At 45.5% G+C, this 57,671-nt stretch carries 52 protein-coding genes and 1 tRNA gene (2 of these 53 cut by a window edge); 9 read left to right on the plus strand and 44 right to left on the minus strand.

The window, feature by feature from the left end; all coding sequences use genetic code 11:
- From ACOZB4_RS09965 to ACOZB4_RS09990, 6 genes are all read right to left on the minus strand, one after another.
- Positions 1-1,397, minus strand: partial view of an S-layer homology domain-containing protein gene (locus ACOZB4_RS09965; RefSeq protein ID WP_379404450.1) — the 5' portion only. The gene continues 208 nt to the left of window position 1, outside the view; 1,397 of the gene's 1,605 nt are visible here — the first part of the coding sequence; the start codon lies at positions 1,395-1,397; the stop codon falls past the left edge of the window.
- A 106-nt stretch (positions 1,398-1,503) separates the two neighbouring features.
- Complete coding sequence (gene pulA, locus ACOZB4_RS09970) at positions 1,504-3,456, minus strand: type I pullulanase (RefSeq protein WP_379404452.1); 1,953 nt, start codon at positions 3,454-3,456, stop codon at positions 1,504-1,506.
- Between the two features lie 12 nt (positions 3,457-3,468).
- Positions 3,469-4,773 carry a DUF4129 domain-containing protein gene (locus tag ACOZB4_RS09975; protein ID WP_379404454.1) on the minus strand — a complete coding sequence of 435 codons (1,305 nt, stop codon included), beginning with the start codon at positions 4,771-4,773 and terminating at the stop codon, positions 3,469-3,471.
- The gene (locus ACOZB4_RS09980) at positions 4,770-5,876 is read right to left on the minus strand and encodes a DUF58 domain-containing protein (protein WP_379404456.1); all 1,107 of its coding nucleotides are present in this window, start codon (positions 5,874-5,876) and stop codon (positions 4,770-4,772) included. The genes ACOZB4_RS09975 and ACOZB4_RS09980 overlap by 4 nt, the downstream gene beginning before the upstream one ends.
- 13 nt (positions 5,877-5,889) lie before the next feature.
- On the minus strand, positions 5,890-6,870 hold the full coding sequence (locus ACOZB4_RS09985) for an AAA family ATPase (RefSeq protein WP_379404458.1): 981 nt from the start codon (positions 6,868-6,870) through the stop codon (positions 5,890-5,892).
- A 222-nt stretch (positions 6,871-7,092) separates the two neighbouring features.
- A complete protein-coding gene (locus tag ACOZB4_RS09990; protein ID WP_379404460.1) occupies positions 7,093-7,479 on the minus strand; it encodes an antibiotic biosynthesis monooxygenase family protein in 387 nt (128 codons plus the stop codon).
- 149 nt (positions 7,480-7,628) lie between these two features.
- Here ACOZB4_RS09990 and ACOZB4_RS09995 point away from each other — a divergent pair, with 149 nt between their 5' ends.
- Positions 7,629-7,928 carry a hypothetical protein gene (locus ACOZB4_RS09995; RefSeq protein WP_076322071.1) on the plus strand — a complete coding sequence of 100 codons (300 nt, stop codon included), beginning with the start codon at positions 7,629-7,631 and terminating at the stop codon, positions 7,926-7,928.
- Between the two features lie 169 nt (positions 7,929-8,097).
- Here ACOZB4_RS09995 and ACOZB4_RS10000 read toward each other — a convergent pair whose 3' ends face one another.
- The 6 genes from ACOZB4_RS10000 to ACOZB4_RS10025 all read right to left on the minus strand — a co-directional run bounded on the left by ACOZB4_RS10000 (position 8,098) and on the right by ACOZB4_RS10025 (position 14,459).
- Positions 8,098-9,030 (minus strand): NAD(P)/FAD-dependent oxidoreductase, encoded by a 933-nt coding sequence (locus tag ACOZB4_RS10000; protein WP_379404462.1) that lies wholly within the window; start codon positions 9,028-9,030, stop codon positions 8,098-8,100.
- A 167-nt stretch (positions 9,031-9,197) separates the two neighbouring features.
- Complete coding sequence (locus ACOZB4_RS10005) at positions 9,198-10,427, minus strand: chromate transporter (protein ID WP_379404464.1); 1,230 nt, start codon at positions 10,425-10,427, stop codon at positions 9,198-9,200.
- Between the two features lie 256 nt (positions 10,428-10,683).
- Positions 10,684-11,391, minus strand: coding sequence for an FAD-dependent oxidoreductase (locus ACOZB4_RS10010; protein WP_379404466.1), 708 nt, complete (start codon positions 11,389-11,391; stop codon positions 10,684-10,686).
- A gap of 13 nt (positions 11,392-11,404) precedes the next feature.
- Positions 11,405-13,660 (minus strand): ATP-binding cassette domain-containing protein, encoded by a 2,256-nt coding sequence (locus ACOZB4_RS10015; protein WP_379404468.1) that lies wholly within the window; start codon positions 13,658-13,660, stop codon positions 11,405-11,407.
- A gap of 74 nt (positions 13,661-13,734) precedes the next feature.
- Entirely contained in the window at positions 13,735-14,133 is a 399-nt protein-coding gene (locus tag ACOZB4_RS10020; RefSeq protein WP_379404470.1) for an SRPBCC family protein, read from the minus strand.
- Positions 14,130-14,459 (minus strand): ArsR/SmtB family transcription factor, encoded by a 330-nt coding sequence (locus tag ACOZB4_RS10025; protein ID WP_379404472.1) that lies wholly within the window; start codon positions 14,457-14,459, stop codon positions 14,130-14,132. Before ACOZB4_RS10025 ends, ACOZB4_RS10020 begins: the two co-directional genes overlap by 4 nt.
- Positions 14,460-14,779: 320 nt before the next feature.
- On the opposite strand from ACOZB4_RS10025, the gene ACOZB4_RS10030 reads away from it, so the two are divergent.
- Positions 14,780-15,511: a YheC/YheD family protein gene (locus ACOZB4_RS10030; protein WP_379404474.1), complete on the plus strand. Its 732-nt coding sequence runs from the start codon at positions 14,780-14,782 to the stop codon at positions 15,509-15,511.
- A gap of 158 nt (positions 15,512-15,669) precedes the next feature.
- Here the strand turns inward: ACOZB4_RS10030 and ACOZB4_RS10035 are convergent, their stop codons facing one another.
- The 14 genes from ACOZB4_RS10035 to ACOZB4_RS10100 all read right to left on the minus strand — a co-directional run bounded on the left by ACOZB4_RS10035 (position 15,670) and on the right by ACOZB4_RS10100 (position 33,457).
- Positions 15,670-16,905, minus strand: coding sequence for a CynX/NimT family MFS transporter (locus ACOZB4_RS10035; protein ID WP_379404476.1), 1,236 nt, complete (start codon positions 16,903-16,905; stop codon positions 15,670-15,672).
- Between the two features lie 167 nt (positions 16,906-17,072).
- Positions 17,073-18,440 (minus strand): transcriptional regulator, encoded by a 1,368-nt coding sequence (locus tag ACOZB4_RS10040; protein ID WP_379404478.1) that lies wholly within the window; start codon positions 18,438-18,440, stop codon positions 17,073-17,075.
- A 41-nt stretch (positions 18,441-18,481) separates the two neighbouring features.
- Positions 18,482-19,861 carry a helix-turn-helix domain-containing protein gene (locus ACOZB4_RS10045; protein WP_379404480.1) on the minus strand — a complete coding sequence of 460 codons (1,380 nt, stop codon included), beginning with the start codon at positions 19,859-19,861 and terminating at the stop codon, positions 18,482-18,484.
- A gap of 321 nt (positions 19,862-20,182) precedes the next feature.
- Complete coding sequence (locus ACOZB4_RS10050) at positions 20,183-21,568, minus strand: transcriptional regulator (RefSeq protein ID WP_379404482.1); 1,386 nt, start codon at positions 21,566-21,568, stop codon at positions 20,183-20,185.
- A 298-nt stretch (positions 21,569-21,866) separates the two neighbouring features.
- The gene (locus ACOZB4_RS10055) at positions 21,867-23,300 is read right to left on the minus strand and encodes a VanZ family protein (protein WP_379404484.1); all 1,434 of its coding nucleotides are present in this window, start codon (positions 23,298-23,300) and stop codon (positions 21,867-21,869) included.
- A gap of 82 nt (positions 23,301-23,382) precedes the next feature.
- Positions 23,383-25,974 carry an ABC transporter permease gene (locus ACOZB4_RS10060; protein ID WP_379404486.1) on the minus strand — a complete coding sequence of 864 codons (2,592 nt, stop codon included), beginning with the start codon at positions 25,972-25,974 and terminating at the stop codon, positions 23,383-23,385.
- Positions 25,971-26,654: an ABC transporter ATP-binding protein gene (locus ACOZB4_RS10065; RefSeq protein ID WP_379404488.1), complete on the minus strand. Its 684-nt coding sequence runs from the start codon at positions 26,652-26,654 to the stop codon at positions 25,971-25,973. The genes ACOZB4_RS10060 and ACOZB4_RS10065 overlap by 4 nt, the downstream gene beginning before the upstream one ends.
- Before the next feature lie 24 nt (positions 26,655-26,678).
- Positions 26,679-27,617 carry a VanZ family protein gene (locus ACOZB4_RS10070; RefSeq protein ID WP_379404490.1) on the minus strand — a complete coding sequence of 313 codons (939 nt, stop codon included), beginning with the start codon at positions 27,615-27,617 and terminating at the stop codon, positions 26,679-26,681.
- 101 nt (positions 27,618-27,718) lie between these two features.
- Positions 27,719-28,720: a sensor histidine kinase gene (locus tag ACOZB4_RS10075; protein ID WP_379404492.1), complete on the minus strand. Its 1,002-nt coding sequence runs from the start codon at positions 28,718-28,720 to the stop codon at positions 27,719-27,721.
- Positions 28,721-29,404, minus strand: a complete 684-nt coding sequence (locus tag ACOZB4_RS10080) for a response regulator transcription factor (RefSeq protein WP_339293539.1) — start codon at positions 29,402-29,404, stop codon at positions 28,721-28,723.
- 322 nt (positions 29,405-29,726) lie between these two features.
- Positions 29,727-30,521, minus strand: coding sequence for an ABC transporter ATP-binding protein (locus tag ACOZB4_RS10085; protein WP_076322082.1), 795 nt, complete (start codon positions 30,519-30,521; stop codon positions 29,727-29,729).
- Entirely contained in the window at positions 30,521-31,441 is a 921-nt protein-coding gene (locus ACOZB4_RS10090; RefSeq protein ID WP_379404495.1) for an ABC transporter permease, read from the minus strand. The genes ACOZB4_RS10085 and ACOZB4_RS10090 overlap by 1 nt, the downstream gene beginning before the upstream one ends.
- 58 nt (positions 31,442-31,499) lie before the next feature.
- Positions 31,500-32,537 (minus strand): ABC transporter substrate-binding protein, encoded by a 1,038-nt coding sequence (locus tag ACOZB4_RS10095; RefSeq protein ID WP_379404847.1) that lies wholly within the window; start codon positions 32,535-32,537, stop codon positions 31,500-31,502.
- A 281-nt stretch (positions 32,538-32,818) separates the two neighbouring features.
- Complete coding sequence (locus ACOZB4_RS10100; RefSeq protein ID WP_379404849.1) at positions 32,819-33,457, minus strand: SGNH/GDSL hydrolase family protein; 639 nt, start codon at positions 33,455-33,457, stop codon at positions 32,819-32,821.
- 201 nt (positions 33,458-33,658) lie between these two features.
- On the opposite strand from ACOZB4_RS10100, the gene ACOZB4_RS10105 reads away from it, so the two are divergent.
- On the plus strand, positions 33,659-34,564 hold the full coding sequence (locus ACOZB4_RS10105; RefSeq protein ID WP_379404497.1) for a rhodanese-related sulfurtransferase: 906 nt from the start codon (positions 33,659-33,661) through the stop codon (positions 34,562-34,564).
- A 157-nt stretch (positions 34,565-34,721) separates the two neighbouring features.
- Here ACOZB4_RS10105 and ACOZB4_RS10110 read toward each other — a convergent pair whose 3' ends face one another.
- From ACOZB4_RS10110 to tatC, 7 genes are all read right to left on the minus strand, one after another.
- Positions 34,722-35,207 carry a DUF4871 domain-containing protein gene (locus ACOZB4_RS10110; protein WP_379404499.1) on the minus strand — a complete coding sequence of 162 codons (486 nt, stop codon included), beginning with the start codon at positions 35,205-35,207 and terminating at the stop codon, positions 34,722-34,724.
- 62 nt (positions 35,208-35,269) lie between these two features.
- Complete coding sequence (locus ACOZB4_RS10115; RefSeq protein WP_379404501.1) at positions 35,270-35,866, minus strand: hypothetical protein; 597 nt, start codon at positions 35,864-35,866, stop codon at positions 35,270-35,272.
- 148 nt (positions 35,867-36,014) lie between these two features.
- Complete coding sequence (locus ACOZB4_RS10120; RefSeq protein WP_098746774.1) at positions 36,015-36,218, minus strand: hypothetical protein; 204 nt, start codon at positions 36,216-36,218, stop codon at positions 36,015-36,017.
- Positions 36,219-36,402: 184 nt separating this feature from the next.
- A complete protein-coding gene (locus ACOZB4_RS10125) occupies positions 36,403-36,996 on the minus strand; it encodes a TlpA family protein disulfide reductase (protein WP_379404503.1) in 594 nt (197 codons plus the stop codon).
- A 13-nt stretch (positions 36,997-37,009) separates the two neighbouring features.
- Positions 37,010-37,558, minus strand: a complete 549-nt coding sequence (locus tag ACOZB4_RS10130) for a MauE/DoxX family redox-associated membrane protein (RefSeq protein WP_379404505.1) — start codon at positions 37,556-37,558, stop codon at positions 37,010-37,012.
- Positions 37,559-37,560: 2 nt separating this feature from the next.
- Positions 37,561-37,725: a Sec-independent protein translocase subunit TatA/TatB gene (locus ACOZB4_RS10135; protein ID WP_379404507.1), complete on the minus strand. Its 165-nt coding sequence runs from the start codon at positions 37,723-37,725 to the stop codon at positions 37,561-37,563.
- A gap of 7 nt (positions 37,726-37,732) precedes the next feature.
- A complete protein-coding gene (tatC, locus tag ACOZB4_RS10140; RefSeq protein ID WP_379404509.1) occupies positions 37,733-38,512 on the minus strand; it encodes a twin-arginine translocase subunit TatC in 780 nt (259 codons plus the stop codon).
- 534 nt (positions 38,513-39,046) lie between these two features.
- Here tatC and ACOZB4_RS10145 point away from each other — a divergent pair.
- Positions 39,047-39,143 (plus strand) — tRNA-Sec (locus tag ACOZB4_RS10145).
- A 17-nt stretch (positions 39,144-39,160) separates the two neighbouring features.
- Here the strand turns inward: ACOZB4_RS10145 and selB are convergent.
- The 5 genes from selB to ACOZB4_RS10170 all read right to left on the minus strand — a co-directional run bounded on the left by selB (position 39,161) and on the right by ACOZB4_RS10170 (position 45,107).
- The gene (gene selB, locus ACOZB4_RS10150) at positions 39,161-41,053 is read right to left on the minus strand and encodes a selenocysteine-specific translation elongation factor (protein ID WP_379404511.1); all 1,893 of its coding nucleotides are present in this window, start codon (positions 41,051-41,053) and stop codon (positions 39,161-39,163) included.
- A gap of 28 nt (positions 41,054-41,081) precedes the next feature.
- The gene (gene selA / locus ACOZB4_RS10155) at positions 41,082-42,461 is read right to left on the minus strand and encodes an L-seryl-tRNA(Sec) selenium transferase (RefSeq protein WP_379404513.1); all 1,380 of its coding nucleotides are present in this window, start codon (positions 42,459-42,461) and stop codon (positions 41,082-41,084) included.
- Between the two features lie 359 nt (positions 42,462-42,820).
- A complete protein-coding gene (locus tag ACOZB4_RS10160) occupies positions 42,821-43,069 on the minus strand; it encodes a DUF1450 domain-containing protein (protein ID WP_098747407.1) in 249 nt (82 codons plus the stop codon).
- A 91-nt stretch (positions 43,070-43,160) separates the two neighbouring features.
- The gene (locus ACOZB4_RS10165) at positions 43,161-43,952 is read right to left on the minus strand and encodes an SDR family oxidoreductase (RefSeq protein ID WP_326094713.1); all 792 of its coding nucleotides are present in this window, start codon (positions 43,950-43,952) and stop codon (positions 43,161-43,163) included.
- Positions 43,953-44,024: 72 nt separating this feature from the next.
- Complete coding sequence (locus ACOZB4_RS10170) at positions 44,025-45,107, minus strand: lactonase family protein (protein WP_379404516.1); 1,083 nt, start codon at positions 45,105-45,107, stop codon at positions 44,025-44,027.
- A 173-nt stretch (positions 45,108-45,280) separates the two neighbouring features.
- On the opposite strand from ACOZB4_RS10170, the gene ACOZB4_RS10175 reads away from it, so the two are divergent.
- Complete coding sequence (locus ACOZB4_RS10175; protein WP_379404518.1) at positions 45,281-45,448, plus strand: hypothetical protein; 168 nt, start codon at positions 45,281-45,283, stop codon at positions 45,446-45,448.
- 75 nt (positions 45,449-45,523) lie between these two features.
- On the opposite strand, the gene odhB is transcribed toward ACOZB4_RS10175, so the two are convergent.
- From odhB to ACOZB4_RS10195, 4 genes are all read right to left on the minus strand, one after another.
- Complete coding sequence (odhB, locus tag ACOZB4_RS10180; RefSeq protein WP_379404520.1) at positions 45,524-46,795, minus strand: 2-oxoglutarate dehydrogenase complex dihydrolipoyllysine-residue succinyltransferase; 1,272 nt, start codon at positions 46,793-46,795, stop codon at positions 45,524-45,526.
- 5 nt (positions 46,796-46,800) lie between these two features.
- Positions 46,801-49,677, minus strand: coding sequence for a 2-oxoglutarate dehydrogenase E1 component (locus tag ACOZB4_RS10185; RefSeq protein WP_379404522.1), 2,877 nt, complete (start codon positions 49,675-49,677; stop codon positions 46,801-46,803).
- 243 nt (positions 49,678-49,920) lie between these two features.
- Complete coding sequence (locus ACOZB4_RS10190; RefSeq protein WP_256720485.1) at positions 49,921-50,823, minus strand: DUF72 domain-containing protein; 903 nt, start codon at positions 50,821-50,823, stop codon at positions 49,921-49,923.
- 86 nt (positions 50,824-50,909) lie between these two features.
- Positions 50,910-51,449, minus strand: coding sequence for a metallophosphoesterase family protein (locus ACOZB4_RS10195; RefSeq protein ID WP_379404524.1), 540 nt, complete (start codon positions 51,447-51,449; stop codon positions 50,910-50,912).
- Positions 51,450-51,692: 243 nt separating this feature from the next.
- Between ACOZB4_RS10195 and ACOZB4_RS10200 the strand changes: the two genes are divergently transcribed.
- Positions 51,693-52,328 carry a LysE family transporter gene (locus tag ACOZB4_RS10200; protein ID WP_379404525.1) on the plus strand — a complete coding sequence of 212 codons (636 nt, stop codon included), beginning with the start codon at positions 51,693-51,695 and terminating at the stop codon, positions 52,326-52,328.
- Here ACOZB4_RS10200 and ACOZB4_RS10205 read toward each other — a convergent pair.
- Positions 52,325-53,701, minus strand: a complete 1,377-nt coding sequence (locus ACOZB4_RS10205) for an amino acid permease (protein ID WP_379404526.1) — start codon at positions 53,699-53,701, stop codon at positions 52,325-52,327. The genes ACOZB4_RS10200 and ACOZB4_RS10205 overlap by 4 nt on opposite strands.
- A 224-nt stretch (positions 53,702-53,925) precedes the next feature.
- Here ACOZB4_RS10205 and ACOZB4_RS10210 point away from each other — a divergent pair, with 224 nt between their 5' ends.
- The 3 genes from ACOZB4_RS10210 to ACOZB4_RS10220 are packed head-to-tail and all read left to right on the plus strand — an operon-like array spanning position 53,926 to position 57,577.
- Positions 53,926-55,032 (plus strand): endospore germination permease, encoded by a 1,107-nt coding sequence (locus tag ACOZB4_RS10210; protein WP_339266086.1) that lies wholly within the window; start codon positions 53,926-53,928, stop codon positions 55,030-55,032.
- Entirely contained in the window at positions 55,029-56,441 is a 1,413-nt protein-coding gene (locus ACOZB4_RS10215) for a spore germination protein (RefSeq protein ID WP_379404528.1), read from the plus strand. The genes ACOZB4_RS10210 and ACOZB4_RS10215 overlap by 4 nt, the downstream gene beginning before the upstream one ends.
- A complete protein-coding gene (locus ACOZB4_RS10220) occupies positions 56,438-57,577 on the plus strand; it encodes a Ger(x)C family spore germination protein (protein ID WP_379404530.1) in 1,140 nt (379 codons plus the stop codon). Before ACOZB4_RS10215 ends, ACOZB4_RS10220 begins: the two co-directional genes overlap by 4 nt.
- A 93-nt stretch (positions 57,578-57,670) precedes the next feature.
- Here ACOZB4_RS10220 and nagE read toward each other — a convergent pair whose 3' ends face one another.
- On the minus strand, position 57,671 holds a 1-nt sliver of the coding sequence (gene nagE, locus ACOZB4_RS10225) for an N-acetylglucosamine-specific PTS transporter subunit IIBC (RefSeq protein WP_379404532.1). It continues 1,463 nt past the right edge of the window; just 1 of its 1,464 coding nucleotides falls inside the window; the start codon falls outside the window, past its right edge; the stop codon is cut by the window's right edge — 1 of its three bases falls inside, at position 57,671.

The raw sequence follows: 57,671 nt of genomic DNA on the forward strand, positions 1-57,671 counted from the left end.
ACACTGGCATTCCATGTTAAAGAAGCCTTTTTCAGACGAATACGATGTCCCTGTTCAATCAAACTGATGTCCGACGAGGACACCGATGAAGCGGTTTTCCAATCCCTCGTGTACAGCGGATACGCGATGATGCTCTTCTTAGCCGGAACTTGAGTCAGCAGCTTGCGCAGCGCGGATTCACTCCAAGGGACCGAGGAAACCGAGCCTGCTATTGGCGAACCACCCCAGTGCTGGTCATAACTCATGAGCACCATATAGTCCACCTGAGTGCCAAGCGCTGCGTAGTCGAATGCAGCCGTCCAATCCGTATTCAGATCAGGTGAAACATCGATGGATAATTTAGCTCCTAGCTGCCTCATCTCTATGGATAATTGCGTAATAAAGGCCGTCAGATTCTGACGATCCTGTGGCATGACGTTCTCAAAATCAATATTGATCCCATCCAATCGATACCGGGAGACATTCGCTGTAATACTGTCAACGACAGACTTCCGGGACTGTGCGCTGCTTAAAACTTGATGAGTTCCTTCCGCATTCCCGCGGTTCCCCACCATAGCCCACACCTGCCGGCTGTTGTTATGAGCCCAATTCAACAGCTCCTTGTCGGTATGGTCCGTCACCTTGCCGTTAGCCTCCATATAATACCAGCGTGGTACCAGAACATTCAATCCGGCCCGTTTGGCATAGGAGATGTATTGATTCGTAGTACCGTTATACAACCAGCCCATATGAACATTTGCAGGAGTCTGGAGGTTCATCTGGGACAGCACATTTCCCGACTGCAGGACCCGATCCAGCAGCATAGCCGTTTCCTCACGGGTGATTGCGTCCTGCGGCCTGAACTGTCCCTTACTCCCTTGCAGCCAGCCTGTATCGGTCGCTTTGCCAACCGCATGCCAAGCCCATTCCGCGATGGAAGCAGAATCCGTGTATTGGCCAGCTGTATTTCCGTTCATATATCCATTTTCTTTCATGGCACGAATCACCATCACAGCAGCCTCTTGCCTTGTTATGGAAGCATTCGGGTAGAACCGGTGACCGTTCCCCTCAACAATGGACAAATTAAGTCCCGCGTGAACCCAGCCATAATACCATGCTGATTGGGAAACATCCCGAAACGCGGACAAATCATTCTGAACGGGCTCCATCTTGAGCATTCTGGCAACCATGGCCATGAATTCGGCCCGGGTAACCGGATTTCGCGGCAAAAAAGCTCCTGTGCCATCCCCGCTTACGATACCTCTCTTGGCCAGACGCTGGATCGCGTCTTTGGCAAAGCTTGCCGAGATATCGTGAAAATCGGTCGGGCTAGGAGCTTGAGCCGCTGATGCCTGAAGAAGGTCAAAAAACGATGTAAAGGACAGCAGCAAACAAAGTGACAGGAAATACTTCTTCAAAGGGACGCCTCGATTCTATTCTATCAATCTGATACCATCAGCATATCAGATGATCATAGAATCAGGCATTATTCATTTCTTGGTAATATTCGCTTCCGGTATCGTATTAACAGGATAAAATGACCGCACCGATCCCTTCTACGACAAGAGAATCCCGGGTTAGACGCCTAATATGCTCTTCGCCTAGCAGAATCTTCCACTCGCCCAGCTCAGGTAAAGCCAGAGAGGACTCTTTCCGTGCTGCATAATAGAGCACATAAATATGTTTCTCTGGATCACCGCCCGCATGATCACGAAGCGTGAAAGCAACGGCATGCCCAGGGCACGGTTCAAACCGAAGATGCTTACGAATCGACGCGGCATCCCTCATTCTGAATGCCGGGTGATTCTTGCGAAGCTTAACGAGCAGCTGTATGTATTTCACTCCATCCTGGTGCTCCGATGCCATTCCCCAGTCAAGCCGGTTCACTATGTCACTCGAGTTATAGCTGTTCTCCACACCGTTCTTGGAACGGTAATACTCTTGGCCGGCATGCAGGAAAGGGATGCCTTGACTGGTCAGAATCATGGCGGATGACAGTCGGTGTATGTCCCGACGTATCTTATCATCCTCTCCTTCCGTGGACAGTATAATTTTGTCCCATAAGGTATGGTTATCATGACACTCTACATAATTTACGCACTGATCCGGCTCGGAAGCGAATGACTTGATATCTTTGGAATACGGAATACCACCGACGATGCCTTGCTTCACCTTGTCTTCATATCCATCTCCGCCGCTCACAAAGCCTCTATAATCAAACTGGAAGATGTCCCCTTTGACCGCATCGCGGAATCCGTCGTTAAAATGAGCGATGCGCGGCATCACGGGTGCCTGCTGCTGATTCGCTCGCTTCTTCTCATCCAGCTCGGTATTCATAACCCAACCTTCACCGATCGTGATGATACTCGGATCAATTTCGTCCAGGCGCGCCCGGATTTCATTCATCGTCTCCACATCCAGCAAACCCATGAGATCAAAGCGAAAACCGTCGATCCGGTACTCCTTCACCCAATGCAGGACGGATTCCACAATGAATTTCCGCATCATCGGACGCTCGGATGCCGTGTCGTTTCCACACCCGGATCCGTTGGAGAATTTGCCGTCCTTCGTATAACGCAGATAATATCCGGGGACCAGCTTCGTGAAATTGATCAGATACCCGTCATATACATGGTTATACACCACATCCATGATGACCCGAAGGCCATGATCGTGGAATGTCTGAATCAACTGCTTCAATTCACGAATCCGAACCTCAGGCACATACGGATCCGTAGCATACGAGCCTTCGGGAGCATTGTAGTTCTTCGGGTCGTATCCCCAATTGTACTGCGGCTCATGAAGCCTGGTTTCGTCCACGCTTTCCGTTGCAAAATCATAGATCGGGAGCAGCTCCACATGCGTGGCCCCAAGCTCGACAATATGATCAAGCCCTGTTCGAATCCCTCCCGGACCTCGGGTGCCTGTCTCCGCCAGGCCTGCAAACTTGCCTTTATGCTTCACTCCGCTGCCTTGATGAATGGTGTAATCACGAACATGCAGTTCATAGATTACGGCATCCAGAGGACTATGAAATGGCGGTTTGTCTTCTGTCCAGTGCTCTGGATCGGTCGAGGCCATGTCCAAGATGTAAGCACGATCGCCATTGACGCCTACGGCAGCAGCGTAAGGGTCGACAGCTTCGTTCCATTGATCCCCGATAAGGACCTGGTAGGTGTAGAACATCCCTTGAAGATTTTCTCCTACTTTCAGCAGCCAAGCTCCCTTCACATCACGCGTCATCGCGATTCGCCGGGCTTCTACTGCATGCCAATCCGGATAGAGCATAACGTATGCCTCACTAGCCGTCGGTGCCCACAGGCGAAAGGTGGACTCTTGAGCTTGGTAGGTTAGCCCCAGGTCCGTTCCATCATAATAAAAAAGCTTGTCAAATTCCTTATCAAAGACGGAGACTCCCCCGGTGACCGCGGGATCTCCGTAGTGAATAACAGCATTGCTTTCTTTTTGTACCGACAAGATGTTCACTCCTCATGTATGCTTCCTATCCAATTGCAGCCGTTCAACTTCTTCTTCCGTAATGGTACGAGTACCATATCGGGCTTCCTCGTAAAGCTCGATCAAGGATTGTGGAATACGATCCTTCCTTCCGTCCCATTCCTTAAGATCGCTTTCGGTTTCCCGCGGTGTTAGCGATGCTTTCCAATGATAACCTTCCCTGATACTTCGGGAAAGTATCATCCGATACATTTGGCGAATTTTCTCATTCAGGTGCTCTGATCCTTCTCCCGCCCGAAACTTTCCGCCGATACGCATACCGGACAACAGCCGTTTTAGTCGTTTGGATGCCGGGTCATGTTCAATATTCTCCACTTCATCCTCATAACCTAGTGAGGGCTGAACGTTCTGTCCGTTCATCATCCTATTCATCCATGCAGAGAATCTTCGGTACAGCTTAGGCAGTACTTTGCCAAACCTGAACAGAACATACAAAATCCCGATCCCAATAAAGGTGAACACGCCATAGATCAGCACTTGCTCCAGTACTTTCATCCATGGGCTCGGCGGCTTGGTTTCTTCATCGAGGAATGGGATTTCAGGCGGTGGCTCCGACATCGAAGGCGGCTCCGGGGCCTGCTCCGCTCCGGAGCCGAACCATCCGGAGATCCATGCAGCGATCCCCCGCGCCATATCAGAGACCCATTGCTGCAGCTGCGGAAGAAAAGCGACTACCGCGACCAGAAGCAGCAATACGATGATAAACCAGCGATTGTAGCGCAGAACACGCCGTTCCAATACGGGCTGATCATTGCCTGAGAGTGTCTCATCCAACACCAACTGCCTATTGACGATCAGCAGGGTCAATCCTAACGCCGCTGCCCCCATCCAAGTCAGAGATGATATGCCACCCTGGAATGAATCCATGAAACTTAACATAAAACTGCTGACCCCGTACAAAATCAAACCTATTAAGAAATATGTCCCCGGAAACATCAAATTCCAGCTTACCTGCTCCATTCGGCTTCCGCGATAACTGGCAATAAATATCAGAGGGATGAAATAAGCAAGGGTCAAATCAACGCCTATGAATGCGATGGATACCGTAATAGAAACCAGGCTAGCCCATAAGGTTGCCTTAAACTGACGATCCAGCTTGAACAATCGCGCACCTGTATAGCCAAGTAAGTACCCGCCAAATACTAGAATAGGCCATACCCAGCGATACGATTCAGGCAGCAGATAGAACGCCGGAATAAAGAGAACCGGAAAATAGAGCACACATTCCACGAATCCCTGCAAGAAAGCCTTTATAAACCCAGTGCCTCGAGAGGTCATGCAGACACCTCCTTTGCAGGAGACGGCACATCATCGAGAGGAAATACCTGAATCGTGTGCCCATGGTCCCGAAATCGCTGAAACATCTCTTCCAGCCTGGGGCTGACGTAAGTGCTCAGAATGAGGATATCTCTCGCCTCTTCATGCCGGGACAGTTCATGGACCAAATAATCATGAAAAGAAGCCTTTCGCGTCAGCTCCAGTCTCGCCAGCATTTCGAAGATCAGCTGCTGCTGCGTCATGCCGCCTGCAACGGGGACGAATGCTTCATCGGTTGAATCCTCGCCAAGCGTTCCGTTCGTCCCCATTCCGATCTCCATGCCCTGCGACAATAAGTGAGCTGTAATGCCAGCCGCCAGGCGGATGCCATACTCGATCGGCTCTGGCCGCGTCGCTTTGCTCCACATCTGCTCATGATCCTCTATATTCAGATAGATCAAGAGTCGGCTGTCAGCTGTGGTATCCCGTCTGTGGACCTGTAGGGTGCCCGTCCGAGCGGTCGCTTTCCATTGAATATCCTTCAGCGGATCGCCGTCGCGATATTCGCGCACGCCCGATATCAGGAAAGGATCCTCCAAGATCCATCTTCGGACCAGCATTTCGCCCATCCAAGTCTGGACCGGGAGGGCCATGTCCGACACATCCATCGGCATCGGATACACGATAATGCCACCGGACAACGTCTTACTCTCCACAATCGACTCCATTCCGACCAGATCCCCCGTCGTCATTGATACTGTGCCCAGCTTATACAGGCCTCTGCGCTTAGCGGTAATCCGATGTCTGCGAAGGATCTTGGTCCAAGGCAGAAGACTGAAGAAGCTCTTGTGATTCTGATTGAATTGCCCCTCACTGATATCCAGGTTCAATTGATTATCAAATGCCAGACCCGAGCGGAATTGGGATTCCACCCTTAACCAGGGTATAGGCAACGCTTTGCGGTTCTCAATGATTTCGATCAATTCCACGGAATCTCCCTCATAGCAAGTCGACACCTTGAAGGAGCGGCTGTAGTTCAACCTTTTCAAGGCCATCCGTTTGAAAAGCTTGCCCTGCACGACGACGACCACAGCAGCGATGAACAATATCCAGTAGGCTCCCATAGCTATTCGCCCCCTACGACGATATGCCTTCTTCAGTCGGTACGGAAACCTGCTGCAGCAACCGTTCGATCACTTCTTCCGCCGGAGCAGCACCGCCGCGGCTGTGGAGCGTCCCGCGAAGCTTCAACCGATGCGCCCATGTCGGGACAGCCAAATCCTTCACATCATCAGGGGTAACAAACTCCCTGCCCTTCAGGATAGCTTGTACCTGCACAGCCTTCAATAAGGCTTGGCAGCCCCTTGGGCTTACCCCGGAGGCAACCGCTTCATCCCGTCTCGATTGCTCCGAAAGCGCAACGATATAGGATAACATCTCATCGCTGACATGTACTTTACTGACAATATGTCTGGCTTGTACAATCCGCTCAGATGTTGCAATTGCCATTAGTGACTCCAAGGGTTGATCCTCTTTAAATCGCTTCAGAATATTCACGCTCTCCTCCGAAGTAGGGTATCCCATATTCAGTTTGAACAGAAAGCGGTCCAGCTGTGCCTCCGGCAGCGGAAACGTTCCTTGCTGTTCTAGCGGATTCTGCGTCGCGATGACCAGAAACGGTTCTTCCAACTGATGGGTTACCCCGTCAATGCTGATCTGGCGTTCCTCCATGCACTCCAATAGACTGGACTGCGTACGGGGTGTCGCCCGGTTAATTTCATCGGCTAGAAGGATATTCGTGAACAAAGGACCCGGACGGAATTCAAACGTCGTGGATTGTTGATTATAGAAGTAAATGCCGCTCAGATCCGACGGCAGTAAATCCGGCGTAAACTGCACCCTCTTAAACGTGCAATCAATCGATTTCGAGATGGATTTAGCCAGCAATGTCTTGCCTGTGCCCGGCACGTCTTCCAGCAGAACATGACCTGAAGTAACCATGGCAATAAACAGTCTGTCAATCAGCTGCTCTTTACCTACCATAACTTTGGAAACGTTTGCTCGAATGTCATCGGCAAGACGGCGAACGCCATGATAATCTATAGTAATAGTAACCACTCCTTATGTAGTTTAACTTTACAACAAAGTTCGTCATGACATCCCATAATTCCTGTTATTCGGGACAAAATAAGACCGGTTGCATAATATACCGGCTTCTCCTTCTGTTACCATGAAAATATATCCCGATCCCCTGTGCTTCCGATACGCTAAGAAGCTGTCCAAGGACAGCTTCCGAGAATGCACCCTATTGACGTATGAAGTGATATTTTTAAGATCTGATTATTCTGCCGTCCTTTCTTCATGGGAAGCTGAATCCGTCCCGCTCTCAGGGATCAATAGTTTAGTCAGCTCCGCCTCAGCCTGCTCGCGACTATCGATCCGGATATCGATATAATGCTTAACCTCAGGCGGTCGGGTATAAAACGGCTCCAGAGAGGCATTCCATAGCTTATAGTCCGGATGCCCACGGAAGCCGATCAGGTGATCCTTAATGCCGCTCCAGCGGACGAGGAATATATATTCATCCCGGTTCTCCACGCACTTGTTAAGCTCATGGCTTACATATCCCTTTTTCGATAACAGAACGCCGGAAGCTTCACGAAAAGCACTTTCAAACTCGCTTGCCAGCCCTGGCTTGATATAAAGTATCGCTGATTCCAGTATCATATCGCATCCCCCTCTTCGATATCCTTCCGTTCAACGGTAAACCGTAACGCTTGTATATGGCAGCGTCATACTAGGAAAACAAGTAGGTGCAGTCAAGTATATGCTGATATAATGAGAAGCATGAATATACTTATAAGGATGAGACAAACATGGCATTCGGCATCTCGAGACAGGAACTGCAGCAATGGAAGCAGAAGGTCGCACAAGGAGACATCGCTTTTTTGACCCATTATTGGTATGACAAGCGGTTTCCGGAGTTCCATACCGTAACCAAAGTAGGCTGCTCGAACATCCAGCGCCTTGAGGACTGGTGTGTATCCAACGGACTTAATCCGGAATATATCCATTATCGCCTACCTTACCCGCACTTTGATCTGATCGGTCCCAAGCAAACCGAATTACTGCAAAAGTATAGGCTCGAAGAGCATATCACCCGATTCGGTCTGTAAATGCCTATCGGCGTACTTTTTTAGGACGGACCACATATAGCGGAACTAACCCGCCTCAATCCACGGCCATGCTCGCTACATGCCGTGCCTGATCAGGCGGGTTTTTTAGAATGTTTATCGACTGAATCGTAACGTGGTTTTCTAATGATTCGGGTCTATTTCTATAACATCAAGTAATATCCCCGCCAGTCATCTTCTTTAATGTCTTGTTAATCCAGATCGCAGCCGTCGCGCCTTCCCCCATCGCCACGGTGGTTAATTCGGAATGGACGCCCAGATCACCAGCGGCCCAGAGCAACTCGACACTCGTCATTTTGGATCTTGGATCGGTCTTGACATGACGATTATGCTCCAGCTCTGCCCCCAACTGCTCGGCCAATTCGGAATAGATCATATTCCCGCCAAAAGATATGAACCCCCGCTCTGCGGACACAATGCTCCCATCCTCCAGCACAACGGCCGATAGGATGCCGCCCTCCTCACGAATTTCCGACACCTTTTTCTCTATATACGGAATCCCGAGCTCCGCCAATTGGGACATATGCTCGGAAGAAGCTGGCTCCCCCTCATGATTGATGTAGATGATATCCTTGGTCCGCTCCGATAGCAGCACGGCCATACTGGCACCGGGATCCCCCGATCCCATCACGACGGTCTTTCGATCCTGAATTTCATAACCATCGCAATCAGGGCATACAAAAACGGATGTGCCCAGCGTGGGCATCAGGCCTGGCAGCTTGGGAAAGCGGTCCATCACGCCTGTTGCGAGCAGCAAGGTTTTGGCCCTGTACTGAACTCCATCTTTACCGATTAACACAAAATATTGAGCTTCATCACGCCCCGCCTTCCGGATATCATCGGCAGCAAACGTTACGCCAACAGATTCCGCCTGCTGACGTCCGCGTCGCCTGAGCTCTTCACCAGGGACCCCATCCGGCCATCCGAGGATGTTGCGGTAGCTCTTGCATATGGTGGACCGCCCCGTTCCCCGGTCGATCACCAGGACATCGTAGGCAGAATACCGCCCCAGCTGTATAGCCGCCTGCAGACCTGCAATTCCGCCGCCGATGATAATGCAATCTTTCACTTCGGTATCCGACATGTAGCTTTATCCACTCATTTCTATATCGAATTAAGAACTGGAACTCCTTGAATCAAAATCTCCTTCAAGAAAAAGGTACACCCTAAATATTTAACCAATCGGCCGTGATTTACTCCTGAAAAGTCAAATAGACCCCGGCACAAAGCGCCGAGGTCTAAATCAATGAATCACAGGAGTAGCTGTCCGGCTAATGTACCGGTAATCACAACCAGCCACGGAGGGCTCTTCCAGAACATCAGCATCCCGAACAGACCCGCGCCGATCACAAATTCAAGCGGGCTATGGATGGAGGATGTCCATATCGGATGATACAAAGCGGCCAGCAAAATCCCGACCACTGCCGCATTCATGCCTGTCAGCATGCCTTGCAGTTTAGGGTTTCTGCGGATGCTGTTCCAGAACGGCATTGCCCCTACGATGAGCAGAAATCCAGGCAAAAAGATAGCGAGTACAGCAATGATACCTCCAGGAATCCCCTGAATCAAGACTCCGAGGTAAGCGGCAAAAGTAAACAATGGACCGGGTACAGCTTGTGTTGCTCCGTAACCCGTCAGGAAATCCTCTTTGGACATCCATCCGTTCAACACCGTCTCACTCTCCAACAACGGGAGAACGACGTGGCCTCCGCCGAATACAAGCGATCCAGCTCGGTAGAAGCTGTCCACAATGGCTACCCAGCCATTATCGGTCAGCCCTTTAAGGAGTGGCAGACCCACTAATAACACAACAAACATGCCCAAGCAAAAGAGTCCGGCTCTCCGTCCGATCGGCATCTTGATCTCGGGTGCAGCCTCCTCGTTTGCTTGACGCTTGAACAACCACAGTCCCGATATGCCGGCCAGCGCGATGACCGTCACTTGAGAAACGGGACTCTGCCACAGCAGAACAACTGCCATGGCTATTAACGCTATGGCCGACCGTACGGGACCTGAGGCCAGCTTTCCTGCCATCCCAAGTACCGCTTGCGCTACGATGGCCACTGCGACAATTTTCAGCCCTTGAATCCAGCCTGCCGAGCCGGGATCGAAAGTTTGCATCAAATAGGCGAAGATCATGAGCATAAGCACGGATGGCAGCGTGAAGCCGAGCCAGGCGACGATACCGCCCCATAATCCCGCTCGCATCATCCCAACACCAATACCTACTTGGCTGCTAGCCGGTCCGGGAAGAAATTGGGCCAGGGCCACGAGATCCGCATAACTTTTTTCGTCCAGCCATTGTTTGCGCCGCACATAAGTCTGGTGGAAGTATCCAAGATGTGCGATCGGTCCGCCAAATGAAGTAAGCCCCAGTTGTAAAGCAGTCCACCAGGTTTCGCCGAGAGCACGCCACCTGCCAGACGGTTGTCTATTGGCAACTTGAGCTTGTACTTGTTCTTTCTCTGTCTTTGGATTCAAGATACCATCACTCCCCATACGCTTGATTAAATGAAATGAAACTGTTAACTCGTGCATCTCAAGGTATACAGAACATTATCAAATTTCAGATTATAACAAATACCTATTATCAATCTACCCATTTATGTAAACGCTATGTAAAAACTCTATAGGATCTTGAATGCTTCGATCTGAAGAATGTCTCGTTCGAAATTAACGAATGAGCCAAAGTTCGGTGATCAACCGAGCTTTGGCTCATTTTTGTTACGATGCTTCGTTACAATCCAAAAAAAGCATCCTTTTTGATATTTTGTTTCGAAATGTTTTGGTTTTGCAGAAAATTGGATATAGACTCGACCATAGACTTCGGACCTGCAATAAAGTATTTGCCTTGGTCCTTATGTCGAGTGATAAACTTAACTATCTCCTGCTCTAATTCATCCCGTGAACCCAGATAAGTTATATGGACCAAAGCAAGCTCAGCCATGGCATCAAGCTCATCTTGGAAGAGATATGATTTTTTGCTGTCCAAATAAAGTAAGTGAATGGGTTTTCCTGCTTGTTTTCCTGACGAAGTCATTTCTTTTAAGATCGAACGGAAGGGCGTGATTCCTATTCCGGCGGCTACAAGGAGCGAAGGGTTTTCTTGATCCAGATGAAAAGACCCTACCGGACCGCCCATTTTGATTTTCATTCCTGGCTGCAATTCCAGCATTGCTTTCTTGAACTCGCTGGGGTTACCGTTAATGCGCGTCGTTATTTTGACAACGTTCTCCGTTGGAGCAGAAGCTATACTGAAAGGTTTTGTCGGATTTTTTATTTTTTTATTCGTAATGCTGAACAAACCATATTGTCCCGCCGTCCACGTCAAATCCTTATCTTTTTTAAATGTAAACGTGTAAACATCTTCAGTCTCTCGGCTGCTTTCGATCAAGATCAATTCTCGCTTTCGGAATACGGAGATCATATCTTTAAAAAAACTCATTTCCTCTCCCCCTTCACGTCAAGTATCTGCCCGTAATGGATTGCTCTACTTGGATGATTCCCGATGGAATTCCTTCGAATACCACCTGTCCACCCTTGCTTCCTCCGTCCGGACCCATATCTATGATCCAATCCGCTTGACTGATCACATCCAGATTGTGCTCGATGACGATCACCGTATTGCCGGCATCCACGAGTCGGTTCATGATCGCAAGCAGGTGGCCGATATCCGACATGTGCAAACCTGTCGTCGGTTCGTCCATCACGTAGATGCTGCCTTTCTTATGAAGCTCGCTTGCCAGCTTAATGCGTTGGCATTCCCCGCCCGACAGCGTGCTCAGCGGCTGTCCGAGCGTAATATAATTCAGCCCCACGTCACTCATCGCCTGGAGCTTGCGCAAAACCTCTTTGAGCTCAAAGAACTCCAAGGCCTGCTCCACCGTCATCTCCAGCACTTCGGCTATCGTCTTCCTGTTCAGCTTGTACTCCAGCACCTCTTCCTTAAACCGCTTCCCTCCGCATACATCGCAAGGAAGCTTTACGCTTTCGAGGAATGATAGATCTGTATACACAACACCCAGACCTTGGCAGTTCTCGCATGCCCCCTTGGAGTTGAAGCTGAACAAGCCTGGACTTACCTTATTCACGGAAGCAAATGCTTTGCGAACATCATCCATAATTCCCGTATAGGTCGCGGGATTCGAGCGTGTCGATACGCCTAGGGCGGATTGATCGATCACGATTGCATCAGAATGCCGAGTGAGAAATACTTCGTTGATCAGCGTGCTTTTGCCGGAACCAGCGACACCAGTCACGACAGTGAGCACGCCGGTCGGAATATCGACGCTTACGTTCCGCAAGTTGTACAATGAAGCATCCTGAATGGGGAGTTTGCCAGAAGGCTGCCTAACGTTCTCCTTCAAGCTGAGCGGTCGCTTCATGTGATTGCCTGTCAAGGTGCCCGACTCCAGCAGACCCAGATAGCTTCCTTCAAAGACGATAGTACCGCCGCGGCTGCCAGCGTGAGGTCCGACATCAACGATATAGTCCGCGATCTTGATTACGTCCGGATCATGCTCGACGACAATCACGGTATTGCCTTTGTCGCGCAGCTTCACGAGCAATTCGTTCAAACGGTGCACATCGCGCGGATGCAAACCCACGCTGGGCTCATCAAAGATGTAAGTCACATCCACCAGACTGCCGCTTAGGTGCTTCACCATCTTGACGCGCTGCGATTCGCCGCCGGATAATGTATCAGTCTCACGGTCCAAGGTCAAATAGTCGAGTCCGATATCTACCAGATGCTGCAACCGCTCACTCAACGACTTAACTACCGGTGCGGCGATCGCATCGTCCATCTCCCGAATAACGCGAATCAGCTGTCCGACCTCCATGGAGGACAGCTCCGCAATGTTATATCCATTGATTCTGCAACTTAGGACAGCCTGGTTGAGTCTCGCACCGCGACAACTTGAGCAGGGACCCTCGGAAATATAAGGTGTAACCGCCTTTTGCGTACGCTCGGACTTCGTCTTCAGATCCTGCTTAATGTATTTGTTGGTGAACTTCTCGATGACACCTTCCACTGTAATATTCGTTGCCTTACCGGCGAAATCCATTTGCACTTTCCTGGCCTTGGCATACAAGAGTTGATCCAGTTCTTCATCCGAATAATCACTCAATTTCTTATCGAGATCGAAGTCGCCAGACTGCACGATCATGTTCCACTCCCAGCCGTTAACGTCGTAATTCGGCAGCAAGATAGCCCCTTCATGGAGCGACTTGGACCTGTCCAGCGCCTTGCTCATATCAACGCCTAATTTACGACCGATTCCGTTACATTCGGGACACATGCCTTGTGGATCGTTAAAGGAGAACATGTTCACTCCCCCAACATAGGGTTGACCCACTCGGGAGAAGAGAAGCCGGAGAATGGGTGATATATCGGTAATCGTGCCCATTGTGGAATGAGAACCGCCACCCAGTCGCTTCTGATCCACAATAACCGCCATGCTCAAGTTCTCGATCGCGTCCGTGTCCGGCTGCGGAACGCGTGGCAGGAATGTGCGAACAAACATGCTGAAATTTTCGTTCAGCAAACGCGTCGATTCTGCCGCGATCGTATCGAAGACGATTGAGGATTTACCGGAACCAGATACACCGGTGAAGATCGTGATCTTCCTCTTGGGAATGTGCAAGGATACATTCTTAAGATTGTTCTCTCTCGCACCTGAGAGTACGATATACTCCTGATTCGTTTCGCTCATGTCAGGCCCCCTTCTAGTTCATAATTGATATCTATTTATATATTGCACCAACTAGCTTTCTACAAACGATGCTTCTATTGTTCCAATACCTTTTCAAGCTTGACGACCCACTCTCCCCAGCCATACTTAGCACCTTCGAGTCCATGAACATTTGAGAATCCGGTTTGATCGAGGTGAAGGTTAACAGTTCCGTCCCCTTTATCCTGCAGCGTCAAGGTGACCATATGCCTCTCTTCTCCGGTGGCCCAGCTATATGCCAACTGGTTTGGTTCGTCCACGATAATTACTTCTCCCTCAACAATGCCATCCCACCATTCGGATGACGGATGGCGAAACTGAAAACGATGTCCAACGACGGGTTTGAAATCATTTGCCGCAATCCATTTGGCAAGCTTGCCAGATTCGGTTAACGCGGACCAAAGCTTCTCGATCGATGTCGTGAACTGAAAATCCATAGATAATGCTAAACTCATTCTTCTTCCTCCTCTAATAGCTGATTCAATCGCATCATATTTCCACTCCAGTAATTGCTGTAAAAAGCCACCCAATCTTGTATCTCCCTGAGTGGAGCTGCGTTCAGTCTGAACCGGGTTTCTCTGCCGACCTTACGATCATGCACCAGATCCGCCTCTTTAAGGATGGTCAGATGCTTGGATACCGCGGTCCGGCCCATTTTGAACTGCGAGGTTAATTCATAAAGAGGCAGCTCCTCTGCTTCGGATAATAGATGAATCAGATGTCGCCTCGTTGGATCTGCGATGGCGTCAAACACATCGCGCGACGATTCGGTCTCTCTCACAACACCCTCTCCTATTTGTTATTGTTCCGAGACAGCTTATCACCATCTACGGTCTCTTCGAACATACAAGCGAAAGAACACATGAATAATTGGACACCATTTAGTGACACTTTGATTATATGTCACCATTTGGTGGCATGTCAACTAACCCTTTTTGGATCATCATTTAAGTGATTATGTATGAAAAGAATAATGGGAATTGACCACTGATAGGCACTCATTCTGTTTTTTTGTTAATTATTGGAGACCAGTCTATACAGCAGGGATGGTTGATGAATATGCTCTTTATACCTGGAATTCGACAAGAGGAGTGGATTTCAATGACAATTGGAAAAATGAAGGATCAGAGGGGAATGTTACAGAATCATATCTTGCGTCCACATTTGCCTGAAACTCGCTGGATGACAGGTTCAAGGATCTTACGGATGCTGAAAACTTATTCATCCGTCTTCATAAAGCCCAATCTCGGAAGTGGCGGCAACGGAATCATCCGTGTCAAGAAATTGAGTAGGGGATATGAAGTTCGCTGCGGCCCAAGTCGGAAGATTGTTGGCGTTCACTCTGTCTTAAGAGCAATTGATTCATATCGGAATTCAAAGCGCGGGTATTTGGTGCAGAAAGGCGTGCGAATGGCGGAGTATCAAGGGGAAATCTTCGATATCCGTGTATACCTGCAGAAGCCAGAGGACAAATGGATCATTTCGGGTATGGTCGCCCGTGTAGCTGCGCCCCATAAATTTGTGACCAACTATCGTCAAGGAGGGCATGCAGAACCATTGCAAGAGGTTCTCTTAAAGCTTTTTCAGAATAACCAAACCAAAGTGGACGCCTGTATTCGCAAAATAAAACAACTATCCATTACCATTGCCGAGACGGTTAAGAAATCAACTCATGAATTGGGGGTTGATCTTGCCATAGACAAGAACGGCTACATTTGGATCCTTGAAGCGAATCCACATCCAGGCCATATGTTGTTTACTCAACTCTCCGATAAGACAATGTACAGAACCATTATAGAAAACAAACGACGCAGGGCAAAACAAATTCCATGATTGCAGAAGTTTTTATTACAGATGTGGAACGTTAGAGGGAATCCCCCAACCTCCCAGGAATTGAAGAGCTTCCTGAGCGACTGCAGCGGTGGATTCCGCGCTTCCGCTTTCAGCAAGCCCTATTTACTCACAGGTATTCATCGTTGTCATGATAACCTCTATCGGTAAGCCTCCGGCTTCGCATCTTTCGGTACGGAGAGATAACCTGGTTTCGCTGCACCAAAGCCGAAGATAAACAACACCACAACAATGGCAGACAACACCGCCAGGGGAACCTTCCACCCTCCTGTCGCATCATGCAGGAACCCGATCAGCATCGGACCGACGGCAGCCAATAAATAACCCAGTGACTGAGCCATTCCGGATAACGCGGCAGCTTCTTGAGCCGTTTTGGTACGCAGGGTGAAGAACATCAGGGATAAACTGAAATTCGCCCCGCCTGAAATACCTACCAGCATCACCCATAGCAGATTCAATGAAGTCATGCCGGAAAATAAGCCTGCGTATCCGGTCAGCATGGACAATGCAGAGATCGTCACCAGCATACGCTGATTGGGATTCCGGCCAGCCAGAACAGGAATAATGAAAGAAAACGGCAAGCTGACAAATTGGAGAATCGAGAGCATCCATCCCGCAGCACTATAATCCATGCCTTGGCTTCTCAGAATCTCGGGCAGCCATGAGACGTTCACGTAGAACGTAAACGATTGAAGTCCCATAAATAAAGTAATGTACCAAGCAAGCGGTGACCTCAGCACACTCTGTTGTTTGGTAGAAGTCGAACTGACCTCAGCTGTTTTACCGGAACTGCGGCGCTGGATGATCCACACGATCAGAGCCAAGACGGACAATGAACCCCAAATGAGCAGGGACCCTTGCCAACCAAGCCCTGCTTGGGTAGCCAGCGGAATGCTAATCCCGGATGCGATCGCGGCGAGCAGGTTCATCGAGGCAGAGTACGTGCCCGTCATCAATCCGATATGCCGCGGGAAATCCCGCTTGACCAGACTTGGAAGCAGCACGTTCCCTACAGCAATGGCCATTCCGAGAAATGCGGTACCGATTAGCAGCGTATAAGGAGATGATATCGAGCGAATGCCGATGCCGAATGTCAGCACCACCATACTCAGCAAAAGGGTATTCTCCAGTCCCCATTTTTTGGCCATGGCCGGTGCCATCGGCGATAATAGAGCAAAAGCCAACAGCGGCAGCGTCGTCAGCATGCCCGCCAATGTACTCGAAATTCCTATATCCTCTCGAATGATCCCGATCAGTGGACCGACCGATGTAATCGCCGCTCTCAGGTTAATGGCAATAAGGATGATACCTGCAAAAATCATCCATGTGCGCCCTGCGGAATTTGTGTTTTGATCTATTAATGTTCTTGATGTCATGACATGGACTCCTTACTTTTAAACGATATGTAAAAATAAACTTATCCGAGTTTATCACAAACCCGGGTATTAGGCCATAGCCTCGGGAAGCTATCATGGCAGCTTTTAGGGCTATTGTGTCGCCTATCCAGCGTTGTACATTAGCCTGTAGACGCACATATAGAGCCCTACACAAGTGGGCTCCAAGCATACACGGATAATTTTTGGACATCACGAATGAAATCATTATACCGTTTCTGTGTTTCCTCGGTTGCGTATTGGCGGAACTGCTCGAAGATCCCCATGCACCGCAGCATCCCGTTATCACTTTTGATTCTTATCGAGTACTCGAGGCTGTCCAGGATGTAGGATAACCCCCGATCATACTGTTTAGCATTCAAATAGTATATCCCTAATTCGGCGAGGAGGCGGGTGTATTGATTTAATGTGACGTGCACATTTATGTTGCTGATTTGGTTTTTCTGAGGTTTGTATGTGAGATATATTTTAAAACGTTCAAGTATATAATCCACATTGAGCCGGTGTCGATTTGCTGCGGGTACAATATGACACAGTGCCACAAAAATTTCATCTTCTCTTGATTCGATGTATTTCACATAATCAAGCAAAACGTCATAGTCTCCCGCCAATATGGAATGCAAGTATCGGTTGGCTTCAGCCCATTCATTAAACTGCTTTATGACTCTACATTCATCTTCAGTAGGGTCAATAATCCAATCAGGAGTTTGGTAAAAGTCCGTATAGGACAAAGCTTGTTCATAATCTCCACGTTCACTATAACTATTTTCTCGAGCTAAGTATGAATACAAGATATAAAAAACTAATGGATGATTACCTGGGTACTCAATTTTTTGATTCTGATATCTAGTCATGGCTTTAGATCCCATTTTTACAGCTAAATAATCAACCTTATCCCACTGCCCCAATGAACCGCTGACATTTATTAACTCGATATATGCAGGGAGTTGATACTGTTCGTCCAACCGTTCAATGTATGGTTCAAATAATACAACGGCCTGCCAGTTGGATTCTTGATTGTCACTTAATCTTTGTAAAAAAAGACGGTAGTGACAAAGGGCGAGCCTTTCAGAGTGTTGGAACTTTTCACTTTCAGCAACACATTCATATAAAGCTGCCGCTGCGTTGTATTTTTTTTCGTTATAAAACGATTCTGCCAATTCAAATAACATCGGTGCGTATGTAATATTTTCCATTGCCATTCGTGCAGCTAAATGTAAACAATCCAATTTATCCAACTCTGCACAGCGTTCAAGAAAAGCACCTAGTCGCCTCCAGTCAGGGGTAGCATGAAATATACATTCAAAAATATATTTATCGTAAAAGTGACCTTCCTTAAATCCAATACAGGAGGTGATCTGATCCAGTTGATTCATTGACATTGGACGGTTTCCATTAAGTATACCGCTTAAAGTTCCACTGTTTATTTTTGATATTTTCGCAAACTGATTTATTGTCAAGCCATGTTCTTGCAAATATCTGGCTATTTCTCCACGAATCGTGGCTGTCGTCTCCAAGTAACAACCCCCCAGAAAAATCTATTTACTAGCATTTCTCTTTACACTTGAGGGCTCCAAGCGTACACAGATAATTTTTGAACATCACGAATCAAATCATTATACTGTTTCTTTGTTTCCTCGGATGCGTATTGGCGGAACTGCTCGAAGATCCCCATGCACCTCAGCATCCCTCTGTCGCTTTTGATTCTTATCGAATACTCCAAACTATCTATAATAAATATTAAACCACGATCAAATTTTTTGGAGTTCAAATAGTATATCCCTAGCTCGGTAAGGAGACGAGCATATCGGTTCATCGTAACTTGTTCACTTATCTTGCCGAGACGGCTTCGTTGTGGTTTATATGCCTGATACTCTTTAAACTTCTCCAGAATATGATCTATGTTAAAGCGATGTCGATTTGCTGCTACAACAATATTGCATAAGGCAGTAAAAATCTCATCTGTTCTGGATTCAACATAGTTTACATATTCAGATAGAACGTCAGAGTCCCCAGACAATAACCTGTATAAGTATCGATTCGCTTTTGCCCATTCTTTAAACTGATTGATTATTATTTTTTCCTGATCAGAAGGTGCCTTTATCCAGTCAGGGTTTTCATACTTAGACAAATAACTTAATGCTTCCTCAAAATTCCCTGCTTCACGACGGACATTCGCTTGTATTAGAAATGAATAGAGTATGTAAAAGATTATGGGCTTTTCCTGTCCATCACTCATAATCGCAATTTTACAATTGTTCTTATATTGTAATCTAGCTTTATGACCCATTTTTCTAGCCAGCACTTCAATTGTGTCCCACCGCTGAAAAGAAATATTCACATTAATAAGCTTTCTATAAGCGTCTAATTGATATTCATCATCTAATCTATCAATATAATGCTCAAAAGATACTGCCAGCTTTAGATTAGCTTCCACATTGTCACTTAACTCCATTACAAAGAGCCGATATTGGCATAATGCAAGCCTTTCAGAATGCTGGAACTTTTCACTTTCAGCAACGCATTCATACAATAATGCCGCCGCTTTATACTTCTCCCTGTTGAAGAATTCCTCCGCCATTTCAAAAAGCATTGGCGCGTAATTGAGGTTCTCCATCGTCATTCGTGCTGCTTTATGCAAACAATCCAGTTTATCCAGCTCCGCACATCGTCCCAGAAAAGGTCCAAGCCTCCGCCAGTCGGGAGTAGTATGGAAAATACCCTCAGTTATATAAAGTCCATAGAATTTTCCCTCTTCCAGCCCCATACCTTCGGTAATCCGGTCTAGCTGGTGCATAGACATGGGACGATTGCCATTTATGATATTACTGAGTGTTCCGCTATTGACACCCGATATCTTTGCAAATTGGTTAATCGTCATACGATGATCCTGCAAATATTTAACTATTTCTCCGCGAATCGTGGCTGTCGTCTCCAAGTAACAACACCCCCAGATGAAAACCAAATATTAGTATAATAAATATTTAATTACATGCTATTATTTTGTAGAACTGAGGTCAATAGGAGATATACATTAACAAAAAAAGTATATGTGATATTTCAAATAACTCGGACACCATTACAAAAAAGATGACTTAAGATAAATTATCTTAAGTCACCTTTGTAACATGAAATCAATGATAGATATTATTAACTCTAACATTATGTATCTGTACCTTCCCCATGACGAAGAATTGTTATTGGTCGAGGATTATTATCATCATAGGTTATTACTGGATTCGTAGTCGTCCATATAATACTACAAATAACTAACAGACAAACCAATTTTCTTTTCATTTAATTTATACACCTCACTAACCAATTTTTTATATTCTTGTTTTACCTCAAATGATGAAATATGACGATATTCCTCAAATAATCCCATACATCTTAACATGCCTTTATAACTATTAATTGTAATTGAATTCGACAAACTTTCCAATATGGATTGTAACCCTCTGTCGATTTCACTTTTATTTAAATAGTATATTCCTAATTCTGCTAACAGACGAGTATATCGCTCTAAAGTAACTTGCTTATTTATCTTACCTATTGGATTACTTTGATCTTTATATTCCACATAATCCTTAAACCGTTCAAGAATAGGATCCACATGTAATTGATATCGATTTGCCGCAATCATAATTTCACATAGAGCAGGGAAAATTTCATCTTCTCTTTTTGAAACGTATTCTACATAATCACCTAAGACTTCAACTTTCCCAGCCATTAGATGATATAAGTAACGGTTCGCTACAGCCCATTCTTTAAACTGAGAAATTATTTTAAACTCTTCTTCACTTAGCTCAAATACAAATTCAGGATCAGAATACAATGATACATAATTCAATGCACTATCATAATCTCCGCGCTCGCTGCAAACCTTTGCTTTGATAAGATAAGAATAAAGAATATAGAACACTAACGGCTGTCTAGGATTTTCTAATTGATTTGAGAAGCTCTTTTGCTTGTATTGAATCATTGCTCTGTTCCCCATTTTCCCAGCCAGTTCATCCATTTTATCCCAGCGCTGAAGAAATAAATTCACATTGATTAATTTTACAAGCGCATCCAACTGGTACATCTCATCCAACCGATCCACGTATGGCTCAAAATAAACGGCTGCCTGCAAATTTGCATCCTGATCATCCGTTAGTTCTAATACAAACAACCGATACTGACAAAGGGCCAATCGCTCCGAATGCTGAAATCGTTCACTCTCAGCCACGCTTTTGTAGAGCAGCACAGCGGCCTCATGTTTTCCCTCTTTGAAAAAAAGCTCTGCCGTTTCAAAGAGTACGGGTGAATAAGAGATATTATCCATCGTCATCCGGACAGCCTTGTCCAGACAATCCAGCTTCCCCAGTTCCGCGCATCGGTGAAGATACGGACCCAGCCGACGCCAATCCGGCGTAGCATGAAATATGCATTCATCGATATACAGCTCGTAAAAGTAACCCTCTTCCAGACCCATACCTAACGTAATCCGGTCCAACTGCTGCATGGAAATCGGGCGGTTGCCATTCAGAATGTTGCTGAGTGTGCCGCTATTGACCCCCGATATCTCAGCAAACCGATTAATCGTCATTTCGTTCTTATGTAGAAACTCTTCCATTTGTTCGCGAATCGTGGCTGTCCTTTCCAAGCTAACACCACCCTTTAGGATCAGAACCCAAATATTAGTATATTTCTCTATACATTAATCATATTGATTAATATTCCAGCGGTCAATACTTATTTACGTCATTATTTTACAAAAAATATCCAATACAATTTAAAAATGCCAAATCCAATCACTTTTCTTTACTATTATATATCGTCATATTGATCACTACGATGAGAAAAAGCGCTCCGAAAGTTTCGGAAGCGCTTTGAAAGTTGGGCAACATAATAACGGCCCTGACTTCAATCATGTCAGGGCCGATTACCTACGATATCCTCTCCTAGCTCCTTCTTGCCTGAATTAATGTGAACCAATTCGTATCCCCATTAAATACACCGTCTACTCTGTATACAGGCTGATAGAAGTTTTTCGTGTCATACATAAATGAAAGCTCAATTCCTGTTATATCCAGTTGGTCACCCTTTTTAATAACGAGTTGATCCTGCGTTAATATTGCATTTCTTTTGATTTGCGGAAAATCACCATTCTGGATACGCTCATAAACCTCTGCAGGAGACAGAATATCCACTTCCTTAATAAATTGATTCTCTTGGAGCCCATTATTTATTGAATAGATACCGCCATCTTGTTTAAGACCGAGTAACAGTTCTCCAGTCCAGTAATTTTCGTTTACCCCCGCTTTATCCGGGAAGGACCATTGAAAGTCTCCATCCTCCAACACTGTAAAATCAGCGTCTTGAGGAAGTAGGCCAAGATCGGCCATTATGGTTTTGGCCTTCTGTGATAGCAGTTCTTGGTCATTGAATGAAGTTCGCTCCGGTGTATCATTGTTCTCGGTTAACGACCAGTTTCCCTCTTGGGATTGATAGAATGTATATGGTGTTCCTGATTTATCTTCCAATAGAACCTCTCGATCGCCATCCCAATCCTTAATCTTCAACTCAGATAATCCTAATTTCTGCTGCAGCAAGGCTTCTACTCCATCCCGCTGAGTGATTTTCTTGTATACGGGGGCGACCGCAGGTGCCGAGCTTAGCTGAAGGGATGTTGTTACATGAACATCTGTCATATTCCATTTAGTAAATGAGTTTATGGCCAGATTGCCGAACTCCTGCTGGTAGTAGACGATATTCATGCCGACAAATAACAAGCCCATCAATAGAGGTATCGCCAGGTTTCCGAGCAGGCTTTTCATTCTTACTCTTTTGTTATAAACAATGGAAGCAGACAGTCTGTATAACTGGTATCCAAAAATACCACCAAGCGTGTTGTTTATGATATCAGCAAGCTCAAACAGTCCTGCGCCTGAAAGCGTCTGATAGGTTTCAATAAAGAGCGTAGAACTTACAACGACAAGAAGAAGCCACTTGAATGCTTTGAATTTTCGGCTGATGAAGGGCAGCAATATTCCCATCGGGATAAACATGATGATATTAAATATGCCGTTCTGAAGATCACGTAAGGAATATTTGTTCCATGCTTCAACATAATCGCTGAATGGATGGAGATTCATCTGCAAGAAATGAGAATTGCCGCGGCCGAACATGGTTAGCTCGAGCACAAATACAACATATCCGATGAACAAGGCGCCAAGAAAAAGCTTTTTCATGTGAATCCGTGGCTTTCCCTCTGATTGTTGTTTTCTATAATAAAGATAATAATATAACCCGATTAGAACGAATTCGATCCCGATAATTACGATGACCGGCAGCATTAAAAAACGTAGATTCGTATAGATTGCATCGATCCCCAAGACGAGGCCTCCCCTTATGACTTTATTATAATGATGGTTGACACCGTCATTCCTTGCAGCTTCAAGTCAGAGCCGGTCACTTTTATATACTCTCCTGCTTTAACGCGTCGATAATGTTTTCCTTTTTTACTTTCGCGCTGGAATATAGCATGGCAGAACCGACAATGACAAATACGGCGGCCATGACAGATAGAATACTCATCCAGGGAAGGACGAATCCGTAGCTAAATTTGTTCGCCAATACCATATAGATCAAATACATCACGACAAAGCTGATTGGCAGACCGAACAGCAACGACTTGATCCCATAAAATATGCTTTCATAGTTCATCATTTTCGCAAAGCCGCGCGGCGTCATGCCAACGGATTTCAGCATCGCAAATTCACGTTTTCGAAGGGCAATCCCCGTCGAGATCGTATTAAAAATATTCGCAGTGGAAATCGCCGAAATTAAGACGATAAATCCATAAGAAAAGACGGACATCAATAGTATCATCTGTTCTTCCTGTTTTCTGGATTGGTACACATTGTACACATACAGATTAGGCTCTTTCATTTCTTCGATTTCCTGCTGCGTTTTCAGCGGGTCCGCACTTTTCAGATAGAGATAGGTTTGAACGAACTCCCCGCTCTTATCGTCTGTTAGTTGATTTAGGACTCGTTCCGAGACGACGATATTTAACCCGCCTGGTCCGACTAAGTTCATCCCCATCGGAGATCGATCCGTCAACGCCGCAATGTACACTTTACTTACATCCGTCTCTTTTTCCGTATCCTCATGGATCGTTGCCAAATCGAGACTTTGACCGACATTTGCATGAATAGCCTTCGTTTGGACGTATCTTCCGGTATCCATATCTTTATAATCGATGGTATCGATCACGATGGCGGCGGGATGCTTCGGATCCGTCAGTAACTCGAAATCTGCTCCGACTGCTTTGGCATAGGCTTGCAGGTTCGAATCGTTTAATGCATTGATTTTAATATCGTAAGGATATTTTCCGTCCTTCAGCATACTCTTATCCTTCTTGACCGCCTCCTGCAATTCATCGGCGATGGACGCTTCTTCGATCCAAGCGTTCCTGTACAACTCATGAATCAAGCTGTATTCCGACACATCCGAAAGGGATGCAATGGACTGAACCAACCGATCGTCTATTTTTGCTCCATTGCCGTATGATAGTTCAATATCATAGTTGACGCCTTCCTGCGACATGGCCAAGGATTGTTTCAGATTACCGGTAAAAAATGATACCGTTAGAAACAAAACGATGCTGATCACAAGCGAAAAGACGGTGGCATGATATCTCCGCTTGTTCCTTTTTAAGTTCTTCAATCCAATCTCTGCTTCGATTCCGAAGAACTTTCGAATCCATTTCGGTGTTTCCACGCTTTTGCCCGTAAGCTTCACATCGGTTGTTTGACGAATTGCATCAATGGCGGAAATCCGGGATGCTTTGACGGCCGGGAAATACGTCGAAATGAAGATCGTCAACATGGAAACAGCACAGGCAATCAAAAGCGATAACGGCGTAACGATTACCGTTAGCCTTTCAGTAATTCCTAATGCCCCTTGAATGATAGCGTTAATGAACTGAAAAGTTATGCCGATCCCGGCAAGACCGCATAAGATCCCAACGGGAATGCTGATCAAGCCAATAAGGACACCCTCAAAAAACACCGAATTTCTCTTCTGCCTTTTCGTAGCCCCCACGCTTGCAAGCATCCCTAAATGACGGGAACGTTCCGAGACGGAAATCGCAAAAGCATTATAGATAAGCGAAACCGAGCCGATCATAATGACCGCCATCAGGATCACCGATAAGGAGACCATCGTGCTGTACGAGGCTTCGCTTTTGGAAACGCCATAATAATGAAGCAAATCGTGATGATAGTGGACCGTTTCGATCTGGTTGTTCTCTGCCAGGTTTTCTGCATGTGCGAACAAGGACTGATTGACTTTTTGCAAGACTACCGCCGCATTGACTCGATCGTTTGCCCCGATGATGTTTTCATCGACATAGCTAATGGTCGTATACCCTGGGGCCCACGCCGGTTCCCATACGGGAGGTTTGATGAAGCCTACGATCGTGTAATCCCTTGTCATCGTATTATGCAGCGTTTCGTTCTTTTTGTTATCTACGATGCGCAGCGATTCGGTTTGGCCCAGCGGTTGATCATTCCCTTCCTCGAATCGTTCGCCGACGCGCAGAGTGAGACGATCCCCGATTTCATATTTCACCTTGGCGTTTGTCGCAGCGGCTTCAGAAATCACAACTTCCTTGTCGGTTTGCGGCAGACGCCCCTTGCTCACTTCAATCGGAAATTGCGCTAAACCTTGTGCATCGTACGCCTTGATGAACAAATACGGCTTATTTGTATTTTGCCCCCCTTCTAATGGGGCATAGCCTAGATCGTTTGTGATCGCAAGGGTCTTGGTTGCTTCATCGTTTTTTATCGCTGCAAGCTGTTCCTTGTTTACATCTTGATATAAGACATGCCATTCCCCTTCATCCGCGATGGTTTGCCTTTTCATCAAATCCAGGTATGAAAAACCAAGCGTTGCAACAGCCGTCACCATTGCAACTGACAAAATGACACCCAGGATGGTTACAAGCGTTCGTCTCTTGTTTTCCCTCAAATGTCTGACGGTGAGTTTATTGACAATATTCAAGGGCGAATCACCTCGTCTTTGGCAATCCTTCCGTCCTCAATCGAAATGACCCTGTCAGCTTGCAAAGCGATTCGTTCGTCATGCGTGATCACGATCAATGTCTGGTGATAGGTTTTATTCAACATTTGCAATAAGTCGATGATTTCGCTGCTATTCTTGCTGTCCAAATTCCCGGTCGGCTCGTCCGCCAGCATAATGGCAGGATTACTAATGAGCGCTCTGCCGATCGACACCCTTTGCTGCTGTCCGCCTGATAATTGATTGGGCAGATGGTTTAAACGATGTTGCAGATTCAGAGTCTTCACGAGACCATCCATCTGCTTCTTATCTACCTTTTGGTTATCAAGCAAGAGCGGGAGCGTCATATTCTCTTCCACCGTCAGGACGGGAATCAGATTGAAAAACTGGTAGATCAGTCCGATTTGTCTGCGCCTGAAGATGGCCAGCTGCGTTTCGTCCAAGTTATACATGTCCGTATCCTCTACGAGGACTTTGCCGCTCGTCGGCCGATCTACACCGCCCAGCATATGCAGCAGCGTGGATTTGCCCGATCCGGACGGGCCGATGATGGCGACAAATTCACCTTTTCGAACCGAAAAGGAAACATCGTCAAGCGCCTTTACCGCCGATTCGCCCTTGCCGTATATTTTAGACAGATGATCTATTTTTAAAATTTCCATGGCCGTACCCCCTTCCCTTGATGCTCAATTCCAGATATATACCATCTCTGTATATCCAACATCCCACAGGGTTACATTTCCCTCAATGGTTATCGTAAGCTCATTGGCCTGAGGGAGATAAATGGAGCCCATATCCGGCTCATGGCGTCCGGCTTCTACAGATACAGTCAGGAACTCATGTCCATCGGCGGTAACCCTAATGCTGCCTCGGGAATCCTCCTGATCGGGAATTCCATAATTCAAAAAGAGGTATACCTCCTTCTTATTGCCTAACGTGTACCTGTACGTTTCCTTGTTTTTGCCTTCAATGCTGTACATATTATATTGGGGTTCCACATCTTGACCGCCTATCTTAAGACGGTTCGGTTTCGTTCCCGTTGATGGATTGCCGTTACTGTCCTTCCATTCGTTTATCGCCACAAAGGGGCCCATCTCTTTGGTGAACGCTTGGTCAACCATCCCGAAGATCCCCCACACCCCGAGCATCAAGACAATGCTGGAAATACCCGCAGCAGCAATATTTCTCCAGTCGTTTTTTGTACGAAAGCCAAGTTTGTACGCCCCGAATCCGATGGCTGCGCCCGTTGAGTTCTGTATGACGTCGTTCATGTCGAAGCTGCCGAGGAAAGTTAGCGCCTGAATCGTCTCCAGTAGGAGGATGGATAGGATGAACAATATCATAAAGCGAACAAAGCTAGTCCGATATAACAACGGAATCAATATGCCAAAAGGAATGAAAGCGGCGATGTTTCCGAAACCCACAAAATCCATAAGCGTAGGATGTAGAAGATCTGATAGACTTGGCACCCTGAAAAAACTGTCTGGTAAAAACATAAAGGTGTACTCGGAGATTTGATCAACCTTACCCACTCTGCCGAAACCGAAAAACAAAAAATAAAGAATAAACAGGGTGTAGCATATCGTGATAGCAAAAATACTTTTACGTTGTTGTTTCAAATGCATGGTCGTACCTCCATCGTTCATCTGTTGAATATCATTGTATCTGTCTAAAATGACTTTTCAGTGACGATGGAGGTGACAATTCAGTCACTTACGGAGTGCCGCTAAATCACGTGTTTATAAAATTTAATCCGAAACTGCGTGCCCTTGTCGCTGCTGCTCGCCACATCGATCACTCCATTCTGACTTGCAATAATGCTGTAAGCCATCGCAAGACCAATGCCGATGCTCCCCTCGCTCGCATTCTTCCCTTTATAAAAACGTTTAAAAATATAAGGTACATCTTCTTTTGGAATTCCTTTTCCGTTATCAGCAATGACGATTTCCGTATATAACGCGTTCTCGGAAAATGTGATGGCGATCACACCGCCTTCAGGCGTATGCTCCACTCCGTTTTTCAAAATATTGATAATCGCTTCGGCCGTCCATTTGAAATCACCGACAAAAGAGACGTTGTCATCGCCCTTGACGGAAACCGTTTGGTCCTTGATTTCCATCGGAATCAAAATCGGTTCTAATGCCTTTTGTATAAGCTTATGAACGAATACTTGATCTTTTTTGAACTGGATTGTCTTTTCCTCGATTCTCGATAGCTTTAACAAAGAAGAAACAAGCCAATCGATTCGTTCAAGCTGAATACGGATATTGCGGGTGAACTCCGTTCTTTTCGCTGGAGGCAGGTCGGGTTTGCTTAGCAAGTCTGCCATCACCGTCATGGAGGTAAGCGGCGTTTTAAGCTGATGCGAGATATCGGAAATGGCATCCGTCAGCCCCGTTTTGTCTCGCTGAAGAAGCGATCGCTGCTCCGATAGCATGAGTGTCACTTTATAAATATCATTTTTTAAAATGCTAAGCTCGCCTTCTTGATTATCACGAGCGTCAAGTGAATAATTGCCTCTGCTTATTTCACGCAAATAGACGGACAGCTGTTCAAGTTCGCGGTATCTCCATTTCGTGAATAACAGACTGCTTCCAATAAGTAATATAGACATGATGAAAACGAGCGCCCCAGCTACAGACGAAATGAAAGCAGCGGCAACGCCCCCTACTAAACTGATGGAACCCATGATCAACAATAATATCTGAATCTCTCGATTTCGCAGCATCTAATCACCGACCTTATATCCTAAACCGCGTACCGTTTTGATCATCGTGGGATGCTGCGGATCATCCTCCAGCTTTTCCCTTAGTCTTTTGATGTATACCGTTAGCGTATTGTCGTTCACGAAGTCGCCTGCCACGTCCCAAATCTGCTCCAAAAGCTGATTTCTTGACAGAACTTGTCCAATATGATTACCAAAAATCAACAATAAGCGATACTCCAGAGCGGTCAATGAAATTTCGGCGCCGTTTTTATACACTTTTCCTTCCAGCGTATTCAAACGAACCTGGTCAATGTTAATGATCCCTTGGGTCTGAGACGACTTATGGTATCTCCGCAAGACGGACTTGATCCGCGAGAGAAGCTCGCGAATACGAAATGGTTTTGTAATATAATCATCCGCTCCCATGTCAAGCCCCATCACGACATTGACCTCATCGTCGATCGCCGTTAAGAAAATGACCGGGATATCTCGTTGCTCTTTCACCATTTTGCATAATTCATAACCGCTTCCATCCGGGAGCGATAAATCAAATAAGCATAAAGCGAATTGATCTATATCTTCAGCGAGCACTTTTTTTGCAGAAACGACATCATGGCATAGAACGGTAGAAAAGCGATCTTGCTGCAGCGAATACTCCAGCCCGGACGCAATCGTTTTATCATCTTCCACTAACAATATTTTCATCTGTAGATCTTCTTTACGAACGACCATGGAAGAATAAACCTCCTACATTCAAATGTCCGCTAGTTTAAGACTAGCGGTCGTCAGGCATTTTTAAAGCACACTCTTGATCTTTTTCCGGATTAAAGATGTGGCTCACCCAACATTAACACGTTATCAGGAATCCATGCAAAAAGCGATGGAATTGAAAACAGTCCTATCATTAAGCGACCTTAGTAGTTAACTGGCCAGGAAGAAATTAGCGTATAGAAAAACGCTAAGCCTGTCAAGATTGAAGGCTTAGCGTTATATTCATTATCATGTTTCCCATCTCAACGCAAGATGCTTACCCAAGAACCAAACGATCGTCCGACAACTTATGGCCGCTAATCTGCTCAAATTCCCCGAGCAGCTGCGCCACCGTCAGGGATTTCTTGCGCTCTTGGTCTACATCCAGAATGATGCGTCCCTTATCCATCATAATGAGGCGATTGCCTAAACGGATGGCTTGCTCCATGTTATGCGTGACCATGAGCGTGGTAAGCTTCATGTCGCGCACGATGTCATCGGTTATTCGGGTGATCAGCTCCGCACGCGCCGGATCGAGCGCTGCCGTATGCTCATCCAGCAGCAGGATTTGCGGCTGCGTAAAGGTCGCCATCAGCAAGCTTAGTGCTTGACGCTCCCCTCCCGACAGCATCCCGACTTTGGCCCGGAGCCGATCCTCGAGTCCAATGCCAAGCCGCTCTAAGTGCTTGCGGAAGCCCGCCCGCTTGGAGGCTGTAACGCCTATGCTGAGCCTGCGGGACTGGCCCCTACGATATGCCATCGCGAGATTCTCTTCAATGGTCATATGCGGCGCAGTGCCCGCCATCGGATCCTGGAATACCCGGCCGATCCAGCGACTGCGACGAAATTCCGGCAGATGGCCGATCGAAGTGCCGTCAATGCGCACTTCGCCTGCATCCGGTCTCATTACCCCGGAAATGATATTCATCAGCGTGGATTTGCCTGCACCATTACTTCCGATAACCGTTACGAAATCCCCCGGATTCAAGTGAAGATTAACATCCATCAAGGCAATCTTCTCATCCACCGTTCCCGGATTAAACAGCTTGGACACATGGTTCATTTCCAGCATCAGAGCGCACCTCCTTTGGTCTTCCCTTGCGCAGCTAACAGTTCGGTTGAGCGCCTCCGTGCCTGTGAACGCTGCTTCATCGCCCGGTTGATGGTCGGAACCACGAGAGCGATAATGACGATGATCGCGGTGATCAATTTCAAATCTGAAGCTTCAAGCCATGGAATCTCATAGGCAGCGGCAACAACAATCCGATAAATAATCGAACCGCAGACTACAGCCAGCGTCGTCCGGAATACCGAACCGGTCCCAAGCACGGCTTCGCCAATAATAACGGATGCCAAACCAATGACAATCATTCCAATACCGGAGCCGATGTCCGCAAAACTGGATTGCTGGGCAACCACTGCGCCGGATAAGGCCACCAGCCCGTTCGAGATGCTGAGTCCCAGAATGGTTGTTGTGTCCGTGTTGGCACCAAAGCTGCGGATCATCCGCTTGTTATCGCCTGTCGCGCGCAGCGCAAGACCAAGATCCGTGCGGAAGAATGCATCCAGCAGCAGCTTGCCGATAATTACGATTACCAACATAATATAGATCGGATCAATGGATCCGAAGATTATTTTTTCCTTGCTTAGTGAGATGTTAGGCTTGCCCATAATTCTCATATTGATCGAATACAGGGCAATCATCATAATAATACCCGAGAGCAAACCGTTGATTTTACCCTTGGTGTGCAGTAAGCCTGTACAGATACCAGCTAACATACCTCCGGCAAATGCAGCCAGCGTAGCAAGCCATGGATTCACACCGTTGGTAATCAGAATCGCTGCAATCGCTGCGCCTGTCGTAAAACTTCCATCCACTGTTAAATCCGGAAAATCCAATATTCGGAACGTGATATATACACCGAGCGCCATCAACGCATACAGCAGCCCCAATTCAATCGGACCATCCAGCTTCATCACGAAATCCAGCATGTCTTTGACCTCCTTTAGGATTAAGCAAGGCGCGGGCTGTTACCTCCGCGCCTTACAGTTACTCAATGATGTTGTTGTCCGGGTCTTTGACTTCCTGTTTCATGGCGTCGGTCACTTCAATTCCATATTCAGCCGCAACCTTCGTGTTCAGGATCAGATCCAGCTTATCCGGCTTCGTGATTTCCATGTCCGCCGGATTTTTGCCGTCCTTCAGGATCTCTACTGCCATTTGCCCCACTTGATATCCGTGGTCGTAATACTTAAATCCAACCGTTGCAAAAGCTCCCTTCTCCACCGTATCGCGGTCACTGGAGAAGAAAGGTATTTTATTTTTTTGTGCTGTCTGAATAATTGTCTCGACTCCACTTACTACAGTATTATCTAGGGTGATATAAAAGGCATCGACTTTACCGACTAGCGATTCCGCTGCTTGTTTCACTTCCGAAGTATTAGTAACGGCAGCTTTCACAAGCTCGATTCCGTGCTCCGAAAGCACCTCTTCAGCCGTCTTGGCCATAACAACTGCATTCGCTTCTCCTTCATCTAAGACCAAACCAATCCTCTTAACATTTGGAAAATGAGTACTAACAAAATTCATCAACTCTTTAGTTGCTTCCGGGTTCGTATCTGATGCCCCGGTGATGTTGCCTCCTGGTTTCTTCAAATCGCTGACCAGCTTCGCATCGAGCGGATCTGTCACCGCTGCGAACAAGACCGGCTTCTCCTTCACATTCTGTGCCACAGCCTGTGCCGAATCCGTTGCAATTGCGATCACCAGATCCGATTTCGTATCCTTCAACTTCTGTCCGATCGACAAATTGTTCGCCGGATCGCCTTGCGCATTGTTGTAATCAATTTTCAGCGTTTTGTCATCCTCCGAGATTCCAGCGTCCTTCAGAGCTGCCAAAATGCCTTCCCGCGTTGCATCCAAGGATGGATGCTCCACAATCTGCGAAATAGCAATGCTATACGATTTCTTCTCCGTATCTCCGCCACTGCCCGTAGTCGCACCGCCGCCTTCCGGCTTGTCCCCGCATCCTACCGCTGTAACCAGCAGTGCGGAGAGTGTAAGTGATAACCACATTTTTCTCTTCATCATGATTCCCCTCTCATTTGTTAACCGCTTCAATAATTTTCTACATAAAGCGACAACGCTTCCCCGCTTTCATAGACGAAAGCATTAAAGTCAAAAAATAAGTCGTTCCTATTGAACAACGGTCTATTATGAACATTTTATATGTACCCAATTGTTTTCGTCAATCAAGATTTTATAAAGCATGTAATGGTTTACATAAAGAACATCCCCGGACGTTACACGCTTCCGGGGATGTCAACTAAACGAAATATTATTTATATAGTAGAAAAAATCTGGAGCGTCTACAAAATGGACCGGCCCTGCATCGTCGCTAGCCACGCTTCTGCCATGAGCGCATGACCTGCGGGGGAAGGATGAACACCGTCAGATGCCCAATAACTCATCTCAATCTTGGAGCTGGCTGCAGCAAAAATGCCGTCGAGCGGAACGTACAGCGTCTCAAATTCTCGCGATAATTCGCGAACGGCCTGAATTTTGGGATCCAGATCCTCCCGCCATTCCTTCTTCGCTTCCGTAACAGGCAGCAAGAACGGCTCCATGAGAATAAAATTCGCGCCGGTTAACTCGCGGGTTTGAATAAGCAGCTCACGATACCCCTCATAGTAGGCTTCCACGGACGTTGCTTCACCACGGTTATACTTCCTGCCGGTCTCATTAATACCGATCAGGATGGATACCCATGTCGGATCCAGGTCAATGCAATCTTCCTCCCAGCGCCCCCGCAGATCGACGACCCGATTACCGCTGATTCCGCGGTTTACAAAACGCAGCCTTTTCAAAGGCAGCTCCATACCAAGCCGGGCAGCAGCCATTAGCGCATATCCATGCCCCAAACTGTCCGACTCCTCGTAATTTCGCCCGCAATCGGTAATACTGTCGCCTTGAAACAATACGAGTGCATTTTGCTCGATATGTACCATGCTGTTCAACGCCTCCAATAATTGAAAGTGTTCTCAAGCTCACCCCTTCATCATAACCGCTTTCCTGCAATCGTGAAACCCCTTAAATTCACATATCATGGCAAACTTTCTATACATTTAAGTTGACTATGTGGAGTGAATTCACTACAATTCTATAGGTACACGTATGGCTGAATATATAAAAGAACAGGTGATTAAATCATGTCAGAGCAACAGAAGTATCAGATCCTTCTCTATTATAAATTTGTTCAAATCCCGGACCCTGAAGCGTTCAAAGACGAGCATCTGCAATACTGCAAAGATCTTGGACTCAAAGGACGTATCCTGGTTGCCTCCGAAGGCATCAATGGTACGGTATCCGGTACGATTGAACAGACTGAGCAATATATGCAGGATATGCACGCCAACCCGCTATTTGCGGACATGGTGTTTAAGATTGACCCATCCGAAGGGCACGCATTCAAGAAGATGTTTGTCCGTCACCGCGAAGAACTCGTTACCTTCCGGGTGGAGGATGAGCTCGACCCTAACGAGATCAGCGGAACCCGCTTAGCGCCTCAAGAATTCTATGAATACTTGCAGCGTGATGATGTAATCGTCATCGACGGACGGAATGACTACGAATACGATATTGGTCATTTCCGCAATGCGATACGTCCAGAGGTTCAATCCTTCCGTGAGTTTCCGGATTGGATTCGCGAGAACCTGAGCGAGCATAAGGACAAAACCATCCTGACTTACTGCACAGGGGGCATTCGATGCGAGAAGCTGACCGGCTTCATGCTTAAGGAAGGCTTTAAGGACGTTGCCCAACTGGAGGGCGGCATTGTCACCTACGGTAAAGACCCTGAAGTAAAAGGCCGTCTGTTCGACGGGAAATGTTATGTATTTGATGAGCGTATTGCTGTACCGATCAATCAAACGGACGAAGATATCATCGTTGGTAAATGCCACCATTGCGGAAAGCCGGAAGACCGGTATATCAACTGCGATAATGACGCTTGCCACCTGCAGCATGTATGCTGCGAAGAGTGCGAGGAGCTTCATCATGGCTGCTGCTCTGCAGAGTGTGAAGAGATTGTTGCTGCAAGCCACAATGCTTCCTGAGCCAACCCAGCCATAAATAGTTATAACTAAAGGAAAGGGCAAGGTGCGATTCACTCGCACCTTGCCCTTTTATACATACGATCTATACGATCTCCTCTGCATTCAAACAATAGGAGCGACTCGCCCCTATCGTTCCATCAAGTTTTGAATTGTTTCTCTAACTAGTTACTTTAACTATTATGTTATCAAACAATTTCTCTTCAATATAAATATTGATTTTCCATATTCCCGCTGAAGGAAAATTCAATGTAGAGGGCAAAACTGCATTTCCTGCAGGAGATTTTTGTGTTCTCAATTTACTTTCAAACAATTCAATTTCTTCTTTAGTTTGCTGTTCTATTGCAGAAAATTTAACTGTGCCATTTAATTCATCCGCTTCACCCCAAAAGTACCATAGATATTTTTTAGGCTTATTCACAACAAAATTCGATACATTTTCAGTGTAGGTAAAGACAACTCGGTTTTCTTTCCCAATTACGGTACGAGTAATCGGGCTACCCTTATTATCTTTAATTGTTATAGCGAACTTTTTACTCAATTCCCAATCCTCATGTTCAGGTTGTGTAGAGGCGGGCAGTTTTTGTTGTGCACACCCCGAACAGATTAATATCATAAGGCAACAAAGATACAAAGTCACCCTCATGTTGGTTCTCCCTCCATGAATTAGAAGATTAATTGTACTATAAACAATAATCGGTACAGTTTTCACTGCACCGAAAGGATGAAATGGACTATTAGGAAAATCAAAAATAGCATTGAAGAAATACCATTAGCGAATTTGAAAAATCCATTCTTCTTCTTATACAGGCTCTTGATTTTCTCCATTTCAAGCTCTGTTCTGTTTATAGAAAAAAGTATAGTAGGTACCGCCCGGGAAAACCCATAAACTAGTCCAAAGAGCATGCCGAATGTAGGATCCTTAAAAAGACCAACATAAATGTATAATAAATAAAAAGTCATATAGGGTAAATAAGTAAAAATACCAGCACCCAGAATACTTCCCCAAACCCACATATTTCTTACTGAGGATCCGTTAACCCAAGTAGCGGGGATTTGCCATTTTCTTTGAGGGACTTTTAAATTTATAATCTTATAGTCATGCATCATATACAGTCCCACAATTATTATCATGAATACCATTTTTAAAGTATACGGCAGCCATGAGAAAACTACGAAAATCAATAAAGTATACAAGAAACCTGCTAAAGCTCCTGATAAAGAAGATGCAGTCAAATAATTTATCCAACATTTTATTCTTGTTTTGTAATTCTCCTCACCGAGGAGACTGACCTCCAGGGTCACATTTAATCCTCAGTTGGTACTTACTTTAGTTACACCCGCTACAGATGCTAGGAGTGCTAATAAAATTATCTCAACCAGCTCTAAATGCATTTTTTATATCTCCTTTTTTTCCTTTACTATCTTACTGTTACGGCACAACCACAATCATTTACATTTGCTGTGTATACATCTGGATTACTGTTTGGAGTGCAATCGCAGCAAGCAATTGCCCCCCAACTATAACCAACACACCAGCATCCGGTGGATCCCCAATATGCGTATGTTGTTTTATAACCAGTCGGGCATTTGGAAGATTGTGAGCTTTGGCATCCTGAACAGGTTTTCCTGTTTGGGAAATTACATGCTGTTTCATATTCCCAGGCCTCACACCAGGTTGAGGATCCGTCGGCAAATGCAGGTCGTGCCGAAAACGAAACAAATGATAAGAACGCAGTAGAAAGAACTGTTTTTAAGAACGTAGATCGAGTAACTCTTCTTTCTAAATTTTCAGCAATGATTTTTGTAAACCTATCCACCGACTCGAATAATTTAAGCATTTACTTCACGGTCCTTTCAAATAGATTTATTCCTTCAACTGACTCTGATTTTCCTTCAAGAGACGATATCAGCCCAATAATATGTTCCATTCCGTTACACAACCCTTTACCTTTTACCGTTCCTTTCTCATCTAAAATAAAAGCAAATGGTGTTACTCTAACTTTGCATAAGGTTAACACCGCTCTCTCCTCATCTAACAGCAATTCACCACTTAAGGATTTATTTTCCAAAACTTTAGAAAATCCATTTCTGTCACCAAGACCCACAAATAGAAAATTAATTTTTTCATTATATTTCATGAAGGCTTTATTCCATTCAGGTATTAATTCTTGACATGGTTTGCAACCCGGTGAAATAAATGTAATCAACGTTGGTTTTCCATAGAAAGATTCAATTGAAATCTGTTCATTGGAAAAGTACGATTTCCCTGAAAATTCAGGTATTTTATCACCAATTGATATGCCATCTCTGGTAATTGCTTCACGTGAACTTAAGTAGACTGAACCAAACTGCCTAAAAATAAGAAATATAGTGAACATCATAAATATAACGGCAATCCATAAAAGCAAATTAGAATAGAATAATATTTCCATATATCCTCCCGTATTATGTTTCTAAAAGCTTTATGTTTTTCCTGTATTCATTCCATATTATTTGTGAAAGCAAGTATATTAGCACAATAACCACACTAAAGATTAATGAAGTTGCAGAAAAATTAGAACTATACAAAATCGATAAAATTATTGCTAAAACATTTAATACGATTAATGCGCCAATTCTATATATACTAAAAAGATCAACTTTACTGTCTAAAAAGTTTCCGAAGCAAGAGCAAGTAATTACTCTTTTGGATTTAATGACCTTTGAAACCGCGATAAAAAAGCTTACCAGCATTAATAATGTAAGAGCTAATCCATAGTAGGAGCTTTTATGAAAAAAAATCATGACGGATGACACTAACTCTATAAACGGCAGCGAATATCCATAGAAACGAGAGAGATTCCTTGGTACTACGTTATACTCAATGACACCATTCACAAAATTTTTCAAATTAGACAGTTTAGTTATGGATGAGATTAAGAAAATTAAGATAAGAGTTAATTTCATTACATTAGTCAAAAACTCGAGCATCAAAAGCTCCCCTTCTCTTTTCATCTTCAGTCTTCACTATCTTTTTGTTGTTTACCTGTCACCCCCTCCTTAAATTCTTTCACAGCTGATCCTAAAGACCTTCCCATCATAGGTAAATTTTTTGCTCCAAACACAATAAATGCCAACACCAATAAAATGATGATCCCTGGAACGCCTATTTGGTTAAACATGCCTGGGTCAGCCTCCTCTTAATTTTTCTGTTTTCTTCTCCATAACACCGCAAATAACCAATCCAATTTCAAAAATAGATATCAGTAAGATAATTGCAGTTATGTCGGAAATGAAATCAGGTGGTGTGAGGATAACAGCGACTATACAAAAGATTGGATATAGAATCTTTCGCAGCTTCTTAAGTGTATTGGAGGATATAACTCCAAGTTGTGTTAACAAAACCATAAGAGCGGGAATTTCCAAAACTAATCCTGCTAATAAACAGATCATAAACACAAATTGGAAATAATCGGAGAAGTTATACATGGTATTCATACTAAGTTCTTCAGTAACTCCAAGAAAAAAAGAAAATAATAATGGTGTGAGGAAATAGTATCCTAGAATTACCCCTAATAAAAAGAGTATCGATACAACAGAGGAAAATACTAACAGTATTTTTTTGAGTTTATTATTAATCGTAGGCTTTATGAATAAATAAATTTGCATGATTAATATGGGAAATGAAATGCACACACTTTGAAGCAGCATGGTCTTTGCGTAAATGGATACAGATTCAGTAACCTTAAACACGTTTAACTCAATCTCATAATGTAAAGCGGATGATTTTAACAAATTCACAAAATAAGGAGCGGTAAAATAAGTAACGATTAAACAAAAGATAAAAGCAACGGCAAAATAAAATATCCTTCTACGAAGTTCATAAAAATGTTCGAGAAAATTCATCGTAGTGTTGCCATCAATCGATTGCTCTTCAAACACTCTTACTTTTTCAATTTCATTTGACATCACGATCTCCTAAGTGTTTCGAGTCGAGGAAACATTATTCTAAATTGAATAATACATATTTATTTACACTCCTTGGTTTTAATTACATGAGAATATAAAATAAATGAATTCTCAGTAATCCTGGTTGTCTCCCTACTCTTTGAAGAAGCATAAATATGTAGGTCCTTTTGAATCCCCTCCTTATATAACATTTTGGATTAACATTAAGATAAAGTTCCCGAAATTAAGTTAATGATTCCAATTATTTACTTGGTATTATTTATTATAAGTAATCAAAAAAATGTTTGGAATAGGACTTCCGACTTAATCCCGTTTCTACATAGAAGCCTGCTTTCAAAATGGCCTACGTTATGCTTATAAAACACTACATATAAAAGTTCTCAAAGCAAAAAAGCGTCGGCCATCTTCTTTTAAGGGAAGTGAACGACGAGTAATCATTGCTATCCGTTTTGTTTGTTAACATAATACTCTTCAAAATTTCATCCTTGTATGTGAATAAATGTCATTATATAATGAAGGTCTAATTGGTAATTCGGGGCTGGCTGGGGTACTGGTGTCCTTCTAGGTCTTCAAAACCTTTTGGGAGACGCCCCGCGTCTCCGGTGGGTTCGATTCCCACACAGTCTCGCCATATTCAATTCATTTTAATCACACGATCCAATGTCTTTTATCGTTCTCTCTACATGTAATTTGTAAATAATCTAGCAACTCGAGAAACATAATCAGTTTTTTTCTTGAACCCTTCAAAATGTCCTTAGCATCTTGTATACAAAATGCTTGATTGTTTGTTTCAACATATAACAATTTGAATTCATCCTCAAAAGTTTGATGATGAATTAGATGCTTATGGTCTAATCGATATGCAAGTTTGCTGTTAACAACATAATGAGTCAATTCATTATGAAGATGTTCGGGTACACTTGCACCTCTCAAGTATTCATTCCATTCCAAAACTTCCAACTTATCATTTTCTAAATTCTCCAACACGCTTTCAAATTTAGAATTCCACTCCTCAGGTACATGAGGTACGAACTCAGGTATATGAATAAAATGATTTCTTCTTGACAATATCCCGTCTTCTATTTCCTTGTTAATCACTATTTCACCTAACTTTTTAGGGATATTTCGTTGAAGCACTTGAATACATTCGGCTTTACTTATTCCAATACGGAGGGGGAATGATATATGGTATTTCTCTACTTCCATTTTAACCTGTGATCTAACATTATCGTAAACCATACTAGACGTAAATAGATTGGGTTCGATAACAAAAATTTGATGACTTTGAATCATTCCCTCCAATATTACATTTAATTTATCTCCGTATAATGATGTCAATTTACTTAATTCGTTTGTATTTAACATTTTATGTATTGCCAATGCGTCCAATATCCTGTCTTTCGGGTTTGCTTCTTTTTTATGTAACAGTTTTTCAATCGTTTTTTGACCATATCGATATTTTTCACTTGATGCACTAATAATCCATCCTCCACCTATCGTTTCGACAGGCGAAGGTCGTCTTACAATAAAACGATCTCCACGTTTAACAACAATCGGTTTCTTCAATAAGATTTGGCACAGAATTTCAGAGTTATCATGTAATTCATTGCGATCGAAGAAGACAATCTTTCCAGAGGTTTCATTTGTACCAGAGTAAAAATTAATAGTAGTTCGTTGTTTTACAGGATATTCAAGATCCTTTACAGTCTTAAGTGTAACATCAATCATGTTGCTAATTACAAAGTCCGTTGATGAAACGATAACATCTCCCCTTCTTATTTTTTGTTTTTGTATCCCTCCAATGTTAATAGCTGCTCTCTGACCTGCCGTAGCTTTGTTCTTAACCTTGTTATGTATTTGAACCTCCTTAGCCTTTACTGGAATATGTTGAGGAAGTATGGTAAGAGCATCCCCACTTTCTAGAGTCCCTTCATAAATCGTACCTCTTACAACTACTCCTTGACCATGAATTGTAAACACTTGATCAATAGGCATCCTCAAAATTCCATTTGAAATTCGTTGTGGGATCTTTTTTAACTTCTGAACAAGCATATACTTAAGATTATCCACTCCCTCTCCACTTATGCTCTCTACATATAAAATTTCAACACCTTCAAATAAGGATCCTTCTACTGCCGATTTTATATCTTCTTCTATTATTTCTAAAAATTCATATTCCACCCGATTTATTTTGGTCACAACAATAATTCCATGTTCTATACCCAAAAGAGTTAGAATTTCAATATGTTCTTTAGTTTGGGGCATAACGCCTTCATCTGCCGCGACAACCAAAATGACAAGATCTATACCAGCAACCCCAGCAATCATTTTCCGAATAAATTTTTCATGCCCTGGGACATCAATGATTGATGTTTCGAATCCATATAATAAGAGTGGCGCATATCCGAGTTCAATGGAAATATTCCGCTCTTTTTCAATGATCTGACGGTCAGTATCAATATTAGTTAATGCTTTTGTTAATGTAGTCTTACCGTGGTTAATATGACCAGCGATTCCAATCGTATAATACCGATGCGTCATAGTTATCACCTTTGCAGATTAATTGTTTTTATTTAAATATACGGTTTATCCCTTCCGCTACAAGTTCAATTTCGTCATTCTGTATCGTTCTAACATCTAATAAAAGAGTGTCTTTTTGAATACGGGCGATGATTGGCGGATTACAATTTCGCAACTTTCGCTCTAACCATTGCACTTCAAACTTATCAGACCTCAGTGAGATTGCAAACGATGGCAATTTTACTTCAGGCATCGTCCCACCACCAATTTCCGAATAAACTTGAATAACTTCGACATATGATTTAACTTCGTCCGTTAGTAAGCAATAAAGTTCTTCCGCCTTTATTTTAATAACCTGTGGAGAAGCTAGAATATCTCGAAGTGTTGGCAGTTCTTTTACAACCAATTCCTCATTAAGATAGAGTAAGAGAGTGGATTCTAGAGCCGACAGAGTTAATTTATCAGGTCGTAAGGCTCTAGCAAGTGGATTTTTTTTTAGTCTATTTATCAACTCATGTGATCCAATGATAATACCCGCTTGAGGGCCTCCTAAAAGTTTATCGCCACTAAAGCTAATGAGATCTACTTTTTTTTCAACAACCTCTTTAATAGAAGGTTCGTTTCCTATACCATGTTTTTTCAAATCGTATAACACGCCGCTACCAAGATCTTCATATACAGGAATATTGTACTTATTCCCTAGCTTGACCAGATCCTTAGTATCTACTGACTGTGTATATCCATTAATTACAAAATTACTTTTGTGGACTTTAAGTAATAGAGCAGTATTTTCATTTATTGCTCCTTCATAGTCATGTGTATGAGTGCGGTTTGTAGTACCGACTTCGTTAAGAATTGCTCCACTTTCTTTCATTATGTCAGAAATTCGAAATGATCCACCGATTTCGATTATTTCTCCTCTGGATACAACTACCTCTCTTTTTGCAGCGAGCACTAGTAAGATTAGAAATACAGCTGAAGCATTGTTATTAACAACCATGGCCGACTCTGCACCAGTCAAAGTCTTAATAATATGTTCGACTATGTCGTGTCTCGATCCACGTGTTCCGGTTTCAAGATTGTACTCTAGATTTGAATAACTTCCGGCTATTTTCATCAAATGCTTGTTTACTGCAACCGGAAGTAAAGACCGTCCTAAATTAGTATGTAGAACAATTCCCGTCGCATTAATTACTGGTATCATATTAGGATTTAAACTCTGTAAAATAAATGTTCTAAGATCCTTAATCAATTCTTCTTCCGATAAAACGTTTACACTTCCTAACACACTTTCATTTCTCAGTTTCTCAAGATATTGTTTAATTAATAAAGTTACATAGTTAGTAGATACAGAGTAATCCTTTATTGTGCTCTTGATGTCAGGATTTTTTAATATATTTGTCACTGAGGGAATGGAACGAAGCTTCATGTGATTCTCCTTTACTACAGGGATAATATACTCTGCATTGAATTCCCATGATATTACAGTATAAGCCTTATTTATGGATCGAGCAACCTCTAGAGACGTTTAATGCAAAATTTCCCGTTTAATAGGAAAACAATAGATTCCGGAGCATCATAAATCAAAAGTCTAATATTAAAAATGTAGAAGTTCAGTTAGCACCTCGAACAAGCAGTTGAAAGCCTCGTGATTCAGGAAAACAACTAATTGCTTTCATAAAAAATCCCTTTCAGCCAACAAGGTTACGTCCATCAAAATCAGATGTACTAAAACTCTTGCCTACCAAAAGGGAGGATATCTAAATACTATATTAGTGTCTCGTTAATTTATTCCTCTAGGAAAACAGCCAGTTCAGCTTCGATAGCAGCTTTGATCTTCTCGACGCATTCTTCCGTCGTTGCCGCGAATACACGTTTACCATTCACCAGTGCATATGGCCGCAGCTTGCACAGACCGCAAAGATTCATGCAATCGGCCCGCAGGACAGCGATTTCGGGATACAATTCCTCAAGATGCTCAAGTTCCAAAGCACTCATCAAGTTGCTGTCGCATATTTCCACAACAACAATCCCCATCCCCATCTTCATCACCACTATTCCATTTGACAATACGTTCATTCATTATGAGGAAAATGCCCGGTTTTGTCAAATCGGTCTTTGTGGAAGATCAATGAATGAGGGATTCCGCTCCGTCGATGTAGATTTCCGTACCGGTAATATGGGAAGCGTCATCGGATGCAAGAAATGCTACAAGCTGGGCAACCTGTGAAGGCTGTCCCGGTCCGTCCGCCAATGGCTGATCACCTTCCGGATATTCAATCGGGATCGTCACCTCGTCGAGCTCTGGCTTCTCGATGGTGCTCTCATCAATGTTGGTTGAAATCGCGCCGGGACAAATGGCATTGACCCGAATTTTATAACGTGCGAGCTCCAGAGCCGCCATCTTCATGAAAGCAACCTGTCCGGCCTTCGTGGTGCTGTATGCTGAGAAACCAAAGCCGGTAAACACCCGGTTACCGTTGATGGAGCTGGTAATGATGATGCTGCCTCCATGCTCCTTCAAATAGGGAATGGCGTATTTTACCGTGGCAAATGTTCCTCTTAGATTGGTATTGATCGTAGCATCCCATTCATCAAGCTCCATGATCTCGATTGGAGCCTTTGTCCCATTGATGCCGGCATTGGCAAACACGATGTCCATCTTTCCCCACTTCTCGGCAGCTTGGCTGAAGCAATCCTTCAGCGATTCCGCTTTGGAAATATCACAGTTGCCGGTCAGCGCTTCGCCTCCGCCCTGCTCAATCGTTTGCTTCACCTTCTCCACGCGTTCACGATCAATATCGATCAACAGCAGTTTCGCTCCTTGCTCCGCCAAAAGAAGGGCTGCGGCCTGGCCGATTCCGGAACCAGCACCGGTAACGATGGCTACTTTACCATCCAAACGTTGATTTGTTGACATTGCCACAACCTCCTCGTTTAAGTTTTCATGATTATAGATAACCCAACGAGTCGGTATCTGAATCTTGGCTGTCTAAAGCTGGAACACCGCTGGTTTTACACATACCGGTTTGGATTGCGAGACGGTATATCCCGTAAAGGCAAGCTTGCCGTCTACCGGATTCACATCAAACAATACAAGATTATTCCCATCTCTATTGGCGACAACCAGGAACTTGCCCCCAGGCATCAGCGTAAAATGACGCGGGTGACCACCTTCTGTCGAAATATATTGCACCGGGCTTAAGCGACCGGTATCTTCATGCACGTTGAATACAACAATGCTGTCATGTCCGCGATTCGAGCCATATACCGTTTTGCCATCCTCGGACACGGCGATTTCGGCGCAGTAGCTCTCCCCGTCATAATCCGCAGGCAGTGTCGATATCGTCTCAAGAACCTCCAAACGACCTTCGTCTTGGACATAGCGAAGCACTGTTACGCTGGAATTCAGCTCGTTAATGACATATGCGTAAGCACCGCTTGGGTGGAACGCCAGATGACGGGGGCCTACTCCCGCTTCCAACTGGGTTTCGCCATGAAAGCTCAATTCTTGGGTATTCTCATTTACCGTGTAAGCGAGAATTTTATCCAGTCCCAAGTCCTGTACGAACACGAATCTACCATCTGGACTGTAAAACGCCGAATGCGCTCTGGATTGCTGATCTTCCCGTACAGAAACGAGATCCGCGTGTTTCTTCTCATCCAGAAGTTCACCGGCTTGTCCATCCGTACCGATTGCATGAAGGCCTACCAAACCTCCATGATAACTCGAAACAATCAGATGCTTGCTCGCTTCATCTCGCTGGATATGGCAAGTCGAGCTGCTCACACTGCGAATACGGTTCCGTTCGGTCAGCTTGCCGGCCATAGGGTCAATCTCAAAGCTGATGACCTCGCCAGTCTTTCCGCCTTCCTCTGTAATTTCGCCAATGGCATATAAACGTCTAGCTTCCGGGTCTACGTTCAGAAAGGTCGGATTCTTAATGCCGGATACCTCATCAAGCAGCTTCAGTTCGCCGCTATCCTCGTTAAATTCATATACGCATACTCCGCTTTGGTTGTCTTCCGCATACGCACCTGTAAACAGCAGCGTACGCTGTGATGGATTCGCCATAATGTCTATCTCTCCTCTCATTTATCTATAATTATCATGTTTTATGTAGTGTACTTTCAGTTACCATGTTAACTTCAACCCCAATGAAAATCAAATGACTTGACGTCTGATGTCTGTTTGTCTTTTGTCATACCGGGTATGTATGTATTATATCGACTGAAGGAGGTATTCCCATGAAACAACCGAACAGCGAGGAAGTACGCAATCAGCAGAATACGGAGAATGACTCTCAGGAACAAAGGGACAAAGTGAAGAAACATCAGGATGTGGAGCCTCAGGCTGAGAATTGGAACCCTCGGGATCTCCCCGATCCAAACGATAACAATAAATCAAAATCATAATCGCTTATATAAGAAGGCCGCATGGCAATGTCCATGCGGCCTTCTTATTATGAATATGTCGCAAAGCTGGGATGACTAACCTTCCAATAGCAGCGACTCTGGATCTTCAAGGAGCTCTTTCACCGTAACCAGGAAGCGAACCGCTTCGGAACCATCAACGATCCGATGATCATAAGACAGTGCGATGTACATCATAGGACGATTCTCCATACGCTCTGCATCAATGGCTACCGGACGAAGCTGGATTTTGTGCATGCCGAGGATACCCACCTGCGGCGTATTCAGGATCGGCGTAGACAACAGCGAGCCGAAGACGCCGCCATTCGTGATCGTAAATGTACCGCCTTGCAGCTCAGACAAGGACAGGGCATTATTACGAGCTTTTGCAGCAAGATTGCCGATTTCCTTCTCAATCTCGGCAAAGCCAAGACGATCAGCATCGCGAACGACCGGAACGACAAGTCCTTCCTTCGCGGATACCGCAATACCGATATCATAGAATTTCTTTACGACGATGTCGTCGCCATCGATCTCGGCATTCAGATGCGGGAATCTCTTCAACGCACCCACAACCGCTTTGGTGAAGAAGGACATGAAGCCGAGGCCTACGTCATGCTTCTCTTGGAAAGCTTGTTTACGACGCTTACGTACATCCAGGATCGCTGTCATATCTACTTCATTGAAGGTAGTCAGCATGGCAGCCGTATGCTGCGCTTCGACCAAACGATTCGCAATCGTTTGACGACGACGAGACATACGAGTGCGTTCTACTGGCTTTCCATACTCAGCAGCCGGAGCCTGTGCTGCTGGAGCAGCTGTGGCAGCAGCAGACTTGCTTGGTGCTGCAGGCTTGGCTTCATTATGATTCTTCACATCATCATGGTAAATCCGACCTATCGGGTCGCGGCCCTGTACCTGGTCCAGATCAATCCCGCGTTCACGAGCCAGTTTGCGTGCGGATGGCGATGCAGTCAGACCCGCTCCTTCCTCGTTCTGAGCCGGTACCGGAGCTTGCGGCTTCGGTGCTTCTGCCGCGGGTGCCGGAGCAGCCTCCGTTTGCGCGGATGCAGGAGCTTCAGCAGCCTTCGGTGCCGGTGCGCTTGCAACGCCTTCCTGTGGAGAAATTTGACCGAGCACTTCACCGATCGTTACATTCTCCCCTTCTTGACGAAGGATTTTTTCCACAACGCCTTCAGACTCTGCGCTAATTTCAAGATTAACCTTATCCGTTTCTAACTCGAGCAGCACATCACCGATGTTAACGCTATCCCCTTCTTTAACATGCCATTTGAATATCGTTCCTTCGGTGATGGATTCGCCCATAGCTGGTACAGTAATTTCGCTCACAGCCGCTACCTCCCCAATGAGATCTGTTGATTTATAGTTTTACGATTAAGGGCAAAAGAAATGATGGTCTGTTGCTCATAAGCATGAACATCCTGATAGCCGCTAGCAGGGCTCGAACGCTCAGGACGCCCGCTGTAACGGACCTCTGTGCCTTTAGGTGCAATTTCACGAATTCTTGGTTCCATGAAGCTCCAGCTGCCCATGTTCTGAGGTTCTTCCTGAACCCACAGAATTTCTTTCAGGTTCGGATACTTCTGCATCACACGGGAAATTTCTTCTTTCGGGAATGGATACAGCTGTTCCACACGAAGAATATGAAGCCAGGACTGATCCTGATCCTTCTGCTTATCCAGTGCGTCCTCCAAATCGATTGCAACTTTCCCCGAGCAAAGAACAAGGCGTTCCACCTTCTTCGGTGATTGACCAAGACCCGGCTGCTCCATCACTTTCTGGAAACCGCCCTCACTGAACGCGTTCACAGGCGATGCCACGCGCGGATTACGAATCAAGCTCTTCGGAGCCATGATCACCAGCGGTCTGGCATCTTCCGTTTCGGTCAAGGAAGCCTGTTTGCGCAGCAGATGGAAATACTGGGCAGCGGAAGTCAGATTCGCAACCGTCCAGTTATCTTCACCACTCAGCTGGAGGAAACGTTCCAGTCTTGCACTGGAGTGCTCAGGACCATTCCCTTCATAACCGTGAGGTAACAGCATGACCAAGCTGGACTTCTGTCTCCACTTCGAGCGACCGGCTGTGATGAACTGGTCAATGATAACTTGGGCACAGTTAACGAAATCGCCATACTGCGCTTCCCAGATAACCAAAGTCTCAGGAGAGTACACATTGTAGCCATATTCAAATCCAACAACGGCTGCTTCAGTCAACGGGCTGTTATGGATCGCGAACGAAGCCTTGGCTTGCGGCAACCGGTGCAGCGGACAGAAGGTCTCTCCATTGACCGCATCGTGAAGCACAAGGTTACGATGGGCAAATGTTGCACGTTCGGCATCCTGTCCCGTAATCCGGATCGGCTTGCCATCTGCAAGAATCGTAGCGAAAGCCAGCGTTTCGGCATGACCCCAGTCCACCTTCTCGCCTTCGTCGAGCGAATTGCTGCGGCGCTCGAGAATACGTTGAAGCTTCGGATATACCGTAAAGCCTTCCGGCCACTGCAGGAGCTCGCGATTAATCCCGCGCAGCACTTGTGCAGATACATTCGTAGCTACTTCCGACTTGGATTTACCGTCGGTCGCATTCAGTCCAAGCAGGATCTGATCAACAGGATCCTTCGACTTCACGCTCTCGTAAGAATTCTTCAAGACCTCCAGAACGCTATTCTTCAGACTGTCCACTTGTTCTTGGGTCAGAATGTTTCCATCCACCAGTTTCTTCATATAAATCGTGCTGACGGTTGGATGGTTCTTCACCTTCTGATAAATAAGCGGCTGGGTAGTTTCCGGATCATCGGTTTCGTTATGACCATATTTCCGGTAGCCAACAAGGTCAATCAGAATGCTCTTCTTGAACTTATTGCGATAATCACTCGCAAGACGAGCAACAGCGATACATGCCTCCGGATCATCGGCGTTCACGTGGATAATCGGAATCTCATATCCTTTCGCCAAATCACTCGCATAATGAGTCGATCTGGAATCCTTGCCTTCTGTTGTAAATCCGATACGGTTGTTCACGATAATGTGAATCGATCCGCCCGTACGGAACGCTGGCAGTTTATTAAAGTTCAGGGTTTCCGGCACGATCCCTTCGCCAGGGAACGCGGAATCACCATGAATCTGAATGCTCAGCGCTTTGTTTACATCCTGCTTCGGATATCCCGCTTCACTGCGATCCTCCTGAGCAGCACGAGCAAAGCCCTCTACCACCGGATTGACATATTCCAGGTGACTCGGATTGTTCGCAAGGGTAATCCGAACCTGTCGTGCTTCATCCTTCTTCAAATAACGGTCCGCACCCAAATGATACTTCACGTCACCTGTCCAGCCATAGTTAATGCCCATGGAGCCTTCGGATGGAACGAGATGTTTATTCGGAGAGTGCATGAACTCCGAGAAAATCTTACTGTAATCCTTGCCCAGTACATGAGCCAGGACGTTCAAGCGCCCACGGTGTGCCATCCCTACGAGGATGGAGTTGACATCCACCTCGGCCATTTGGCGAACGATTTCGTCAAGCAGTGGTACGAGTGCTTCGTTGCCCTCAACCGAGAAGCGCTTCGCACCTACGAATGTGCGGTGCAGGAACTCCTCGAATTGCTCGGCCTCAAGCAGCTTCTTCAAAAGCCCCCTGCGCTCTTCTACGCTCATGGCGGACAAATAACGTCCCGATTCGGCCTGCTCGTTGAGCCATTTGCGTTCTTCTTCATCGTGAACATGGCTAAATTCATAGGCAATGGAGCCTGTATATAATTGTAACAGCCGCTGGATTGCCTCTAAGCCATTCTTGATATCGCTAGGAGCCTCCTCCCAGACGATCTCTGCAGGCAGGGCTGCCAAATCCGCTTGGCTGAGTTGGTAGCTTTCTGGTTGAAGCAGACGTGTGTCAGCTTCGTTTCCAATTCCAATTGGATCAATGTCGGCGGCCAGATGACCATAGGTTCTAATGTTCCATACCAGTTTGCCGGCAGCTACCCCTTTTTTCAGTAATTGCGGGTCATAGCTAACACCTTGTCCCTGCGAATCCGCTTTCTTTTCATTGTTTTCCAAAGATGGAGGCGGTCCCCAGCTGGCGAACAGCTCACGGTATCCTGGCTCCACAGATTGCGGGTCTTGCAAAAACTTCTCATACTGATCTTGAATGTACCCCAAGTTCGGACCATGATATTTCTGCCAAGGTCCCTCTGTCATTCTGTCAAGGGTCTTCATCGCTGACTCCCTCCGTCAGATTATTTTGATTGCTCAAGGACGGAATTTCTAATTTTACATTCTGCATACTACATTTTACATTAAATAAACGTTTTCTTACGATTACATTATAATACACTTGGCCTCAATACCGAAAATACCCTTTATATATAATAATGATCTCAGAAACAGATGAATTTGCGTCAATTTTTTGACGATTTGTCCGTGAAGCCACCAATTCTCTGTATAGGTTTCCAATTAAAGTCATTTATCTGAAAAAACATCCACTTCCAGCCAGTCCATCTGCCGTAGCGGTTCAGGTCCGGTATCCATACCCAGCAGCTGAAGAAGCTGTTTGGCATTGTCGGAAGCATCTCCTCCCGAATTGTTATTGAATATAATCCAGCATTGCTTCGACTTCTCAAGCAATTGCTCTATCCATACCTTCCACTGCTCCAATTCCTCTAAGCTGTAACGGTATAAATACCGCACCTCGCGCCAGTTGGGCTGACCGCTGGAGTGCCACCCTTCGGCGTTACGGCCATGCATCCGGATCATCACAGCCTCTGTACCCGAAGTCTCAAGCACGACCGGGACGGATCCAATGCCCGCTTGCGGCTCGTCGGCGATGCTGTGAATCCAGCCCTCATTTCGCATAAACTCAAGAGTCTTCTCCCGAAACTCTGGCGCATACCAGCTCTGATGCCGAAATTCCAGAGCTACGGGTACATCCTTCATCCACTCCCGCGTACGCTTCAAAATGTCCACATGTTTGCGTTCGCACCCGAACCAGGGCGGGTATTGAAACAGAACGGTCCTTAATTTGTCCGCAGCCCGCAATTCCTCAACTGACGTGAGCAAATGATCAAACATCGCTTTGACGCTTGGGTATCTGTCCTTGCCCTGGCCGCGTGCATGGCCTGTCATGCCTTGATAAGCCTTTACAATAAAACCGAAATGTTCCGGAACAGCAGCTGCCCACTTATTCATTTGTTCCGGTGACGGTATGGCATAGAATGAATTGTCCATCTCCACGATGGGAAAATGTCGGCTGTACATTTCCAGCCTGTCGGCGGCCCTCGCCCCTTCATCATACAACTTGTTATGATCTCCCCATCCGGACAGACCTACCTGAATCACATGCTCATGCTTTTCTTCCGTTAACATAACAATCCTCTCATCCACATGATTTACCATATCGGGGACTTCTATTAATTAACCCCATACGGGAAATTTCAAAAGCAGGCAACCCTTTACTGTTTTTGCCAACTGCTATCATCACATTCACTTCTGATCGTAAAAATATGATGTGCCTCCAGCATTCCGTTCACGATGTGTAGCCTTCCATAGGAATACCGGGGCTGCCGTCTTTTGTCCGTGGCGGAACCGGGATTGAACAACAGCACCCCTTGCACATGTTCTTTAAACGGTATATGGGAGTGGCCAAACAAGATGCAATCCACCTCCGTGTCCGCAAAAGCTTTTCTTGCCCGAGAGGGGGTTGTTCCTCCCTGTCCGTGCCCATGCACAATACCGATGCGTTTGCCTTCGATTTCGACCAGCTTCTTGTAACCTAGCCGTTCTATGATCCGCTCGTCATCAACATTTCCGGCTACTCCTTCCACCGGAGCATATTGACTAAGCTGTTCATAGAGCTCCCAATTAGACCAGTCACCAGCATGAAGAATAAGATCCGAATGCCTCACATCTTCAAGCAGTGCGGCTGGCAGCTCTTTCGCTTTTCTTGGCATATGGGTGTCTGACAATACCGTAATCCGAAATGGAAAACTCATCTTGATCGACCCCTTCTTCGTCATATTAAATGCTGAGATACCTGCTGTCTGGCACTAACCTATATCCTACCAAATAAACGAATTCAAATAAAACCACGCAGGTGAGTTGCGCGGTTTGTTGGTCTGTTTCAGACAGAAAAAATTTCCAATCATAAGTTTTAGTTTGTTTGTGTGCTGAATAGAATGTACGAGCATGAAGGTACAAGCTTTCTTATCCATGAACATGACGAGAGGTGGAAGTCAATGAGTATTTTTATTAGCTACATGATTCTGGGACTTTCTCTATCAGCCCCCGTAGGCCCGGTCAATGCAGCACAGCTCGATAAGGGGATTAAGAAAGGGTTTTGGCATGCATGGTTGTTCGGAATCGGTGCGGTCCTGGCAGATATCCTTTATATGATCCTGGTTTACCTGGGCGTTGTTCACTTACTGAATACGCCGTTCATGCAGACCTTTCTGTGGCTGTTCGGTGCCTTTGTTCTTATCTATTCGGGGCTTGAAAGCATCCTGAATGCCAATAAAGTGACGATCAGTCAAGAAAACAATGAAGATTCGTTATGGAAAAGCATGCTCTCCGGGTTTCTCTTGTCCGTATCCAATCCGATGACAATCCTGTTCTGGCTCGGAATCTACGGCTCTATTCTCGTTAAAACCGCAACGGACGACGGCTCCGCCAATCTGTTTCTCTACAGCGCGGCCGTCATCGCCGGGGTTGTACTATGGGATTTGTTCATGGCTGCGCTCGGCAGTGTATTCCGCCGATATTTGAGCAATAGAGCGCTCTCCCTGATCTCCATAATTTCCGGCAGCTCGTTAATCGTCTTTGGCGTTTATTTTGGAATTCGGGCTCTTGCGCTGCTATATCCGCTCATATTCTAACGGGCCGGCTTCGGACGAAACTTGGGTTTATCCGCCTCCCTGGCGTGGCCTTGACCGGATTTCTTCCACACGGAGCGCATGCATAGGACAACCAGACCGATTACCACGATAAACCCAATACTGATCCAGAGCCCCGGGCGGCTCATAGGGTGGAGTGCGGTTCCACTGACGGCAGCCGCAATCAACAGCATCCCGATGTATCTTTTGATCTTGCCCCACACCGTAAGCTCTATGAGTCGGCCTGCCGATATGAGGATGAAGAACCAGTTATACAGCAGCATAAGTCCTGCACCCGTGGTCAAATACTCATAAATCTTGCCTGGCATGAGCAGAGACAACACAATAGACACAATCAATCCGATAGCTGTAAGGGAAAGTGCATATATGGGCGTATCCCGCTTAAACTTTTTCCTAGAAAACAGCTTGGGAGCGTCCTTATCTTCGGATAACGTAACCAGCATCGTGGTCACTGCATACAGCGAGGCAACCATGGTCGAGAAACCGGCTATAATCAATACAGCATTAAATATATGCGGGATAAAAGGAAGGTGGTAGGAGCTTAGTGCCACAACAAAGGGGCTTTTCGTCGTGGAGAATTGATTCCAGGCCACCATGATCACGGCCATGCCAATAGAAAGAACGTATACGATGGATAGCAGCAGAATCATCACTCTACCCGCTTTGGGCGCTTCCTTCGGATTCTTCAAGCGAATCGCCATGACCCCCATGACTTCAATTCCGCCGAAGGCATAGAACGCAAAAATCAGGGACGACCACATGCCCATGCCACCTGCCGGGAAAAATGCGTTTATGCTGCCCGGAACATGCAACTTCGACCCTCCTTTTAACCACCCCATCAAGGCGGCAGCAGCAATGATGAGAAACATGACAATCGCGGCGACCTTAATGATAGCCAATACATTTTCCAGCCGGTCGAAGCCTTTGTTGCCGATCCAGATGACAAACAGTCCCAATACGGCATAACCTGACGCAAATATCCACATTGGAACGCCAGGGAACCAGAAGCGAGAGAAAATCGCCAGCGCCGTCATCTGGCTCCCCATGATCAACACTTCGGAGCACCAGTACATCCACCCCGTAGAGAAGCCTGCCCATCGGCCATAGGCTTTTTTGGCATAGGTTCGGAACGAGCCTTTCTGCAAGTCCTCGGCCGTCATCCGTGACAGCACATCAAACACAAAGAAGGTGGCTGTCGCCGCCAATATAATGGAAAGAAGAAAAGCCGGTCCTCCAAGCCGAATACCTAAAGCGGATCCGAGAAAATACCCTGTGCCGATCGTTGATGCAACCCCCAGCAGCGATAGCTGCCACCATCTCAAGTTCCCTGACTCCGCCTTCGCCCCTTTGTTCACAGTTCTGTCCTCCAGATTATTGTTATGGGTTCGTTCAAAACTTTCCTTATTATGAAGGGAACCTCCGTGATTTATGTACCGCGTATCTCAACCTAAAAATGCCTTTTGGCAAAAGAGAAGCCATGGAATTATGCCCATGTCCAGTCTATGGCTGGGTTCTCTCGCATATTTTGGGTGTTCCCCGAGAACTCTAAACGGAAGAAAGCTGTATTGGGGGATCAAACATGTCAGGAACTCGCGGTATTCCAACGAATCAGGCGTTTATGATTATGATGCTTACGGCCGGCTTGACCAATCATGTCATGATCATACCTGTGCTTCTGGAGAAATCCGGACGGGATGCCTGGATCACCATTATCGTGTCGGCCGTATTATTCCTGCCCTGGGTTCTGCTTATTTACGGGATCATCCAAAAAATCGGCAATCGTTCCATCACGCAGGCACTTGACGAAAGCAGCGGCAAAGGGGCTCGAATATTGGTGATGAGTTTGTCCGCTTTATATTTTTTTACTTTTGCCTTTTATACCTTAAAAGAGGTCATCGATTGGACAAAATCGACCTATATGATCCAAACCCCTATCATTGCCACCGCATTGGTACTCTTAGTGTTATGTCTTGTCAGCGCAAATCACGGCATAAAGACCATTGGCGTTTCTGCCGGAATATTGCTTCCTTTTGTTGTTTTGCTGGGGATATTCGTATCCTTGGCCAATCTGAAAGTAAAGAACTACAATTATTTGCTGCCCGTCCTTGAAGATGGCTTCCAGCCGGTTCTAAGCGGAATCCCCGTCATGTTCGGAGGACTGTCCCAATTTATATTGATTTTATTCTTACGCCCCCACCTTCAGAAAAAGCCCGGTTTTCTTACAATCCTGCTCATCCATCTGGTTCTGATCTTCCTGACTTTTGGACCCACCGTTGGCGGCATTGCCGAATTTGGACCTGAAGAAATGGGTCTCCAGCGATACCCGGCTTATGAACAGTGGCGTCTCGTAAAGCTGGGCAAATTCGTAGAGCATGTCGACTTTTTGTCGATTTTCCAATGGCTCAGCGGAGCTTATATCTCCATATCCATCTCGATTTTTTTGCTCTGTGAAACCCTTCTTCCCAAGTCCAAGCAAAGCGTAGGCATATTAGCCGTGTCAACGCTGCTTATTATTCTGTGCGCTTCACCGATCAGCAATCCCAAAATGTATTATGCAATGGCAGACTATTTTTTGCCCATATCCGCCGTTTATATTACCATCTTAAGCCTCCTGTTGTTCTTCTTGATCCATAAACCATCCCAACAACAGAACTCACATTCGTCGAAAGGAGAATCCCCGCAATGAATATGACGGAACAGCAGCTCCGAGATCGTTATGCCGATTCCGATGACATCTATATTACGTCTTATCCTGGTGCAGAAGGTGATATGCTGCCATGGGCCATTATGGTTTACAACCCGATGATGTGCGATTCTCAATTGATGTCCAAAATCTTTTTGCCTGTTATTAGCAAGGAATGGAATATATCCATTTCTCAGAAGCATCCGTTTGATCCCGACCATCTGGAATATTATCTTACCCTTGACACATCCGAGGCTAATGTGGAATCGGTTGATGATATTGTATATTCAGGTTATGTTGCGTTGTATTTTCCTAAGGACAATAAGCTGTATTCTTATAGCGCATCCAAAAGCATTGGGCGTACCCCGGAGGAAAGTTCCGCAGAGACCTCGATCAAAGGTCCTCGTGATGGGTTCGTCGAGGAATTGGATGTCAATGTATCGCTCATTCGCAAACGACTGAAATCACCCGGACTCGCCTATTCCTCCTTTAAGCTGGGTGACAAGAGCAAAACTACTGTCGGCATCATGTACTTAAAAGACAAGGTGATCCCAGAGACCGTCACTGCCATCGTGAATAAGCTAAATGATTTCTCAGGCGACTCACCCGTAGGCATGGGCGAACTCGCTGAGCATCTAACGCCGTATCGATTCACGGTGCTTCCCATGTTCGATTATACGGGAAGAACCGATCTTGCTTATGACTCTTTAACTCGCGGTCGATTGGTCATTATTATGCAGGGAAGTCCCGTAGTATTGATTGCACCTGCCAGTTTTATGCAGCTCCTGTTTGCCGCAGAGGATCCGCAGATGCCGTTTTATTTCGTTATCCCATGGAGAATTCTCAGACTGGTTGGCTTCCTGATTTCCGTTTTCCTTCCGGGATTTTATATTACCTTGCTATCCTTTCATCAGGATCAAATCCCTTTCCCGCTGCTCGCCACGGTCGCGAACACACGGCTTGGGCTTCCTATTCCGACCGGATTTGAAATGCTAATCATCTTGTTTCTACTTACCCTACTGCGGGAAGCCGGTATGCAAATGCCTTCACCAATCGCTTCAACCATTACGGTCGTTTCCGGTATCATCATCGGTGACGCCGCGATTCGGGGTGGTTTTTTCTCCCCAACGATGACGGTGATCGGCGCACTGGCTTTTGTTGCGGGATCAACCCACTCCAATCAGGATTTTGTTGTTACCCAGACGATTTTCCGGTTTTTAGTCCTTACTCTTTCCTCGGTATTCGGGTTATTCGGTTTTTTCATATCGGTATTCTTGATCGTTCAATATGCAGCCCATCATAATCCATTTGGACAGCCGTATCTTGCCCCCTTCTCGCCTTTTTCCTTATCCAAAATCATTGGCAATCTCATGCGATTTCCGGGCAAACGAAAAAAGGGTGGAGCCCTATGAAGCGTGTATGGATACTCGCATGTATAGGATCTTTGCTGATCTCAGGCTGCTGGGACAACAAAGAAGTGCAGGATATCAACTACATCACGGCTTTGGGCGTCGATTATAAGAACGACAAGTATATCATCTATGTGCAGATGCTGGACTTCGCGACGATTGCCAAACAAGAAAGCAGCAAGCCAACTGAGAAAGCGCCGATTTGGGTCGGCCGAGGAACCGGCACCACTTTGGCTGAAGCCCTAATCGATTTGTATACATCGAATCAGCAGCGGGTCTCTTGGGGCCATGTCACGGCTTTGGTGCTTACGGAAGCGGTGTTAAAACCTAAGCAGTTGTCCCAAGTGTTCGACCTGACCAACCGTTCGCAGGAAATCCGTTATACGAAATGGATCTATGGCACCAAGGACAATATGGAGGACCTCTTTACGGTATCGCCGTTCTTTCAGCTCTCACCTCTGCACTCACTGCTTCATGAACCCAGAGAAAGCTATGTCCAATTCTCGTTTATACGTCCGATTCAATTCGTGCACTTTATTCGTCTCTACCGGGAGAAAGCCGCTACCGTCGTATTGCCCTCGCTCCATATTTCAAATCAGAACTGGTCGGAAAATCTGAAGCAGCACCCGATTTTAGAAGTGAACGGCGGTTTTCTGATCAAGAACAAGGAATTGATGGGTTGGCTCAAACGATCCGATCTGTTGGGTACACGCTGGCTAGCCTCGCCTCAAACCCATGCTGCCGTCATTGTTCAGGCGGACGGCGAAGCCGTTGGGAGCATACGGCTGGAGAAGCCCCAATCATCCATTGAAGTCATCCGTAAACCAAAGGATGCGTCCTATCGAATCAAACTTAACGTCATCGGGACGGTGCAGAATATGTATAAGAAGGTGGGAATTAAGGAGATGAAGCGCTTAACGGAAGAAACCCTGCGCAAAGAAATGCATAATACCTTCCATAAAGCTGCATTGATCCACGCGGATCCCTACCAGCTATGTCTCCAATTGTACCGAACCGATCCGAAGCTCTGGAAGAAATTAGTAGAACAGAAAAAGGAAATCTACGATGAAACGTCGCTTGAACTTGAGGTTGACGTCAACCTGCGATACTGGGGACAGCGCAGAAGTTTGAACCGATAAACGTACGTCATAAACAAGCTGTATTTTGCCCGAAATTGTGAAAACAGCAAAAGAAGCAGACCTTTATCGGCCTGCTTCTTTTTTGTTGTTCCTT

The sequence above is a fragment of the Paenibacillus sp. NPDC058898 genome, assembly GCF_049316025.1.
GTDB lineage: Bacteria > Bacillota > Bacilli > Paenibacillales > Paenibacillaceae > Paenibacillus_AQ.

What these genes read in the sequence shown, in the direction of transcription:
- ACOZB4_RS09975 (WP_379404454.1), bottom strand. Translation starts at nt 4,773, where the DNA reads ATGACCTCTCGAGGCACTGGGTTTATAAAGGCTTTCTTGCAGGGATTC.
- ACOZB4_RS09980 (WP_379404456.1), bottom strand. Translation starts at nt 5,876, where the DNA reads ATGGGAGCCTACTGGATATTGTTCATCGCTGCTGTGGTCGTCGTCGTG.
- ACOZB4_RS09990 (WP_379404460.1), bottom strand. Translation starts at nt 7,479, where the DNA reads ATGATACTGGAATCAGCGATACTTTATATCAAGCCAGGGCTGGCAAGC.
- ACOZB4_RS09995 (WP_076322071.1), top strand. Translation starts at nt 7,629, where the DNA reads ATGGCATTCGGCATCTCGAGACAGGAACTGCAGCAATGGAAGCAGAAG.
- ACOZB4_RS10000 (WP_379404462.1), bottom strand. Translation starts at nt 9,030, where the DNA reads ATGTCGGATACCGAAGTGAAAGATTGCATTATCATCGGCGGCGGAATT.
- ACOZB4_RS10010 (WP_379404466.1), bottom strand. Translation starts at nt 11,391, where the DNA reads ATGAGTTTTTTTAAAGATATGATCTCCGTATTCCGAAAGCGAGAATTG.
- ACOZB4_RS10015 (WP_379404468.1), bottom strand. Translation starts at nt 13,660, where the DNA reads ATGAGCGAAACGAATCAGGAGTATATCGTACTCTCAGGTGCGAGAGAG.
- ACOZB4_RS10020 (WP_379404470.1), bottom strand. Translation starts at nt 14,133, where the DNA reads ATGAGTTTAGCATTATCTATGGATTTTCAGTTCACGACATCGATCGAG.
- ACOZB4_RS10030 (WP_379404474.1), top strand. Translation starts at nt 14,780, where the DNA reads ATGACAATTGGAAAAATGAAGGATCAGAGGGGAATGTTACAGAATCAT.
- ACOZB4_RS10035 (WP_379404476.1), bottom strand. Translation starts at nt 16,905, where the DNA reads ATGACATCAAGAACATTAATAGATCAAAACACAAATTCCGCAGGGCGC.
- ACOZB4_RS10065 (WP_379404488.1), bottom strand. Translation starts at nt 26,654, where the DNA reads ATGGAAATTTTAAAAATAGATCATCTGTCTAAAATATACGGCAAGGGC.
- ACOZB4_RS10070 (WP_379404490.1), bottom strand. Translation starts at nt 27,617, where the DNA reads ATGCATTTGAAACAACAACGTAAAAGTATTTTTGCTATCACGATATGC.
- ACOZB4_RS10075 (WP_379404492.1), bottom strand. Translation starts at nt 28,720, where the DNA reads ATGCTGCGAAATCGAGAGATTCAGATATTATTGTTGATCATGGGTTCC.
- ACOZB4_RS10080 (WP_339293539.1), bottom strand. Translation starts at nt 29,404, where the DNA reads ATGAAAATATTGTTAGTGGAAGATGATAAAACGATTGCGTCCGGGCTG.
- ACOZB4_RS10085 (WP_076322082.1), bottom strand. Translation starts at nt 30,521, where the DNA reads ATGCTGGAAATGAACCATGTGTCCAAGCTGTTTAATCCGGGAACGGTG.
- ACOZB4_RS10090 (WP_379404495.1), bottom strand. Translation starts at nt 31,441, where the DNA reads ATGCTGGATTTCGTGATGAAGCTGGATGGTCCGATTGAATTGGGGCTG.
- ACOZB4_RS10095 (WP_379404847.1), bottom strand. Translation starts at nt 32,537, where the DNA reads ATGAAGAGAAAAATGTGGTTATCACTTACACTCTCCGCACTGCTGGTT.
- ACOZB4_RS10100 (WP_379404849.1), bottom strand. Translation starts at nt 33,457, where the DNA reads ATGGTACATATCGAGCAAAATGCACTCGTATTGTTTCAAGGCGACAGT.
- ACOZB4_RS10105 (WP_379404497.1), top strand. Translation starts at nt 33,659, where the DNA reads ATGTCAGAGCAACAGAAGTATCAGATCCTTCTCTATTATAAATTTGTT.
- ACOZB4_RS10110 (WP_379404499.1), bottom strand. Translation starts at nt 35,207, where the DNA reads ATGAGGGTGACTTTGTATCTTTGTTGCCTTATGATATTAATCTGTTCG.
- ACOZB4_RS10120 (WP_098746774.1), bottom strand. Translation starts at nt 36,218, where the DNA reads ATGAAACAGCATGTAATTTCCCAAACAGGAAAACCTGTTCAGGATGCC.
- ACOZB4_RS10125 (WP_379404503.1), bottom strand. Translation starts at nt 36,996, where the DNA reads ATGGAAATATTATTCTATTCTAATTTGCTTTTATGGATTGCCGTTATA.
- ACOZB4_RS10130 (WP_379404505.1), bottom strand. Translation starts at nt 37,558, where the DNA reads ATGAAAAGAGAAGGGGAGCTTTTGATGCTCGAGTTTTTGACTAATGTA.
- ACOZB4_RS10135 (WP_379404507.1), bottom strand. Translation starts at nt 37,725, where the DNA reads ATGTTTAACCAAATAGGCGTTCCAGGGATCATCATTTTATTGGTGTTG.
- tatC (WP_379404509.1), bottom strand. Translation starts at nt 38,512, where the DNA reads ATGTCAAATGAAATTGAAAAAGTAAGAGTGTTTGAAGAGCAATCGATT.
- selB (WP_379404511.1), bottom strand. Translation starts at nt 41,053, where the DNA reads ATGACGCATCGGTATTATACGATTGGAATCGCTGGTCATATTAACCAC.
- selA (WP_379404513.1), bottom strand. Translation starts at nt 42,461, where the DNA reads ATGAAGCTTCGTTCCATTCCCTCAGTGACAAATATATTAAAAAATCCT.
- ACOZB4_RS10160 (WP_098747407.1), bottom strand. Translation starts at nt 43,069, where the DNA reads ATGGGGATTGTTGTTGTGGAAATATGCGACAGCAACTTGATGAGTGCT.
- ACOZB4_RS10165 (WP_326094713.1), bottom strand. Translation starts at nt 43,952, where the DNA reads ATGTCAACAAATCAACGTTTGGATGGTAAAGTAGCCATCGTTACCGGT.
- ACOZB4_RS10170 (WP_379404516.1), bottom strand. Translation starts at nt 45,107, where the DNA reads ATGGCGAATCCATCACAGCGTACGCTGCTGTTTACAGGTGCGTATGCG.
- ACOZB4_RS10175 (WP_379404518.1), top strand. Translation starts at nt 45,281, where the DNA reads ATGAAACAACCGAACAGCGAGGAAGTACGCAATCAGCAGAATACGGAG.
- ACOZB4_RS10185 (WP_379404522.1), bottom strand. Translation starts at nt 49,677, where the DNA reads ATGAAGACCCTTGACAGAATGACAGAGGGACCTTGGCAGAAATATCAT.
- ACOZB4_RS10190 (WP_256720485.1), bottom strand. Translation starts at nt 50,823, where the DNA reads ATGTTAACGGAAGAAAAGCATGAGCATGTGATTCAGGTAGGTCTGTCC.
- ACOZB4_RS10195 (WP_379404524.1), bottom strand. Translation starts at nt 51,449, where the DNA reads ATGAGTTTTCCATTTCGGATTACGGTATTGTCAGACACCCATATGCCA.
- ACOZB4_RS10200 (WP_379404525.1), top strand. Translation starts at nt 51,693, where the DNA reads ATGAGTATTTTTATTAGCTACATGATTCTGGGACTTTCTCTATCAGCC.
- ACOZB4_RS10210 (WP_339266086.1), top strand. Translation starts at nt 53,926, where the DNA reads ATGTCAGGAACTCGCGGTATTCCAACGAATCAGGCGTTTATGATTATG.
- ACOZB4_RS10215 (WP_379404528.1), top strand. Translation starts at nt 55,029, where the DNA reads ATGAATATGACGGAACAGCAGCTCCGAGATCGTTATGCCGATTCCGAT.
- ACOZB4_RS10220 (WP_379404530.1), top strand. Translation starts at nt 56,438, where the DNA reads ATGAAGCGTGTATGGATACTCGCATGTATAGGATCTTTGCTGATCTCA.